Genomic DNA, 54306 nt, shown 5'->3' with positions numbered 1-54306 from the left:
CCAGCATCAGCCAGCTGACCACCGACACGTCGATCAGACTTTCCAGGCCTTTCAGTTTGCGCAGAATCAGCGTGCGATGCGCCCAAGGGCAGGCGAGGGAAACGTAGAGGTGATAGCGTCCGGCTTCGGCGGCGAAACCGCCTTCACCGCTGGGGCCTGGCTGACCATCGGCGGTCACCCAGTTGCGGCGTTGCGCTTGTTCGCGCTGGAACGCGCCGTCCTTGCTGCTTTCGTACCACTTGTCCTGCCAGTGGCCGTCGACGAGTAAACCCATGATCAAGACTCCCAAAACCAATATTCGTTGGAGTCGAGTCTATTCCGATGAGTTCGAACAAAAAGCGCAAAGATCGGGCGCTAATAATCGGTTAGATCGATGTGTTGCGCGCCGCCCAATACTGCTCGGCAGTTGCGAAGGCCTGTTCGCGATTCTGACCGAGACCGCGCAGGGCGAGGGCCATGGTCGCAATCAAGGCCATTTGCGGGTAACTGTCGACCACATCGCCACGCCACACGGTTTTCAAGTGGTCGATGTCCAGCGAGGCGGGTTTGACGTGGCGCTGCGCTGACAGCTGCGGCCATTCTTCATCCCAGCTCTGACCGCCGCTGGTGCCATACAGGTGGCTGGTGGCGTCGGGGTTGATCTCGATTTCACCGCCATCGCCCTTGACTACGATTACCGTGTCGCCGAGCAAGCCGCTGGCATCGCGATGCACCGCCTGGTAACCCGGGTGAAAAATGCTTTGCAGGCCGCAGCGTGCGCCCAACGGATTGAGAATCCGCGCCAGCGAGTGGATCGGCGACCGCAGGCCCAAGGTGTTGCGCAGGTCGATCATCTTCTGCAGTTGCGGCGCCCAGTCCCCTAGCGGCATAAAGGCCAGGCCGCCGTTGTCCAGTGCCGTGCCGACCTGCTGCCAATCACGGCACAGGGGAATGTTCAATTCGCCCAGCAGTTGTTCGCTGTACAGACGCCCGGCCGTGTGCGCGCCGCCGCCGTGCATGAAGATCCGCACGCCGTTTTGCGCCAGGCATTTGGCTGCCAGCAGATACCACGGCAGATGGCGTTTTTTGCCGGCGTAGGTCGGCCAATCCAGGTCGACATTCAGCGACGGCGCCTGCAAGCGTGCGCGCAGGGCTTCGGTGAAACCGGCCATTTCCTCGGCACTTTCTTCCTTGTGGCGCAGCAACATCAGGAAGGCACCCAGTTGCGTATCTTCGACCTTGTCATCGAGCACCATGCCCATGGCCTCGCGGGCTTCCTCGCGCGTCAGGTCGCGGGCGCCGCGCTTGCCCTTGCCGAGAATGCGCACGAATTGCGCGAACGGGTGCTCGGCAGGCGTTTCGAGGGTCAATGCTGGAAAGTCGTTCATAGGCAATTCGTCGGTTTGGGCAGGCCCGCCAGTTTCGCGGCGAGTTTGGCAGGGGTGCCTTTGAACAGTCGGTTCAGGTGCAGGCTGTTGCCTTTGTCCGCGCCGAGTTTCAACGCGGTGTACTTGATCAGCGGCCGCGTGGCCGGCGATAGCTGGAATTCGGCGTAGAAGCTGCGCAGCAGCTCGAGGACTTCCCAGTGTTCAGGCGTCAACTCGATGTCTTCGGCGGCGGCGAGGGCGCTGGCGACTTCAGCCGACCAGTCGCTGAGGTCAACGAGAAAGCCGTCCTTGTCCAGTTCGATGGCGCGGGCGCCGACGGTCATTGAATTCATAGCCAGCTGTTGACCTTGGCGTGATGGATCGACAGTTCGACGAACGCCGGGTAGTCGATGGCCTCGGCCCAGTCTGGAATCTCGATCGCACGCGCCTGTGCGTCCTCAATCAATACAAACAGTCTGATTGCTCGCTCTTGAAGGGTTGAGAACGGCACAGTGTCCGGTTGCAGCGCATACACCGCATCGCCGGACAACAATACCGCATCGGCGCTGCCGAGCAGGCGCAGGCAACTGCTCAGACGATCGTCGGCGAACGGGGAATGAGACAACACATGCAAAGTCGACATCAGAGGGTGATCACCTGATCGTAACGGTCAATAAGGGCGGTGATGTGGTCAGCAGCAAGCGGCTGCGCCTCGTCCAGCGACAGGTTGCCAAGACCGCGAGCATTGGCGCTTTCGGCGCAATAGAACAGCTCTTCGACACCAAACATCGGCAGCGCCTGCAGATTGGCGCTGAGGTCTTTCTGCTGCAAGGCCTTGGCGTTCTGCCCGGCGGCCAGTTGCAGCACGCCGTCATCGAGAAACAGCAAACCGATCGGCAGATCAAAGGCGCCACCGGCGAGCACGATATCCAGCGCTTCCCGCGCACCGGGGCCGGACCATGGCGATTGGCGGCTGATGATCAACAGCGATTTGGCCATGTTCAAGCGCCTCCGAAACAGATGAGACGGTCAGCGTCCTGCACGGCATCGTGCAATTGACCCAGACCGGACAATTCCCACGGCGCGCTCAGCGAAATCGCTTCACGCTGGTAACGCTTGGATTCTTCTTCGTTCAACACGCCACGGCGCAGAGCGGCGGCGATGCAGACCACCCCATCCAGTTGCTTTTCGTTGATGAAGGCGCGCCATTGCTTGGGCAAATCCTGTTCATCCTGCGGCGTCACCACTGCATCGGAGGCGTTGAACACGCCGTCCTGATAGAAGAACAGCCGGACAATCTCATGGCCGCCGGCCAGCGCGGCCTGGGCAAACAGCAGGGCACGGCGCGAGGAGGGCGCATGGGCGGCGGAAAACAGCGCGATGGCGAACTTCATGATGGACTCGATCAGCGAAACTGCGGCCATGATAAAGCTTTATCGCTCGTGCCGCGAAACCCGAGTTTTACGCAGATACCTTTGTAGGAGCTGCCGAAGGGTGCGATCTTTTGATCTTGAAGAGCAAAATCAAAAGATCGCAGCCTTCGGCAGCTCCTACATCGATTACGGGGTGATGCCGTAAAGATCGCAATACTCGATCCAGTCCATCCCCGCCATTTCCGCCACTTCCCGATGCACTTCCAGGCGTTGCGCCTGATAGTCCTCCGGTGAATCAGCGGTCAGCTGCAACGTCAGCTCCCAGGCAAACAACCCCTGGCTTTCCGCCTCAGCCTCGAATGCTTCATGCAAGCGTTCTTCGCGGTACTGCGCCTGGGTTTCACCCTTGGCCTGAGCCAACAGCGGGTTGAGATGGTCGAGGGTCTCGCGCAGTTCGGGGCGCGCATCGAGAAACAGTTTCAGGGCGTGTTCATGTCGTTGGTCGCTAGGCGCCATGTAATGTCCTTGTGTGGCTGAAGATCTCAGAGTGCCGCAGCTGCTCACGCGTGTCGCGCATAAAAACAGTAAAGCAGAACGATTTGCCGCGTTGCAGTGCTACAGTTCGCTTTTTTCTCGATGAGCAAATGCAATGCGAATGCTGATGGTAGTGCTGGCGGCGGCCCTGTTGGCCGGGTGCGCCGGTTCGGTGATGAACGATGCTCGCACCCGGAGCCCTGACAAGGTCCTGACCTCGGACAAGCCGGAGAAAGACGTCGCCCGGTGCGTGCAATTCGCCTGGCAGGACGAAGCGGTTTTCGGCGTGGACGCGGCGGCCTATCTGGAGCCGCGCGAGTCTGGCGGCACGACGGTCTACACGCGTTCAGCGGAGTCGTTTGTCGATGTGATCACCGAAGCGTCCGGCACGACCTTGAACTACTACGCGCAGAAGAGTGATTTTGTCGCGATGCGGCGGATGGCGGCGATGGCGACCTGCCTCTGATTGTGTGTCGAGGCGGCTGGCGCTGTCGCGAGCAGGCTCGCTCCCACAGGTTGAATGCTTTCCAGTGTGGGAGCGAGCCTGCTCGCGCAAAGGGCGACACAGTCAGTCGATCAGCCGCTTCTGGAAAAAATGCCGCTTGTGCCCTGGTGGATAGTCTACGATCTCACCGAACTGGCTGAAGCCCAGCTTCTTGTAGAACTCCGGCGCCTGAAAATCGAAGGTGTCGAGCCAGATTCCGTAGCAGTTCCTGTCTTCGGCCAATGCTTCTGCCTGTGCCATTAACCGGGAACCAATCCCCAGTCCGCGACTTTGTTCCGGTACTGACAGCAAATCGATGAACATCCAGCGCAAAGTCACTCGCCCGTACAACCCGCCCAGTATCGCGCCATACTCATCTTTTACCATCAAGGCGAACGGCTCGGTTTTCGATATGCCGGTCTTCGCATCGTTGTATTCAATCAACGGTTGGAGAATGGCCTGACGCTGTTCCTCGGTAGGATTGTCCGTCAACTCGATACGCAAATTCATGCATGACTTCCTTGTGTAATTGAACGCCCAGCCTAACCCGTCCGGGCAAACGCCTCCAAGCCCTTCGATCGAACAAGCGGAACCGTCAAACCAGCGTTGCGGTCTAGGCTTTTATCGCGTCTTTCCCTGAGCGCGATTGATGAGGAAATCCCGTGAATATTTTTGAAGCCCTGCGCGAAAGCCACGAGCGCCAGCGCACCTACGCCAAGGCTCTGATCGCGACCAGCGGCGACAGCCCTGAGCGCGTCGAGGCCTACAAGCAGCTAAAAGCAGAACTGCAAGCGCATGAAACCGCTGAAGAGCGGCACTTCTACATTCCGTTGATGGAAATCGACGAAGGCGTTGACCTGAGCCGCCACGCCATCGCCGAGCACCACGAAATGGACGAAATGATGGAAGAACTCGACGAGACCGAAATGTCCAGTCCGGCGTGGCTGGCCACGGCCAAGAAGCTCTCCGACAAGGTTCATCATCACCTCGAGGAAGAAGAGCACAAGTTCTTCCAAATGGCCGGCAAACTGCTCGACGATAAACAGAAAACGCAACTCGCCGGGCAGTACGAAAAGGAGTATCAGGCGCAACTGTCTGAATGACCAAAGGCGACTCGGCGTGTAGGTGTTCAGCTACACGTTGAGTGCGACGTGTCGACTTGAGCTGGTTATCCATCCAGTGTTTTAGGGTTTTTTACGTCCTGCAAAATCGAATTGCGACAAAAGCGCCAATGGACAAAAAATTCACCTCCGTTAGCTTGAAGGCCTCTCCTCGGGAAGGAGAGTTCTCAAATCAACGGAGTGAACATGATGAATCAGGCAATCCCACAAACCCAACTCAAACACGGTCGTGTCATCTCGCCAGCAAGTCGCGGCGCAGTGGCCATTGACCTCGGCTTGCTCGGCGCTTGGCAAGTCAATGAAATGGAGGGCGGCAAAAACTTTCCGGCCGTGAATGCCGGGCCGTTCCCGCAACCCTTCGAGACCGACTCGGACAGCGTCGCGCCGCCGGCCGATGGCTACATTCTCAGCGGCGGCAAGACCGATGCCCGCGATTGCGTCAATTACACCGACGACGAGATGAGCAAGAAGCTCGGCCGTTCATTCAACTGGCCGCTGCTTAATGTCGATCCGGGGCAGATTCTCGAGGTCAGCTGGGCGTACACCGCGCCGCACACCACCCGTGGTTATCGCTGGCTGATCACCAAAGACGGCTGGGATCCACAGCAACGCATCAGCCGTGCGCAGCTCGAAACCCAGCCGTTCTTCGAAGACTTCTACCCGCAAGTGCCGTATTACAGCCATGCCGGCGAATTGAAGGCCAAGGTTGATCACCAAGTGCAACTGCCGACGAACAAGAAGGGTCATCACGTCATTGTGCTGATGTGGATCGTCGCCAACACCGGCAACGCCTTCTACCAGGCCTTCGACGTCGACTTCCAGTAACAACCCAGGCTGAACGAGCCCGGTAGCGCTGCCGGGCTTTTTTTGTCGGCGCAATTGTCCGACCATGGCAGTCCCCCATGAAAACAGGATCAGACGCGATGTCCAACACAGCCGAACGGGTCAACATCGTCGACACTCAGGTGTTGTCCCACGACTGGTATCTGTTGAAGAAAATCACTTTCGATTACCACCGCAACAACGGCGAATGGCAGCGCCAGACCCGCGAGGTATACGACCGGGGCAACGGCGCGGCGATTCTGCTGTTCAACCGCGAAAAGCGCACGGTGGTGCTGACCCGCCAGTTTCGTTTGCCGGTGTTCGTCAACGGCCACGATGGATTGTTGATCGAGGTGGCGGCGGGGTTGCTGGAAGGTGCCGCGCCGGAGCAACGCATTCGTGACGAAGCCGAGGAGGAAACCGGTTATCGCGTGCATGACGTGAAGAAAGTATTCGAGGCGTATATGAGCCCCGGCTCGGTGACGGAGAAGCTGCACTTTTTTATCGCCGAATACGACGCCGCGTCCAAAGTCAGCGACGGTGGTGGGCTGGAAGAGGAAACCGAAGAACTGGAAGTGCTCGAGTGGCAATTCGCTGAGGCACTGGCAGCGTTTCAACGCGGCGAGATCTGCGATGCCAAGACCATCATGCTGTTGCAGTACGCAGCGATGAATAACCTCTTCGCTTGATTCGGGCAGGAGCTGCCAACGGCTGCGATGGCTCAGCATACTGGCTGAACGGGGAGGCGCAATACGCAAAGCCGGCCATACTGCTTGTTGCTCCTGAAGCGCTGCCCTGCGTTTTGCGCAGTCCCCAAAAACAAAAAGAGATCGACTCATGAAGTACGAACCTTTGGCCAGATCGCTCATTGCGACCTCCCTGGCGCTCAGCTGTCTCATGGCTCACGCGGCATCAGTGGCGCCGGTGGCGGCGGAAAACGGCATGGTGGTCACCGCGCAACATCTGGCGACCCATGTCGGCGTCGATGTGTTGAAAAACGGCGGCAATGCCGTGGATGCGGCAGTGGCCGTGGGCTATGCGCTGGCGGTGGTCTATCCGGCTGCGGGCAATCTTGGCGGTGGCGGGTTCATGACCATTCAACTGGCGGACGGACGCAAGACCTTTCTCGACTTCCGCGAGAAAGCCCCGCTGGCAGCGACCGCCAACATGTATCTGGACAAGGACGGTAACGTCATTCCGGAACTGAGCACGCGCGGCCATCTGGCCGTCGGGGTGCCGGGAACCGTGTCCGGCATGGAGCTGGCGCTGAGCAAATATGGCACCAAACAGCGCAAGGACATGATTGCCCCGGCGATCAAACTGGCCGAAGACGGTTTCGAGCTGCAGCAGGGCGATGTCGAGCTGCTCGAATACGCGACGGATGTGTTCAAGAAGGACATGCGCGATTCCGGCTCGATCTTCCTCAGCAACGGCGAGCCGATGCAGGTCGGGCAGAAACTGGTGCAGAAGGATCTGGCGAAAACCCTGCGGACGATTTCCGAGAAGGGCGCCGACGGCTTCTACAAAGGTTGGGTCGCCGATGCCATTGTCACTTCCAGCCAGGCCAACAAAGGCATCATCAGCCAGGCCGACCTGGACAAATACAAGACTCGCGAACTGGCCCCGGTGGAATGCGATTATCGCGGCTATCACGTAGTCTCGGCGCCACCGCCCAGCTCCGGCGGGGTGGTGATCTGCCAGATCATGAATATCCTCGAAGGCTATCCGATGAAGGACCTGGGCTTCCATTCCGCTCAGGGCATGCACTACCAGATCGAAGCGATGCGCCACGCGTACGTTGATCGCAACAGCTACCTCGGCGATCCGGATTTCGTGAAGAATCCGATCGAGCACCTGCTGGACAAGAACTATGCGACCAAACTGCGCAACGCCATCCAGCCGCAAAAGGCCGGCGTGTCGGCTGAGCTCAAACCCGGTTTAGCGCCGCATGAAGGCAGCAACACCACGCACTATTCGATCGTCGACAAGTGGGGCAATGCCGTTTCGGTCACCTACACCCTTAATGACTGGTTCGGCGCTGGCGTGATGGCGAGCAAGACCGGGGTGATCCTCAACGACGAAATGGACGACTTCACCTCCAAGGTCGGCGTGCCGAACATGTACGGGCTGGTCCAGGGTGAGGCCAATGCCATCGCACCGGGCAAGGCGCCGCTGTCGTCAATGAGTCCGACCATCGTCACCAAGGATGGCAAAGTGGTGATGGTGGTCGGCACGCCGGGTGGTAGCCGGATCATCACCGCGACCTTGCTGACCATGCTCAATGTGATCGATTACGGCATGGGGCTGCAGGAAGCGGTCGACGCGCCGCGCTTCCATCAGCAGTGGATGCCGGAGGAAACCAACCTCGAAGACTTCGCCGCCAGCCCGGATACGAAAAAGCTCCTCGAGAGCTGGGGCCACAAGTTTGCCGGCCCGCAGGATCCCAACCACATCGCCGCGATTCTGGTCGGCGCGCCGTCACTGGACGGCAAACCGGTTGGCAAGAATCGCTTCTACGGCGCCAATGATCCACGGCGTAATACCGGCTTGTCACTGGGTTACTGAGCGGAGTAAAAAGGGGCGGGCTCAGGTCCGCCCCATCTCAAGGACTGATCAAGGAAGGCTCGACATGACCACCGCATTACTGATCATCGACGTCCAGCAAGCGCTGTGTGCTGGTGAATATCAGTGTTTTGAAATCGACCGCGTGATCGCCACGATCAATGATCTCAGCCAACGCGCCCGCACAGCTGGCGTTCCGGTGGTGTTGATTCAGCACGAAGAAAAGGACGGCCCGTTCGTGCATGGCGCGGACGGTTGGCAACTGGCCGAAGGTTTGCTGACTTCGACGAAAGACCTGCGTGTAGGCAAGACTACCGGGGATTCTTTCTACCAGACCGATCTCGGCAAGCTGCTGCCCAGCGAAGACTTCGAACGTCTGATCATCTGCGGTCTGCAGACCGATTATTGCGTCAACGCCACGGTGCGCAGCGCGCATTCACTGGGCTACGACATCGTCGTCGCGCGGGATGCGCATTCGACGGTCGATAACGGCAACATGAGCGCTGAAGACATCATTGCCCAACACAACAAGGACTTCGCCGCCCTGACCAGTTCCGTGGCACGAATCGACGTCAAACCCGCAGCCCAAATCACCTTCTGAACTCACACATAACCCCTGTGGGAGCGAGCCTGCTCGCGAAAGCGCTATGACAGCCAAGATCAAACCGACTGATATACCGCCTTCGCGAGCAGGCTCGCTCCTTGGGTGAGCAGGCTCTACGACAACAGCGATTTACGGCAGCAGCACTGGCATAATCCCCGCCGCCCGAAGAATGGAATCTCTCATGTTCGCTATCTACCTGCGTCACGCCGTGGCGCTGGCCTCTCTCGTCATTGCCTGCACCGCTCACGCCAGCAGTTTCGATTGCACCAGTGCCACCAGCAAAACCGAAAAAGCCATCTGCACTGATCCCTACCTCTCGAGCCTCGACGACAAGCTCGCCACGCAATGGCGGAACACGCTGGGCAAAGTTGCTGATCCCAAAACTCTGAAATCCGACCAACGCCAGTGGCTGAAACACCGCAACGCTTGCGGTGCCCAGAGTGCGTGTCTGCGTCGTGAATATCTGATGCGCCTCAGCGAACTCGGACACGCCGTCCAACCGTTCAGTTGGGACGCCACTTGGCAATTGATCCCGCCCGGCACCTCGACCTCCGCGACCCTTATCACCCAACGTCGTGATGCCACGCATATCGCCATCGATATCTCAGCAGGCGAGGGCGCCAATTCCGGAGACTTGACCGGCGTTGCCATACTCAAGGATGGAACAGCCCTGTACGCCGAGGACGCCTGCAAACTCGCCTTCACGCCCATCAATGGCGTACTGAACGTCACGCAAACCGGTGCGGATTCCGACTGCGGCGGTGGCATGGGCGTGTATTACGCCGGTCGGTATGTCGCCTCCGAACAACCGCTGAAGCTGGATTACGATCTGCTCAGCCTGGGTCTGGCTCGCACACCCGCAGAAGATCAGGTACTGCGTTCGCTGCTCAAGACCGACTACCAGAAACTGGTAGAGACCTCCGGTTCCTTGCAGGTCGGCGAAGACTCAAAAGATGTGGCCGATGCTCAGGTTGTAGAAATGTGGATGCGCGGTCTCGGCGGCATCGGCATTCTGATGAGTGCTGCAGACGCACAGGTCTGGCTGATCTTCAAAAGCTACGATGATCAGGGCCATGAACATCTGCGGTACTACACCAACGTGGCGAAGTGGAAGAAGCGGTTGCCCGATGTGCTGCAGGGCTGGTATGACCGCATGCAAGAAAATCAGTCGTCACTGGTTCTGGAAATGATGCCCTGAGCCACATCTCCATCCGCCTCACACAGCAACCGCTCGATCTGCGCCAGTTCCCATGTGCTGAGCAGACTCACCGGGTCCGTGCCATAACGCTGCCAAGTGTCCAGCGTCGCTTCATCCCCGGCGCAGTTGCGCGCGTATTCACAGTGATGCAAATGTCCGTCGGCGAAGTCCAACAGCAGATGCCAGCCCTCGATGTAAACGGCAATCAGCCCGGACTGGGACATTACCTCGCAGACTTCGAACGCAAGCACGCCCAGCGCAGCTTCGCGCAGACGCTGACACACATCCCGGGCGGACAAAAACGCTGACATGCTGCGACTCGATTCGATGGACAAGCCTGCAAGGATAAGGCCCGCGCCACTCCATGTCAGCGTTTCACTGGCCCGAGGCCGAACAATTCCGTAACATTCGCCTCCCTCTTTTTTCGCGAAAACAGCAGCCGTGCCCAGCGGCCGCTCAGTCAGGTAAGCCATGAAACCGATTCGTCTGCGCGCCGATGTCCTCGCCGGACTCACCACCTCGTTCGCCCTGTTGCCCGAATGCATTGCTTTCGCCCTGGTCGCGCATCTCAATCCGCTGATGGGCCTGTATGGCGCTTTCATCATTTGCACGCTGACAGCGTTGTTTGGCGGCCGGCCGGGCATGGTTTCCGGCGCGGCGGGCTCGATGGCGGTGGTGATCGTCGCGCTGGTGGTGCAACACGGCGTGCAATATCTGCTGGCAACGGTGCTGCTCGGCGGTCTGATCATGATGGCGTTCGGGCTGTTGCGCTTGGGCAAACTGGTGCGCATGGTGCCGCATCCGGTGATGCTCGGTTTCGTCAACGGCCTGGCGATCATCATTGCCCTGGCGCAACTGGAGCACTTCAAAAGCGGCGAGCACTGGCTCAGCGGTACGCCGCTGTATCTGATGACCGGGCTGGTGCTATTGACCATGGCCATCGTTTACATCCTGCCGCGCCTGACCAAAGCAGTGCCGCCGGCCCTGGTGGCGATCCTTGGCGTCGGCCTGCTGGTTTACCTGTTCGGCCTGCCGACCCGCACCCTCGGCGACATGGCGCACATTGCCGGCGGTCTGCCGACTTTCGCCATGCCAGACATTCCATGGAGCCTGGAAACGCTGCGCATCATCGCCCCGTACGCAATCCTGATGGCGATGGTCGGACTGCTGGAAACCTTGCTGACACTGAACCTGACCGACGAAATCACCGAGACCCGTGGCTATCCGGATCGTGAGTGCGTGGCGCTCGGCGCGGCCAACATGGTGTCCGGTGCGTTCGGCGGCATGGGCGGTTGCGCAATGATCGGGCAGACCGTGATCAACCTCAGCTCCGGCGGGCGCGGGCGCTTGTCCGGCGTGGTTGCCGGTGTGCTGATTCTGTTGTTCATTCTGTTTCTGTCGCCGCTGATCGAGCGTATTCCGCTGGCCGCACTGGTGGGGGTGATGTTTGTGGTATCTCAGCAGACGTTCGCCTGGGCGTCGTTGCGGGTGATCAACAAGGTGCCGCTGCACGATGTGCTGGTGATCATCGCCGTGACCACCATCACCGTGTTCACCGATCTGGCCACGGCCGTGCTGTGCGGGATCATCATCGCCGCGCTCAACTTCGCCTGGCAGCAGGCGCGCGAACTGTACGCCGATGAACACCTGGAGGCCGACGGCAGCAAGCTCTATCGCCTGCACGGCACGCTGTTCTTTGCCTCGACCACGCCGTTTCTCAATCAGTTCGATCCGGCCAACGATCCGGCGAAAGTCACTCTCGACTGCCGACACCTGAGCTTTGTCGATTACTCGGCGATTGCCGCGTTGAAAACCCTGCGTGAACGCTACGCCAAGGCTGGCAAGCATTTACAGGTGTTTCATCTGTCGGAACGCTGCAAGAAATTACTCAAGCGCGCCGGCGTCGATCACGACTGACGCCGCTGGTTTTGCGTCCTTGAGCCAGGTCTTGCCGAGAATCCGTGAGACCTGTTCGGCGGAGTAGGGCTTGGCGAGAAACTCGAAACCTTCGTAACCGCTGCGGGCCAGTTCTTCGCTGTAGCCGGAGGTCAGAATCACCGGTAGATCGGGGCGGCGCTGGCGCAGCTCCCGGCCAACGCGACGCCGGTGATGCCCGGCATGACCACGTCGGAAAACACCGCATCGAACGCGCTGGCATCGCCGCCCGCCAACTGCAGGGCTTCTTCAGCGTTGGTTGCCCATGCGGTTTCATAGCCCAGATCCTGGAGGATCTGGTTGGCAAAACGACCAACATCGAGATTGTCCTCGACCACCAGTACCCGGCGTTTTTCGCAGGCCGGCTGCACCTCGCCATCGTCCTCAGTGTTGTCCTGTTCAGCCTCGTCCGCCGGCACTTGCGGCAAATACAAGGTGAACTCGGTGCCTTGTCCAAGGACGCTGGAAACATCGACGTTGCCGCCCGATTGCTTGGCGAAGCCGAACACCTGCGACAGCCCCAGCCCCGTGCCTTTGCCGACAGCCTTGGTGGTAAAGAACGGTTCGAAGATGTGCTCGAGGGTGTGTGCGTCGATGCCGGCACCGGTGTCGGCCAGGGCAATCGACACGAAATGGCTGCTGGACCCGGCGTGACCGCGAATCGGCGGCAGCGCTTTGTGGCACTCCAGGCGCAATTTCAGCTCACCTTGACCATTCATGGCGTCGCGGGCGTTAAGCGCAATGTTGATCAACGCGGTTTCGAACTGACTGAGGTCGACACGGATGTAGCAGGGGTGATCCGGGCGTTCGACGCACACGTGAATCTGCGCGCCGGTGACCGATTCGAGCATCTCGCCGATGTTTGCCAAACGTTCGCCGGCGTCGACTACCTGCGGATTGAGCGGCTGGCGGCGGGCGAAGGCGAGCAACTGGCTGGTCAGCTTGGAGGCGCGCTCGACGGTGTCGGACACCGCGCGCATGTAGCGCTGACGGCGTTCTTCCGGCAGGTTGGGCTGGCGCAGAAAATCCACCGACGAACGAATGATCGTCAGCAGATTGTTGAAGTCGTGGGCGACGCCGCCGGTCAATTGGCCGATGGCTTCGAGCTTCTGCGACTGGCGCAACGCCGACTCGGCCTGGGCCAGGCGCAAGCTGCGCTCTTCGACCCGTTGCTCCAGCGTGGCGTTGAGCTCAGCCAGAGCCAGCAGGCCTTCACGCACATTGGCATCGGCGCGCACCCGCTCGATGTGCGCCCAGCACCGTTCGGTCACTTCGCTCATCAATGCCTGCTCAAATTGCGACCAGACCCGCGGCACTTTGTCGTGGACGGCCATCAATGCGGTCAGACGGCCCTGCTTGATCAGTGGTACACAAATGGTCGCGGTAATACCGATGGCCTGAAAGGTCGCCGACTCTTCCGGTGGTAGCTCGCTGCGGTTGTCATGGATGACCAGCGGTTCCCCGGCGCGCAGCAGAGTCACTGCCTTCTCACCGAAATCGCGCAGGCGGTAGTGGCCGACGATGCTTGGCGAACCCGGTGCCGCATAGTCGCCGCGAATGGTGAAGCCGTCCTCGTCGGCATCCATGTCGGCGTACGCGCAGTTGGACAATTGCAACTGCTCGACCATCAGCCGGGTGCTCGCCGCCAGGATTGCTTGCGCATCGGTGGCATTGGTCACCGCTTCGCCGATGGCATCGAGGACGGCCAGGCGTTGGTTGAGATAAACGGTCTGGGTGGTCTCGGTGACCGTGTCGAGCATGCCGACGACATTGCCCAGCGAGTCACGAATCGGGCTGTAGCAGAAAGTGAAGAACGCCTGCTCCGGACCGTTGCCGCGTTCGATCTTCAGGGCAAAGTTTTCGATGTAGGTGGCTTGGCCGGCATAGGCCGCCTCGGCTATCGGGCTGATCTCATGCCAGGCTTCTTTCCAGATGTCGCTGAAAGGACGTCCCAGCGCATGCGGCTTGTCGCCGAGAATCGGCACGAAGGCGTCGTTATAAAGGGTGATCAGTTGCGGACCCCAGACGATCGCCTGAGGGAAATGCGACGCGAGACTGAGCGAGACAGTGGTCTTGAGTACATCGGGCCAGTGTTCCAACGGGCCGAGGGGCGAATTCGCCCAGTCGTGACGGCGGATCTGCCCGGCCATCTCGCCGTTGTCTTGCAACCAGTCTGTCATGGGGTTCGTATCTTTCCGGGCATTTGTCTGAGAACAAAGACCTGCGCGCAGGGTGTTTGGTTTCAGCGCACCAGACACTGTTTGCGCTGCGAATTATTCTGACCTACATCATGGCAGCAAAAAACAGCGCTGGCGAAAAGAGCATCTTTTCGCCAGCGGATTTTTCTTCAGTTCGTGAGCGACTGCTCAGGCCTCGACGGTCGGGAAATCAATGTCGGTCAACGCCGTGTTGTTCAGGTAGTTGGTCAATGTCTGCACGGCCACTAGGGCAATCACTTCGATGATCTTGCGGTCATCGATACCGGCAGCGCGGGCAGCGGCCAATTGTTCATCGCTCAAGTGGCCACGGGTTTCGGTCAGTTGGCGGGCGAGGGCGGCGTAGGCATTCAGTTCGCCGTGACGGGCCGCGACGATGTCCTGTGGCGAGAGCCCGGCCTTGCCGGCGAACATTGTGTGTGCGGACAGGCAGTAGTCGCAGCCGTTTACTTGCGAAGTGGCGAGGTAGACGGCTTCTTTTTCCTGGGCGCTGAGCGAGGTCTTGCCGAGGATCGCCGAAGCTTGCAGGTAAGTGTCGAATGCAACTGGCGCTTGGGCGAGGGTAGTGAAGACGTTGGGCAGGAAGCCGATTTTTTTCTTCACGCCTTCCAGTGCAGGACGGGTGGCATCGGTGGCGGTGTCGAGGCTGATAGCGGGGATGCGGCTCATGGTGATTCTCCGAAATTCCGCAGCGAAGTGCAGCGGCGATGGAGAGATCTTAGGGGCTGCCAATGGCGCTTTGGCGGCAAATCGTCGAGGATATGCGGCAGATCGTCCAGATATGCCTTCGGGAGTCAGCCATGGATCGCCTTTCCACATTACTCAGTCATTTCGGCGTGAACGCCGGCACCTTTCATAGCGGCGCGTTTTGCGGCGTGAGCGTTCACGAAGGCGAGCCGGTCGGGCACGTGCATGTTCTGCAAGCCGGGGCGTTGCTGCTCAAACCGGGCAACGAGCGGGAGATCCGTCTGGACGAACCGTCACTGATTTTCTTTCCCCGGCCGTTTACCCATCGGATGTTTGCCGACGAAGCCATGGCCAGTCAGATTGTCTGTGCCTCGCTGACCTTCGACGGTGGCTCGGGCAATGCCCTGGCCGCCGCGCTACCCGACTATCTGGTATTGAAGCTCACCGACATCCCGGAACTGCGCAGCACCCTTGACTGGCTGTTCAATGAAGCCTTTGAAGGGCATTGCGGGCGCGTGGCGGTGATGGATCGCCTGTTCGAATTGCTGGTGATTCTGTTGCTGCGCCATCTCATCGGCTTTCGAGATCAGCAACCGGGCATGATGGCCGGGCTGGCTGACCCGCGCTTGTCTCGCGCTTTGAACCTGATCCATGAGCAGCCGCACAAGCCTTGGAGTGTGGCCGATCTCGCGGCGGCGGCGAACCAGTCCCGCGCCGGTTTTGCCGAGCAGTTTCGCCGGGTGGTCGGGCAGACGCCGGCCGATTATCTGCTGAGCTGGCGCGTCAGTCTTGCGCAGAAACGCCTGCGCGAAGGCCGGCCGATTGCGTTGATTGCCGAAGAGGTCGGTTACGAAAGTCCGTCGGCGCTGGCCCGGGCGTTTCGGCGCAAGACCGGGCTGAGTCCTCGGCAATGGAAAGCCGGACACTGAACATTACCTGGCGAATTTCTTCGCTCCGGCCACGCAAAGAATCACCCCAAGCGTTACGCCGAGCATGCCGACGCTGACCTGCTCATGCAGCAACGTCGCCGCCAGCGCCAGACCGAAAAACGGCTGCAGCAACTGCAACTGCCCGACCGCCGCAATCCCGCCCTGGGCCAGGCCGCGATACCAGAACACAAAGCCGATCAGCATGCTGAACAGCGACACGTAGCCCAGGCACATCCACGCAGGCAAGCTGATGTTGCCGAACGAGGCGGGCGCCAGCCACAGGCTCAGCACTGCCATCAGCGGTAACGACATTACCAGCGCCCAGCAGATCACCTGCCAGCCGCCGAGGCTGCGTGACAGTTTCGCGCCTTCGGCGTAACCGAGGCCGCAGGCGAGAATCGCCGCGAGCATCAGCAGATCCCCGATGGGCGAGGCGCTTAGGCCTTGCGACAGAGCGAAGCCCACCACCAATGCGCTGCCCAGCACCGAAAAGATCCAGAACACCGGCCGTGGCCGCTCACCGCCACGCAAGACACCAAACATTGCCGTGGCCAGCGGCAGCAATCCTACAAACACGATCGAATGCGCTGACGTTACGTGCTGCAATGCCAACGCGGTCAGCAGCGGAAAACCCAACACCACGCCCAGCGCCACAATCACCAGCGACAGCCACTGATGGCGCGACGGTCGCGGTTGCTTGAACAACAGCAGAAGTCCGACCGCCAGTGCGCCGGCAATCGCTGCTCGCACCACGGTCAGAAACACCGGATCGAATTCCAGCACCGCCAAGCGTGTGGCCGGCAGTGAACCGCTGAAAATCAGCACACCGATAAAACCGTTGATCCAGCCACTGGTCTTTTCCAGCGCCGGGTTGGCCGCAGTCGATGTTGTGTGCATGTCGGTCGCGCTCAAATAGTGGGTTGTATTGCGGAGATCCTAGGGCTGAGAATCAGCACAATCAAAAAATTGTCATGGATACAGCCGGCATGCCCCGATCCCGTTACAAGACCTTGGTTGACCGTTACGCGGCGGATATTCGTGGCGGACGACTGCCGCCGGGCACGCGATTGCCTACGCATCGGCAACTGGCGGCGCAGGAAGGACTGGCGCTGGTTACCGCTTCACGGGTTTATGCCGAGCTTGAGGCGATGGGCCTGGTCAGTGGCGAAGCCGGGCGCGGCACTTTTGTGCGGGAAACGTCGCTGGCGCCGGGGCAGGGCATCGATCAGAAAGACGTAGCGGTCGGCATGATCGACCTGAATTTCAACTATCCGTCGTTGCCCGGTCAGGCTGAGTTGTTGCGCACGGCGTTGCGGCAACTGGCGTTGTCCGGCGATCTCGAAGCGTTGCTGCGTTATCAACCCCACGCCGGACGTGCCCACGAACGCGCCTCGGTGGCGCGACATTTGTCGACACGCGGCGTGACCGTTGAAGCCGACCAAGTGCTGATCGTCAATGGCGCTCAGCAAGGTTTGGCGGTGACGCTGATGACCCTGCTCAAGCCCGGTGATGTGATCGCCGCCGATGCGCTGACCTATTCCGGGTTCAAGGTGCTGGCCGACGCGTTGCATCTGGAAGTGCTGGCGATCCCGATGACAGAGCACGGCCCGGATTTGCCGGCACTGGACAGGCTCTGCCGCCAGCGTGCGGTGCGCGCCGTGTACAGCATGCCGACGCTGCACAATCCGCTGGGCTGGGTCATGCCACTGGAACAGCGCGAGCAATTGGTGGCGATTGCCCGGCGCTATGATCTGACACTTATCGAAGATGCGGCCTACGCGTTTCTGGTGGAAAATCCGCCGCGAACCTTGATCGATCTGGCACCGGAACGGACGTTTTACGTATCGGGCCTGTCGAAAAACATCGCCACCGGTTTGCGCGTCGGCTTCATCGCGGCGCCGCGGCCTCAAGTGCCCGCACTGGAGCGAATCATTCGCGCGACAACGTGGAACACGCCCGGGGTGATGACCGCCATTGCGTGCGGTTGGCTCGACGACGGCACCGTCACCGTGCTTGAGAAGCAGAAGCGTAGTGATGCGATGGCACGACAGGCCTTGGCCGCCGAGGTGCTGAAGGGGCTGCGCTACATTGCTCATCCGGCCTCGTATTTTCTGTGGTTGCCGTTGCCCGAAGATGTGCGTGCCGATCAGATCGTGGTCGAGTTGATGCAGCAGCAGATTTCGGTCACCAGCGCCGAGCCGTTTTCGCTGTCGGCCAATACGCCCCATGCGATTCGTCTGGCGTTGGGTTCGGTGGACATGAAGGTGTTGCGTCAGGCGTTGATCACTGTCAGAACGATTGTCGGCGCTTATCTGTAAACTGCGTTCACGCCATGCAAAGCCAGGTTTGGACTGTTTAATGAAATTCACCACAGCACTGCTTCTCGCCTTGATCTTCAGCACCTGCGCTCAGGCTGAGGGCGATCCTGAAGCCGGGGCGAAAATCTTTCCGCGTCTGTGCGGCGGTTGCCATCAGGTTGGCGAGTCGGCGCGTTCGGGGTTTGGTCCGCAGTTGAACGGCATCGTTGGCCGGGCTGCGGGGGCTTCGGCCAATTATGTTTATTCCGCTGCGATGAAAAACTCGGGGATTACTTGGGATCGGGCGACGTTGAAAGCGTATCTGAAGGATCCGAAAGGGGTGGTGCCGGGGACGCGAATGATTTTCTGGGGGCTGAGTGATGAGGAGAAGTTGAATAATTTGTTGGCTTATCTGCAGAGGTTCAGTGCTGAGCCCTAGTCGGGCGATGGTTTCCTGGCTGATTGAGTACATATCCATTGCTGCGGTAACGGCTGCTTAGGGTTCCGCCCTTACGGCGGGTCACCTTTTTCAAACGCCAAAAAGGTAACCCAAAAGGCTTGCTCCTGCGTTCGGCCCTCGCAGGCTCGGGTCCCTTCGCTGCGGGATCGATCCGGGCGCAGCGGCTACGGTTTGCTTCGCTGCACCTACACTCGCTGTGTCTGGCTGCGCCAGACGGTCGCTGCGCTCCCACCCCCGGATCAATCCCTCCGCTCAGCCTTCCGACGTCGCCGGTGGATCAAGATCAAAAGCGGTACTCGAGCTTGCGCTCATTGTGGAGTGGGGCGGCTTCGCCGCGGGCAGCTGCGCTGCTTTGCTTTTCTGTGGGAGCGAGCCTGCTCGCGAAAGCGGTTCTCCAAACGACCAATATCTCCGGCTTTACCTCATCCCTGTGGGAGCTGGCTTGCCAGCGATGGCAGCCTGTCTCTGGTTGATATACGCCGGTGTCAGTGAGCATGGAACGCAACCTGATTGCGCCCCGCAGCTTTCGCCTGATACAGCTGCTGATCGGCACGTTTGACCAGCGTCGTATGGTTGTTGTCTGCCGGATCTGCCAGGCCAAGGCCAATACTCACCGTGACGTTGCCGACGCCGGGAAACTGCGCTTCGGCGACTGCCGTGCGAATCTTTTCGGCGACGACTTCCGGGGTGTCGGGTTGCGCGACTTCCGGCAGCAGTACGGCGAACTCTTCGCCGCCGTAACGCGCGACGAAATCGGTGCTGCGTACGCTGTTCTGGATCAAGGTCGCCAGTTGTTGCAGGACCTCATCACCGACCGCGTGGCCGTGGCTGTCATTGATGCGTTTGAAGTGGTCGGCATCGATCAGCAGCAGGGCGAACGGGCGTCCGGTGCGTCGGGACAGCAGCGAGTATTCAGTGATTTTTTCGTCAAAACGGCGACGGTTGTAAACGCCGGTCAAGCCGTCGTGTGTGGCCAGACTCAGCAGTTCGGCGTTGGCCTCGGTGAGTGCGGCAGTGCGTTGCGCCACGGTGGCTTCCAGCGAGGCGTTGGCTTCTTGCAGCTCGCGTTCCTTGCCGAGCAGTGACTGCGTCATTGCGTCGATGGACTGGCCGAGCTGGGCGATTTCCAGTACCGGATGCTGCAGCTGAAACTGTGCGCCGGCCTGGTTGTTTTGCACTTGTTTGGCCGAGCGTGCCAGTTGTTCGATAGGGCGGCTCAGGTACAGCGCCAGGTAATAAGCCACCAGACCGAAAACGATGGCGGCGAAAACGCCGAGTATCAGCAATTCGTATTGCAGCGTCCGCGCCGGTTGCAGCGCAGTCTCCAGTGGCTGGCGAATGGCGATCGACCACGACAGCGCCGTGCCCGATGGCGTCGGCACAGTGACCATGCTGGTCAGGTAACCGTTGGCCGCCGTCCAGCCCGACAATACCGGATCGTTGGTCGCCAGCTGTTGGCCCATCAGCGCTTCGGGGTAGAGCACCTTGCCGTCGTGATCGACAATCAGCGCCTGGATATCCGGCGCCGAGTTCTTGTGGGAAAACGCTGCCGACTCGACGATGCGCGTTACCCAACTCCAGTGTGCATGTGCGCCCAGCACGCCAATCACCTGTCCTTCGGCATTGTGGATCGGCGCGGCGAAATCGATGAAGCGCAGCGGCTCGCCATTGGGCAGGCCCGGCAACAACTTGGCCAGCAACACTGCTTCATGGGGATCGCCGGTGTATTGCCGGCGCAGGCCGATCTGGAACCACGGGCGTTTCTGCACCGATTGACCGACGAGCAGATCATTGACGGCCTGGCGGACGTTGCCCTCGGCGTCGGTGACGCCCATCCACGCATATTCGGCGCGCGCCTGGGTGCGCAACTGCATCGACTTGAGGATGGCTGGATTGTCCAGATCGCCACGCTCCAGATGCGGCGCGCGACTGAGCAGGTAGACCTCCAGTTGCCGCTCGCGCAGTTGCTCACCCAATAACGTCGCCGCCGCGCGCGCCGTGTTCAGCAAGGCGTTGCCGCTGGCCTGCTTCATTTGTTCGGTGGCGATATGACCGACATAGAAGCCGACGCTCAATAACGTCAGCAGGGACAAACCGCCGAACCACAGGGTGAGATGGCTACGCAGACTGGCTTTGAACATGGAGGCGGGTGTCTGTCTTTATTGAAGTGGCGCCATGGTATGCGACATCGCTGACGGCGGGCCAGCGAACGGGTTCAAGTAAATACAAACAAGATTGATGCCAATGAGCCATCATTTTGGTTAGAATGCGCGCCGCCCGAGAGACGGATCCCGGGCGTTCCCCCATGGAGTTTTACTGTGAAATACCTCAGCAAAGTAGTCGCCGCCGCACTGTTCGGTGTGGTTCTGGCAGGTTGCACCGGCGCCCCGATGAAAACCGCCCATTACGACAGCAACCAATACACCGTGGTTGGCCACAGCGAAGCATCGGCCACCGGCCTGCTGCTGTTTGGCATCATCCCTATCCGCCAGAACAGCCGATTTGTGCGCGCGCAAAACGCGGCCATCCAAGCCAAGGGCGGCGATGCAATGATCAATACACAGGTTCAGGAAAACTGGTTCTGGGCCTGGGTCCTGACCGGTTACACCACCACCATCTCCGGTGATGTGGTCAAGCTGAAAACCGCGCAGTAAGCGACGGTTGAATGCAAAAAAGCCCGGCTGATCAGGCCGGGCTTTTTCATGGGTGTTGCGGTCATGCAGTAGATTCATGCAACGCGGCGCTCGATCAGACGATCAGATCCACCTTCAGCAACGCGGCGTTCGAGCAGACGATCAGAGCCACCTTCAGCAACGCGGCGTTCGAGCAGACGATCAGAACCACCCTCGGCAACACGGCGTTCGATCAGACGATCAGAGCCACCCTCGGCAACACGGCGATCGATCAAGCGATCGGAGCCACCCTCGGCAACACGGCGTTCGATGAGACGATCCGAACCACCTTCAGCAACACGGCGTTCGAGCAGACGATCTGAACCACCTTCAGCCAGACGGCTTTCGATCAGCTTGTCCGAGCCGCCTTCAGCGACCAGGGTGTGAGCAGGCGTTACTGCAAAAGCGTTAACTGCGAAAACCGAGAAAGCGATGCCGAGAAGGGTTTGGCGTTTCATGATCGTGTGCTCCAGGAAGTTGTTTGTTTGTCTGGAGCCGATGTTACGCCGCGCAGTTTTTATGAGAACTTCATTGACGTGATGGTGAACATCGACGCCGATGATGTTTGCCATAAGCGGCGATTCAGAGGGCTTTTGCCCGAATGCACAACTCGCCGCTGGCACGAATCAGCGCCATGTCATGCAGCGCATCGGCGGCCAGACCGTTGCGGACATTGGCCAGCCATGCCGGGCAATTCGGATCCTGGCGATAGGGCGCGAAGGCGGCGTACTGCTGCAACAAGCGCTTTTGCAGTTCATCCAGGCGCGGGCGGATTTGTTTGCCCAGATCCGGACGCGGTGTGTCCGGTGCAGCACCTGCCGCTTGCCATTGCGCGAGCAGACCGTATTGCACCAGTTTGTTCGCTTCCATCTGTGCGGCGATCAGTTGCGCGACATCGTCTGCGTCGAGTTGATGTTCGGCGGCCAGAGTTCGGGCATTGGCGATGACCTGCGCCTCTCTCGGGCTGTCCTGGATCGGCTTGCCGCTGTCCCACTTGGTCAACGCAACCAGATCGCCGATGCTCAGGCGTTCATTCAAAGTGGCCAGTAGCGGTTTCAATGAAGCAGGCGCCGCTGCGGGTGCGGCCGCTTGAGCGTAGGCGGCCGACAGAGCGAGGAGGGAGCCAAGCAGAAAATTTGCAACGTTACGCATGAACCGAGCCTCAATAGTACGTGTCGACAGAATCGCTGATTTACCACAGCCGCACACTGACACAAAGCGATGCCTGGCATTTACACAAATGCAAAACAGGCAATCAACGCCGATGGGAAATGTTGATTGCACGCTGCACGCAACTCACCGAAGCTATCGTCAATCAGGCCTGCCGCCGTCGAGATGGACCTCCATTCAATGCAAAGCGCCACCTTCGCCAAGCCGCTCTGGCAAACCTATCTGCTGTTTCTCGCGCCGATGGTGCTGTCGAACTTCCTGCAATCGATGTCCGGGACGGTCAACAGCATCTACATCGGCCAGATGCTCGGCACCCAGGCGCTGGCGGCGGTATCCGGCATGTTTCCCGTCGTGTTCTTTTTCATCGCCCTGGTCATCGGCCTTGGAGCTGGCGCGGGCGTGTTGATCGGTCAGGCGTGGGGCGCGCGCGAAACGCACATGGTCAAGGCGATTGCCGGAGCGACGTTGCTACTGGGTGTGTTGATCGGTTTGGTCGCGGCGGTGCTGGGCACGGTGTTTGCGCGACAGGCACTGACGGGGTTGGGCACGCCGGCGGATGTGCTCGACGACGCGGTGGACTATGCCCACGTCATGTTGTGGATTCTGCCATCGCTACTGGTATTCGTGCTGTTCACCCAATTGCTGCGTGGTGTCAGCGATACGCTGTCGCCATTACTCGCGCTGATCGTCTCCACCACCGTGGGGCTGGCGCTGACGCCGGCATTGATTCGCGGCTGGCTGGGCTTGCCACCGTTGGGCATTCAGAGCGCGGCGTATGCCGGGCTGGCGGGGAATCTCTCAGCAATGGCGTGGCTGGCCTGGCGGCTGATCCGCAAGGGCCATCCGCTGGCGCCGGATCGAGAGTTCTTTGCCGCATTGCGACTGGATCGGGTCATTCTCGGCAAGGTCCTGCGCATCGGCCTGCCCACCGGCGTACAGATGATCGTGCTGTCGTTATCGGAGCTGGTGATCCTGGCACTGGTCAACCAGCACGGCTCGCAAGCGACGGCGGCGTATGGCGCAGTAACGCAGATCGTCAACTATGTGCAGTTTCCGGCGCTGTCGATTGCGATCACCGCATCGATTCTCGGTGCCCAGGCAATCGGCGCCGGGCATCTGCAACGCATGGGGCCGATCCTGCGCACCGGGCTGTTGATCAATGTGTGCCTGACCGTTGGCCTGATTGTGCTGGGTTATCTGCTATCGCACTGGTTGCTGGGCCTGTTCCTGACCGAGGACTCGACCCGGGCGATGGCCGAGCATCTGCTGCACATCATGCTCTGGAGCCTGTTGGTGTTCGGCTTCCAGGCCATCATCGGCGGGATCATGCGCGCCAGCGGCACCGTCCTGGTGCCGGTGGTCATTTCGATTGTCTGCGTGGTCGGCGTGCAGTTGCCGGCGGCGTACTGGCTCGATGGGCAGTTCGGTTTGCAGGGTGTGTGGATGGCTTTTCCGGTTGCCTATCTGGGGATGCTGATACTGCAGACGCTCTATTACAAACTGGTCTGGAAACACCAGAAGATCGAGCGGTTGATTTAGGCACGGCGGACAAACATTTCTCTGTCCCCCGAGACGAAAGCATCGTAGCGTATGCGCCCACAACGATAAGGGAATGACGAGGGTTCAAGTGGGAGCTTTTCGACTGCTGTTGGCGGTGTTGGTCGCTGTATCTCATATGGGCAAAAAGTTCGCCGGACTGAATCCTGGTGTGATCGCCGTCATCTCGTTCCTGATCATCAGTGGATTCGTCATGGCTTCGCTCATCGAGCGAAACTACCGTGAGCCGAGGAAGATCGGTCTGTTCTATATCGACAGGGCTCTGAGGTTGTATCCGCAATTTCTGGTCTACTTCGTCGCCTCGTGTCTGGTTATTCATTTTCTGTTGCCCGGTACGCCCCAAGCGGCTGAGCTGACATGGAAGACCCTGTCCACCAGTTTGCTCATGCTACCGCTTGGCTATTACATGTTCGGCGTCGGCGGGACCGAGATCCTGCCACCGGGCTGGTCGCTGGGGCTGGAAATGAGTTTCTACCTGCTGATTCCATTTCTGCTGATTTGCAAGGCGCAGGGTGTCGCCTTTGCTGTCTCGGTCGGGGTTTTTCTGCTGGCCTGCCTGGGCTTCATCAATACCGATGTCTATGGATATCGTCTGTTGCCGGGTGTGTTGTTCATCTTCCTGTGCGGCTGTTATCTATACCAACGCAATATCAGAGCAATGGTCGTTGTCACCGGCACAGCCGTTGCGGCGGGACTGCTGTTTGTAGCGATCATGGTCGGATGGATTGAGCGTCGTCCGTTCAATGCCGAAGTCACTCTGGGTATCGCCGTGGGCATTCCCTTGGTCTACCTGTTGACCAAACTGAAATTCCACCGGATGGACGAGTTCCTGGGCAATATCAGTTATGGCGTGTTTCTTAACCACTTTGTGGTGATGTATCTACTGCGGGGTTTTTGGCCCGTCGCGTATGACGCCTACGTTGTCGGAGCGGTGCTGGCGTTGTCATTTTTCTGCAGTGGCCTGACGTATTACTGCGTCGAGCGACCGGCGCTGAAGTTGCGTCACCACCTGCGCGGCAGGGCGAAGGAAAGGCCGGTTCAACCGGGTAGCGCCGAGAAAATTGTATCCCTTGTGGGAGAGCGTGAACTGGCATAACGCTCGGCTGTTTGCTTAAGTCAACCAAGGCCCCGACGACACACGCCGCCCGGAGAATTTCATGACGTCGCGATTGCTGCTGGTTGCCGCGTTTACATCCTTTGTCATGGCCAGTGCGCAGGCCGCTGAATATAACCGGGTCAACACCAGCGCCAGCCAGATCAGTTTCACCTACAAACAGATGGGCTCGCGAATGTACGGCACCTTCGGCAAGTTCGAGGCGACGCTGGACTTCGATACCGACGACCTCGGCAAAGCCCAAACCACGCTGCATATCGATCTCGCCAGCATCGATGCCGGCAGTGAAGACGCCAATACCGAACTGGTGAAACCGGCGTGGTTCGACACCGGGAAATTCCCGCTCGCGGTGTTCAAGTCCAGCCGTTTTACTCAAGTTACCGAGCATCGTTACCAGGTCGCCGGTCAGCTCACGCTCAAGGGCATCACTCGCGATGTCGAGGTGCCGGTGGAGCTGAAACCGGACAACGCCATTGGCATTTTCGACGGCGAGCTGGTGCTCAACCGTGAGGAGTTCGGCCTCGGCGCAGGGGAGTGGGCGGACAGCGTGGTGTCGAAGGACATCTACATCAAATTCAGGGTGGTGGCGCCACAACAGTGACGGTTCGATAGATTCGGCGCGGTATGATGTCGCGGTTCGTCGACGGCTCTGATCATCGGCAACGTTTTTTATCGCCGGAGTTTGCCCATGCCACGCATCACCCACTACACCTCCCCATGCCCGGAAAGCGTCAACAGCCAGATCCTGCAAATGGTCGTCGATTACCTGACCGACATCAGTGCTGTCGGCCTCGGCCCGAGCAATCTGCTGTACAACGTTTATCAGTACGCGGTGGGTTATGAGGTGCATCTGTACCTCGAGGCGTTGAACGGCCAGAAGGGCACCGAGGTGGAATTGCTGGTGGCCACTGACGATGAGGATCCAGAGCAAGTCATCGGATTTCTCATCTGTCTGCCGGTGCAGGGCGATTGGGAGGCGTGCAGCGTCGCGTACATGGCGGTGCGTGAAGGCCATCGGCGTCAGGGTGTGGCGCGGGCGATGCTCGCGGACATGGTCGGGCGCTATCCGCATGCGGAACTGGCCTGCAGCATTGGCAAGGTGCCGTATTTCGAGGCGCTGGGTTTTGAAGTGATCGGCCAGCGCGAAACGCAGGTGCTGATGAGCACGCGGCATTACCGCAGCAACGGCTTGCGCGGGTTCATCGACACCACGCCGATCTACCGCTCGCTGGAAGTGCAGCAGATTCATACTTACTTGCTGCAGAAAAACGGCAAGCGCGCGATGCTCGATGCGGAGAAACAACGCGATCGCCATCTGGATCAGACCAGCCGTCACGTAGAAGAATTTGTCCGTCAGCGCCTGACTCTGCACTGACCCGGCCAGTAAAAAGCCCTTGCTGCGCATTGCGCTACGAGGGCTTTTTTGTGCCTGCAATCTCAACCGATCTTGACGTTCATGGTGATGCGCGCGGTGAAGACTTTTTTACCCTCGGCATCGTGAATGTCGACGTTGACCACCTTGTCGCCATCGCTTTGCCAATCCACACCTTCGGCGCTGGCCACGGCGGTGACGTCGGTTTTCGCCTTGGCCAGGTATTCCACGGTCATGCCCTTTGGAATCCAGCGCGCGCCGGGCAGGATCGAGACGTCGGTCATCATTCCGCCGGCCAGTTCCGCCGCGTTGCACAGGGCGATCGCATGCACCGTGCCAAGGTGATTGGTAATTTCCTTGCGAAACGGCACTTGTACGGTGGCGGCGTTCGGGCGCAATTCGCTGATCAGCGGATTGATGGTGCTGAAGTACGGGGCGAACTGACAGGCCATTTTGCTGAATGCATCCGCGCCGACGCTGTTGAACATGCTGAGAGATTGACTCATGGAAGCCTCACTGGGTGGTTTGCAGAATTATGTTCCGTTACAGAATAATGTTCTGTAACGGAACGGTATTCTGTTCACGGCAAATCTGTCAACCTAGGCGCGATTTGTTCACGGGCACGTGACGCCTTTATCAACCTCCGTTTTTGGACCCGAGCAGCATGGACACCGCCGATCTACTGGAACGCAGCTACCCCGGCCGCCGCGCCGAACTCAAACGCGATATCTTTCGCAAGGCCCTGAGCCTGTTCAATGAACAGGGGATCGAGGCCACCACCATCGAAATGATCCGTGCCGAGTGCGACACCAGCGTTGGCGCGATCTACCACCATTTCGGCAACAAGGAAGGGCTGGTCGCGGCGCTGTTTTTCACCGCGCTGGAGGATCAGGCGCGTCTGCGTGATGCGTATCTGGACGCGGCCAATACCACGGAGGAAGGAGTGCAGGCGCTGGTCTTCAGCTATGTCGACTGGGTCGAGCAGCAGCCGCAGTGGGCGCGTTTTCAGTACCACGCACGATTCGCAGTGACCAAAGGCCCGTTCAAGGAAGAGCTGGCCGAGCGCAACAAGACGCGCAACCTGCGCTTGGGCCAGTGGTTGGCCGAATCGGGTCGCGCCGCTGAGCTTAAGGATTTGCCTGCGGAGTTGCTGCCATCGCTGATCATCGGCCAGGCGGACAGTTACTGCCGGGCCTGGCTGGCAGGGCGAGTTAAGGGCAGTCCGATGGCTTATCGCGAAGTGCTTGCGCAGGCGGCATGGCGGTCGATTCGCGCCGAAGGTCTCGCCGAGGACTGAAATACGCAGACAAAAAAAGAGCCTCAAAGCTCTTTGATGGGGAGGAAGTAGAGCCCGTGAGGCTCAAGAGGCGTGTGAAGCAGAACTTGGGCTTGATTGGGAGTCAGTACACCCACGCCTACGCAGCGCCGGATCAATCCAGGCACCGCGTAGCTTCATCCTGGGAGCGTGCAGCGGACGACTCAAGTACCGCCAGTCGTCCCTGCACAATGCCGGTTCACGCCGGACGCGATCCCGGCCAACCGGATTTTTTCAGCGCCGCCAGAAGCGTCTGCGCATCCAGGCCCGGCACCGAATGACCGTTGCCCTCGCTGCTGTCGCTGGCGAGCAGGGCATTGATGATCGCTTCTTCAACGGCTTCGGTCGCGGCCAGAAACAGCTCGCTGATGTGGTCGTTGTTGACCATGCGCAAGCCGTTGCAGGTGGCTGCGCGTTTAGCCTCGTAAGCGGCGGGCGGGACGTGATCATTGCCGGTAGCGAAGGCAATGAAGATGTCGCCGCTGTGGTCTTCGTTACCGCCGCCGGTGCGCGCCAGGCCCAGGCTGGCACGCTGTGCCAGGCGCGTGCATTGATGGGGCAGCAGCGGCGCATCAGTCGCCAGGCAAACGACGATCGAGCCCATGCCCGGGTGCGGCAGCGCTGCCCGCAGGAACGGTGAATCCTTCTGTTCCATATAGCGCCCGACCGGGTAACCATCGACGCGTAATTCACTGCGAATACCGTGGTTGGCCTGCACGATCGCGCCAACGGTCCAGCCACCCTGGGCAGCACTCAAACGGCGCGATGCGGTGCCGATACCGCCCTTGAACTCATGGCAGATCATGCCGCTGCCACCACCCACCGCACCTTCGAGCACCGGGCCGTCCACGGCGCCGTTCAGTGCCTCGGCGACATGCTCGGGCTTGACGTGAAAGCCGTTGATGTCATTGAGCAGCCCATCGAAGGTCTCCAGCACCACCGGCATATTCCAGTAAAGCCGCCCGTCATCCGGCTGTTGCTCACGGTCCAGCACAATCAGCGCATCCCGCACCACACCGAGGCTGTGGGTGTTGGTAAAGGCAATCGGACTGGTCAGCAGACCGGCCTCGCGAATCCATTCCAGCCCGGTCGCATCACCGTTGCCATTGAGTACATGCACGCCGGCAAAGCACGGTTGCTGGCTGGTCGAGCCGAGGCGCGGCTCGATCAGCGTGACGCCGGTGCAGATGTCACGGCCGCTGCTGCTGCGACCGCGTACATTGCTGTGACCGACGCGCACGCCCGGCACATCGGTGATGGCATTGAGCGGGCCGGGTTGCATCTGGCCAATGAGGATGTCGAGATCACGGGCACGCGGATTCATAGATTCAGTCTCTTGATTCAAAAGGTCGGGCGGCTTACCGCTCGGATGAGGCAGGCAGATTTCTTGCGCGGGTTACTGGCCGTTCTTGACCTTGCTCCACACCCGTGTACGCACGCGTTCGGCGGCTTTGGGCAAGGGTTCGAGGGTGTAGAGCGTGGCCATGGCGGCAGGGGACGGGTAGACCGCCGGGTTGTCGCGAGTTGCTGCTGCCACCAGCTTTGTCGCGGCCCGATTGCCATTCGGGTACGACAAGTGATCACTGACCGGCGCGATCACCTCCGGTCGCAGCAGGTAATCGATAAACGCCAGGCCCTGGGCGCGGTTGGGCGCGTCCTTGAGCAGTACCAGAGTGTCGAACCACACCGGCGCGCCTTCCTTTGGCAGGCTGTAGGCGATCTTTACGCCGTTATTGGCCTGCTCGGCGTTGGTCTTGGCTTCGAGCATCGCCCCGGACCAGCCAACCGCCACGCAGATATTGCCATTGGACAGATCGCTGATGAACTTCGAAGAGTTGAAGTAGGCGATGTGCGGGCGCAGCCTGAGCAGCAGTGCTTCGGCTTTTTTGTAGTCCTCGGGATCGGTGCTGTTGGGCGGCAAGCCCAGGTAATGCAGGGCGACCGGCAGCATCTCCGACGGCGAATCGAGCATCGCCACGCCGCACTCGCTCAGTTTGGCCAGATTGGCTTCGTCGAACAGCAACTCCCAGGAATCCACCGGCGCTTTGTCACCCAACGCGGCGCGGACTTTTTCGACGTTGTAGCCGATGCCGTTGGTACCCCACAGGTAAGGCACGGCGTACTGATTACCCGGATCGTTGACCGCGAGTTTTTTCAACAGCTCGGGGTCGAGATTCTGCCAGCCTTGCAGTTGATCGCGAGGCAAGGGGGCGAGGGCGCCGGCCTTGATCAGGGTCGGCAGGCTGAAGTTGCTCGCCACGACAACGTCGTAGCCGCTGCGGCTGGTCATCAGTTTGCCTTCGAGCACTTCGGCGCTGTCGAAGGTGTCGTACACCGGCCGGATGCCGCTGTCGCGCTGGAAATCGTGCAGCGTGTTCGGCCCGATGTAGTCGTACCAGTTGTAGACATGCACGCTCGGTACGTCTGCCGCCATGGCGACCGAGGAGAGACAAAAACAGGCCAGAAGGCCCGGGTTGATAGATCCACGGTGACGACGCATGATGCGGCACTCCTGGCCTGTCGCAGGCCGGTAATGAACTGGAGTGGTCAGGCTAACGGGCCGGTCACACCAGCCCCATTCCCATCATGGGTTACTCGAAAGGGGTAGTGCGTGGACGCGTTGTTGCAGGAACTGCCGGTGCATCAGAGTCTGGCGCGGGTATTTACCCAGCTCGGGCAGGACGGTTTCTGGCGCGCGCTGGTCGACACCCTGCGCCTGCTGGTGCCGCTGGACAATGCCCTCGTCGCCCTGATGCAGCCCGGCCAGCCGCCGCGTTTGCTGATCGACTTCGACAGCAAGGGCTATGTCGACGATCAGCAAGAGCTGGCCGGTTATACCGCCGGCATGTACCTGCTCGATCCGTTCTATCAAGCCGCCGTCAGCGGGATCAGCGACGGCCTGCACAGCCTGGCCTCTGTTGCGCCGGATCAGTTTCTGCACAGCGAGTATTACCAGAGCTACTTTCGTGCCGTGGTGGGCGAGGATGAATTGCAGTTTCTGATCAACGTCGAAGGCGCTGTACTCGGCTTGTCCCTGGGCCGCTCGACCGCGTTTGGCATGGCCGAGCAGGGTCGGCTGTTGTGCGTTCGTGACTGGGTATTGGCGGCGATGCATCGCCACATGCAGTTGCTGCCGCCGCAAGGGCCGGTGGCTGACGCGGTGGTAGGTGATCTGGCGACGCTGCTGGACCGTTTCGATGCCCGGCTGACCGCGCGCGAGATCGACACGGCGCGTCTGATCCTGCAGGGCTTTTCCAGCAAGGCGATGGCCCAGCAGATGGGGATTTCGCCGGAGACCGTGAAAGTGCATCGACGCAATCTCTATCACAAGCTCAACGTCACCGGGCATGGTGAGTTGTTTGCGCTGGTGCTGCGGCCGACGTCTTTGTGACCAACGCAGAATTTGTGTGGGAGTGAGCCTGCTCGCGAAAGCGGTGTATCAGTCAACAAAATTGTTATCTGACACTGCGCTTTCGCGAGCAGGCTCGCTCCCGCAGGTGAACTTACGCTGTGTTAGTGGCTGCGCTGGAAGATCAGGGCTTTCAGGCCGCTCTCTGGATCGATATCGGGAAACTCCGGCGGATTGTCCAGCCGATGATCGAAGCGCAGGCTTGGCGCTTCCTGGGTCACGCCATCAATCAGAAAGTCGGAACCGAACGACGGATCGTTCATGCACGCCAGCACTGTGCCTTGCGCAATCAACAGTTCCGGCAAGCGGCGCAATACGCGTTGATAGTCCTTGGTCAGCAAAAAGCTGCCTTTCTGAAACGACGGCGGGTCGATGATCACCAGATCGTACGGGCCGCTGTTGATCACTTTGCCCCAGGATTTGAACAGGTCGTGGCCGAGAAAGCTGACCTTGCTCAGGTCGTGGCCGTTCAGGCGGTGATTGTCACGCCCTCGGCTCAGGGCCGCACGGGACATGTCGAGATTCACCACATGGCTGGCGCCACCCTCGATTGCCGCTACGGAAAAGCCGCAGGTGTAAGCGAACAGGTTCAACACCCGCTTGCCCGCTGCCTGTTCGCGCACCCAGTTGCGGCCGTAACGCATGTCGAGAAACAGTCCGGTGTTCTGCTTGCGACCCAGGTCGACGCGGTACTGCAAGCCACCCTCGACAATGGTCATTTCTTCGATTTCCTCGCCGATAAGCCATTCGGCCGTGCTCTGCGGCAGGTAACGGTGCTGGATCAGCAGGGTATGTGCACCGGACTGCTGCCATTGGGGCGAGGCGGCGAGTTGCAGCAGCGAATCCCGCAGATCCTGCAGTTGCTCAGGCGCCGGTTCTTTGAACAGCGACACCAGCACCACGCCCTGCAACCAGTCCACGGTCAACTGCTCCAACCCCGGCCAGCAGCGCCCGCGCCCGTGAAACAAACGGCGGGTTTCGCTGGGCGCCGCCGCCAGTGCGGGCAGCAAATGAGCGTGGAGGGTAGCGAGGGCTTCAGGGTTCATGGATCAGGATCGGCCAGGCAAAGGGCCGGCATTTTAACCACAAATGAGGGGATTCGATGGGCGCTGCGCTTCGAAAAACAACACCTTGGCGAAATCCTCTGTATCAAAAATGAATTTCTACAGGGCGCGCTGCTCATACCAGATAAGCAGCGGATTCAAAACCGCTTATCAAAAATGTATTCGGGGGAGTGCTGTTCATGTGCCCTACACCTACGTCGAGCGCGCACCTTCCTGGCGGGTTGATTCTGGTTGTCGAGGACGATCCGTTGATTCTGGAGTTTCTTTGCGAAATTCTTCAGGAGGAAGGGTTCAAGGTCGAACCGCAAACCAGCGCCGACGCCGCCTCACTGTATCTGGAAGAACACGCGGCGAACGTCGCGCTATTGCTGACCGACATCACCATGCCCGGCACGCTTAACGGCGCCGACCTGGCGAATCTGGTCGGCGATCGCTGGCCGGAAAAACCGGTGATGGTCATGTCCGGCTACGAGACGCCCGAGACCTCCGGGGTCAAGCATTCGGTGGCGTTCATCAAGAAGCCGTGGGCGATCGGTCAATTGCTCGACTGTGTGGAAAGTGCGTTCAAATCCAAGGCCCCGCAGTTGCACTGACAAGTGCTACATTGCCGGGCCAGGCTGCCCGGCCAACTGTCAGAGGATTTGTTCTTTTGTCTGCACAAGCATCGGTTTTTGATCGCGCATTCGGCGCGTTCCTGTTCGACATGGACGGCACCGTCCTCAATTCCATCGCCGCCGCCGAGCGCATCTGGTCAGCGTGGGCGGTGCGTCATGGTGTTGATGTCGAGACGTTTTTGCCGACCATACATGGCGCACGGGCGATCGACACCATCACCCGGCTGAATCTGCCGGGAGTGGATGCCGATGAACAAGCGGCGTTCATCACCGCAGCGGAAATCAATGACGTTGAAGGCATTGTCGAGATTCCTGCGGCGGCTGCATTTCTCAACGGTCTGCCGAAAGATCGCTGGGCAATGGTGACGTCTGCGCCTCGCGATCTGGCGTTGCGGCGGATGGCGGCGGCGGGTATCCCCGAGCCGGCGGTCATGATCACGGCGGAAGATGTAAAGGCTGGCAAGCCTGATCCTGCGGGTTATCTGCTGGCGGCGAAAAAGCTCGGTGTCGAGCCAGCGGATTGCCTCATTTTTGAAGACGCCACGGTTGGTATTCAGGCTGCGGAAGCGGCGGGCGCTGCACTGATGATCATCATTACCACGCACCAGCACCCGATCGAAACGGCGCATGCGACGTTGGCCAGTTACGATGCGATCGGCGTCAGGGTCGGCGCCGATGGTTTGCTTCGTCTGACGGAAATCTGATCTGTTCCGAAATGCCCCTCACCCTAGCCCTCTCCCGGAAGGAGAGGGGACTGACCGGGGGATATTCAGGTAATACGCCGACGTGAAAGGTCTTCTCTGAATCCATAATCGCTATGGTCTTTCAGGTCGAGGGCAAACTCAGCACAACTCGATCGGTTCCCTCTCCCCCGGGAGAGGGCTAGGGTGAGGGGCTACGGTCTGCCAGACACAGGGGATCGTCGATCAAACAACATCCCCGTCACCGGTCGGCAGCTCAACCATGCCGGCAATATCGCAACTACGCTGATCCATGCTTGTGAAATCGTCGCCAAAGTCGAGCGCGGTGGAACTCCTTGCTAATGAGGTAAACGCATGAAGATCGATCTGAGTGGAAAACTGGCCATCGTCAGCGGCAGTACCGGCGGCATCGGTCTGGGCATCAGCCAGTCGCTGGCCGAAGCCGGGGCGACGGTGGTGGTGATCGGTCGTGACACGGCCAAGGTCGAGCAGGCGCTGGCGAGCATACGCCAAGCCGTGCCCAGCGCGCAGTTGCGCGGGCTGACCGCTGATCTGGGCACGGCCGAGGGTGCGGAAAAGCTGTTCGCCGCCGAACCGCGCGCGGACATTCTGGTGAACAACCTCGGCATCTTCAACGACGTCGATTTCTTCGAGACTCCCGACAGTGAGTGGACGCGCTTCTACGAGGTCAACGTGATTTCCGGCGTGCGCCTGGCGCGGCATTATGTGCCGGCGATGGTTGAGCAGGGCTGGGGCCGGGTGATCTTCCTGTCATCGGAATCCGGGGTGGCGACGCCGGCGGACATGCTCAATTACGGCGTGACCAAAAGCGCCAACCTGGCGGTGTCCCACGGCCTGGCCAAACGTCTGGCTGGTACCGGTGTTACGGTCAATGCGATCCTGCCGGGGCCGACTTTCACCGATGGTCTGCAGGACATGCTCAGAGACGCGGCCGCCGAGTCCGGGCGGGAGCTGCGCGACGAAGCCGACGCCTTTGTGCGCAAGGCCCGTCCGACCTCGATCATCCAGCGCGTGGCGGATGTTTCGGAAGTGGCGCATCTGGTCACGTACATTGCTTCACCGCTGTCCTCGGCCACCACGGGCGCAGCCTTGCGCGTTGATGGCGGCGTGGTCGACAGCCTGACTATCTGAATTTTCCAAAAGAGAGGTTTTATGCCAACTGCATCCGCAACCATCGACATCCCGGCCTCGGCCGATCAGGTCTGGCAATTGATCGGCGGCTTCAACACGCTGCCGGACTGGCTGCCGTTGATCACCAACAGTGAACTGAGCGAAGGCGGGCGAGTGCGCACCCTGCACACCGCTGACGGCGGCGTAGTGGTCGAACGTCTGCAGACCTTCGATAACGCCGCAAAAACCTATAGCTATTCGATTGAACAGGCACCGTTTCCGGCCAGCGATTACCTGGCGACGATCAAGGTTGAAGCCCAAGGGCAGGGCTCGCGTGTGACGTGGTCGGGGCGATTTAATGCGGTCGGCGTGAGCGATGAAGAAGTGGTGGCGCTGTTCAACGGCATCTACCAGGGCGGGCTCGAAGCCTTGCGGGCCAATTACCCAACCTGAGACGCAGATCGTTCCCACGCTCTGCGTGGGAATGCAGCCCGGGACGCTCTGCGTCCCATTTCGAAAGCCGGAACGCGGAGCGTCCCTTGAGGCATTCCCACGCGGAGCGTGGGAACGATCGGCGCGAGACGTCAGGCCTGACTGATCAAACTCTGCCGACAATCCAGCACCAGTTTCGCCCCGCCCAGATCGCTGCTGCCGACTTCAAGACTGAAGCCGTGCAGGCTGACTATTGCCGCAACGATCGACAACCCCAGACCAAAACCACTCTGCGGCTGGCCACCCTCGGTGCGGTAAAACCGCTGGAACACCGCCTCACGTTCCGCCTCGGGAATCCCCGGCCCTGAATCGTGCACCTCGATCCGCGTCTGCCCACCGGCATTGACCCCACGCAACATCACCGTGCCGCCGGGCGGGGTGAATTTGATCGAGTTGCTCAGCAGGTTCGCCAACGCTTCGAACAGCAGTGCGCGGTCGCCATTGAGCGGCGGCAGCGTCTCCGGCATGTTCAACTGGAAACGCAGATCGCCTTCCTCGGCCAGCGGCAGATAGAACTCGTGCAACTCCTCCAGTAAACGCACCGGATCGAGTTCGACGAAACCTGAACGGCGCTGGCGATCCTCCAGCTCGGAAATCCGCAACAAACCGCGAAAGCGCGCCATCAGCGTATCCGCTTCAGCCAGTACCAAGTCCAGTTGCGCCGCTTCTTGCGAACCTTCGCCGGCCTGTTGCTGCATGCGATACAACTGCGCGCGCAGGCGAGTCAGCGGCGTGCGCAAATCGTGGGCGATGTTGTCGCAGACGCCCTTGACCTCGTTCATCAAGCGCTCGATGCGCTCGAGCATGGCGTTGACGATGGCGGCGAGCATGTCCAGTTCATCGCGGCGATTGGACAGCGGCAAGCGGTGCGTCAGGTCGCCGGCAACGATGGCCTGCGCGCTATTCTGGATCGCGCGGATGCGCTGCAACGGTCGACGCCGCAGCAGATGCCAACCGGCGACCCCGGGAATAATCGTCAACGACACCCCCCAGAACAGCGCGTGCAAAATGATCCGCGTCACTGCGAACAGCGAGCCGTTGTCACGCAGCAGCACCAGCCAGCGACCGTCGCGAGTCTGGGTGGCCACAGCATCGCAGCTGTCGCTCGGCAGGGTCGGGTCATCGGAATCGGCGCACTCGGCGAGCATATGGATCTTGCCATCCAGCGGCAGTCCTTCGGGAATTTGCTGGAGTGCGCCGCCCAGGTAAACACCGTCAGCGCTGAACAGACCATAGGCGTCGATACCGCGAATATCGAAGGTCATGCTGGCCGCGAGCGCGTCTTCGAGTTGCTCGCCGCGAAAATGCGAGAACAGGTGCTGACGTTGCATCAACGAATGTTTGGCGAGCTTGTCGAGGTAGCCGGACACCTCGTAATACATGACCCCCATGAGGATCGCGCTCCACGCCACGAACAGCGAGCTGTACAGCGCCAGCAAGCGGCTGCTGGAGGAGCGCCAGCCGTCAGACGGGTTCGGCAATGACATAGCCCGAGCCCCGTACCGTGCGGATCAGCGGAACGTTGCCGGCTGCGTCGATCTTCTTGCGTAGCCGGCCGATATGCACGTCGATGAGGTTGGTGCCCGGGTCGAAGTGATAACCCCAGACCTCTTCGAAAATCATCATCCGCGAGAGAATCTGGCCGCTGTTGCGCATCAGAAACTCGAGCAGTTTGTATTCGGTGGGCAACAGCGTCAGCACCTGCTCGGCGCGGCGGGCTTCGTGGCTGATCAGGTCGAGCTCGAGGTCGGCGACTTTCAGCGTGGTGGCCTGGGTGGCGACGCTGTTCTGCCGGCGCAGCAACACTTCGACCCGCGCGGCCATTTCATCGGTGGCGAACGGCTTGGTCAGGTAGTCATCACCACCGGCGCGCAAGCCGCGTACGCGCTCATCGACATCGGAGAGGGCGCTGATCATCAGAATCGGCGTCGCCACGCCCATGGTGCGCAGGGTGGTGACGATGGCCAGACCATCAAGCTCGGGCAGCATGCGGTCGAGGGTAATCAGGTCGTAGTTGCCGCTCACGGCGCGGTCGAGGCCTTCGCGGCCATTGTCGACCCAGTCGACGTCCAGCCCGTGGCTGCTCAGTTCGGCAACGATTTCCCGCGCGGTCACGGCGTCGTCTTCGATGGTCAAGATACGAGTCATAGGCAGGCCTGCTGATCGGTTCAAACGGAATGGCAGCATTTTGCCAAGAATTTGCCGTGACGCTTTAAATTAACTTTCATCTTCGTCGCCTGGTGAATCAGAACTGATCGGATTTGCCACGCTTTGGTTAATGCAGAAAACCCGCAATCGGATGCGCTTTATTGCAAGTTGCACGGTCCGAGGAAGTTCAAGTTTTGTAACTCATTGAAAGAAAAGGGGTTATTAAAAGTGTTTGACTGGCACGGTCACTGCAATTCCTCACCCGACGACTTGTAACACCATTTTTCATGCCTGGAGCACTGCAACAATGAATAGATCCCCTGATGGCTATTATCCTGCCTTGGAAGAGTCGAGCAGCGTGTCAGGCGTGTCCTGGGGCGCGATCTTCGCCGGTGCTGCGGCTGCCGCCGCGCTGTCGATGATTCTGGTGCTGCTCGGGTTTGGCCTGGGCTTTTCGGCTGTATCACCGTGGGCCGGAGAAGGCGTCAGCGCCAAGGGCCTGGGCATTTCAACGATCGTCTGGCTGGCGGTGACGCAGATCATCGCTTCCGGCATGGGCGGCTACATTGCCGGCCGTCTGCGCGTTAAGTGGGCCAACATGCACGGTGACGAAGTCTACTTCCGCGACACCGCACATGGTTTCCTCGCCTGGTGCGTCGCTACTTTGGTGACCGCTGTGCTGGTGGTCGGTTCGGTCAGCAGCGTCGTCAGTGGCGGTGTGCAGGCGGGTGCCAACGTAGTCGGCGGTGCTGCCGGTGCGATGAGCCAGGCCGCCGGCTCTGCCGCAGCCAATACTGACAGCGATCAGTACGGCTACTTCGTCGACAGCCTGTTCCGCGATGATCGTCCTGCTGCCGTCAGCGATGACGCTGCACGCGGCACTGTGACCCGCATCTTCACGCAAAGCCTGGCCAACGGTCAGCTCAGCGCCGAAGACCGTACCTACCTCGCACAACTGGTATCGCAACGTACCAATCTGAGCCAGGCCGATGCTGAACGTCGTGTCGACGAAATCTACGCCAACACCCAGAAAGCCATCGCTGACGCCAAACTGAAAGCTCAGCAAGCGGCCGATACCGCCGCCAAAGTCGCGGCCTACACCTCGCTGTGGATGTTCGTCGCGCTGCTGGCCGGTGCGTTCTTCGCCAGCCTGGCAGCCACCTTCGGCGGTCGTCGTCGCGATGCAGTCGAGTACGTTGAAGTCGACACCTACACCACTACCACTCCGGTCCGTTAAAAAGGAGAGTCACCATGCGCTCATTACTGCTGTTTTTCCTCGGCGTACCGATCCCGATCATCATCCTGATCGCCCTGTTCGTACACTGATCCCTCTGAGGCAGGATGCCTCTGCCGCTTTCATCTTCGGGTGAAAGCGGCTTTTTGCTTTCTGCGGGGCCAGTTCGTTTTCTCCAACTAACCGTTTCCATCCCGCCATTTTCACTGGCCTGGATCAATATTTCGCCTGGCGATATCGCCTACCGTAAATGATCCAGGCCTTTGCTGAGGTATGAGCTACAGTGCTTGTCGCGCACCTTGTTGCGCTGACGAAGTATCCGCGTCGACGTTGAAAACACAGCAATAAAAAAGCGTCGACGAGGCGTAGTGCAGCAAGGAGCTGTCACAACCTCAACTGAATCTTCACGGACGAATACCGTAATGAACTGCCTAGAAAGAACCTTCGATATCCAGCCCTTGGTGCAGGCGGACATGACCGTGCACATCAATGGCCAAGCGGTCAGCGCCGCCATCGGTGAAACCGTTCTGAGCGTCATCCAGTCCCTCGGCGTGCGCCAGATCGCACGCAACGATCACGATCAAATCAGCGGCGCCTATTGCGGCATGGGCGTATGCCAGTGCTGTCTGGTGAAAATCAACGGTCGGCACAAGCGCCGCGCCTGCCAGACCGTAGTGCGCGACGGCATGCTGATTGAAACCCAAGTCAACCGCGTCGTCGGGCAGGAGGTCGTATGAGCCTGCAACCGTTGATTGTCGGCGGCGGGCCGGCGGGAATGGCGGCGGCCATCGAACTGGCGCGCCACGGCGTGCGCTGCACCTTGCTCGAAGAGGCTTCGCGCCTCGGCGGCGTGGTCTATCGCGGGCCGCTGCGTGATGGTGTGCAGCTGGATTATCTCGGGCCGCGTTATTCCGAAGCACTGGACAAACTGCACGGTGAATTTCAGCAGCAGTCAGGGCTGATCGACGTGCGCCTCAACCATCGCGTGGTCGGCGCCGAAGGCACCCGCGCAGTGGTGGTGCTCGACGGTGATGAGCAACTGCACGAGATCGCTTATCCGCAACTGCTGTTGGCCGCTGGATGTCACGAACGCAGTGTGCCGTTCCCCGGCTGGACGTTGCCGGGAGTGATTCTGCTCGGTGGTCTTCAATTGCAGATCAAGAGTGGCGTGGTCAAGCCGCGGGGGCCGGTGATCATCGCCGGCATCGGGCCGTTGCTGCCGCTGGTTGCGACCCAGTTGCATGCCTCCGGCGTGCGTGTCGCTGGCGTCTACGAGGCGTGTGCGTTCGGCAAGATCGCCCGCGAGAGTCTGGCGCTGCTGAACAAGCCGCAGCTGTTCCTCGACGGCTTGAGCATGCTCGCTTATCTGAAGCTGCACGGCATCCCGATGAACTATGGTTGGGGCGTGGTTGAAGCCCATGGCGACGGCGAGCTGAAAAGCGTTAGCGTCGCGCCGTATTCGCCGACGTGGGAGGCAGATCTGTCGCGGGTCGAGCGCTTTGAAGCGCAGACGCTGGCGGTGGGTTACGGTTTTATTCCGCGCACGCAATTGAGCCAGCAGATGGGCCTTGATCACGGCTTCAGCGCCGATGGCTACCTGCGTGCCCACGCCAGTGTCTGGCAGCAAAGCAGCGTGGCGCATGTGCATCTGGCCGGCGACATGGGCGGGATCCGCGGCGGCGAAGCGGCGATGCTCGCCGGCAAGATCGCCGCCACTTCGATCCTGCTGCAACGCGGTGTGCTCGACGCCGAGCTGGCCCGGGTGCGCCGCGATCGTTACGCGAGCAAGCTCAGAGCCATCGTGCGCTTTCGTGCGGCGGTGGATCGCTACACCGAGCGCGGTGTCGGGCAGATTGCTTTGCCTGCGGCCGACACAGTGATCTGCCGCTGCGAACATGCGACCCGCGCCGACATCGATCTGGCGCTGGAGCAGGGTGTGCAAGACATCGCCAGCCTGAAAATGCGCACCCGCGTGAGCATGGGCGATTGCCAGGGGCGGATGTGCGTCGGCTATTGCAGCGATCGCCTGCGCCAGGCCACCGGACGTCAGGATGTCGGCTGGTTGCGCCCGCGCTTCCCGATTGATCCGGTGCCGTTTTCCGCGTTCCAGTCCGTCGGCAAGGAGGGCGCTTGCCATGAGTAAGTTCTACGACGTGGTCATTGCCGGTGGCGGAGTGATCGGCGCCTCCTGCGCCTACCAATTGTCCAAGCGCAAAAATCTGAAAGTTGCGCTGATCGACGCCAAGCGCCCCGGCAACGCGACCCGCGCTTCGGCTGGCGGTTTGTGGGCGATCGGCGAGTCGGTCGGCCTCGGCTGCGGGGTGATTTTCTTTCGCATGATGTCGGCCAACCGCAAGCGCGAAACCCGGGGCGCCGCAGTCGCGGTGGACGCCAGTACGCCGCATATCTTGCCGGCGTCGTTTTTCGATTTTGCCTTGCAGTCCAACGCGCTGTACCCGGCGCTGCACCGCGAGCTGAAAGACAACCACGGCATGGATTGCAAGTTCGAGAAGACCGGATTGAAATTCGTGATCTATGACGACGAAGACCGGCTCTACGCCGAGCACATCGTCGGCTGCATTCCGCATCTGGCTGATCAAGTGCGCTGGCTCGATCAGGCGGCGTTGCGCGCGGCGGAACCGAGTGTCAGCCATGAGGCGCGCGGGGCGCTGGAGTTTCTCTGCGACCATCAGGTCAGCCCGTTCCGCCTCGCGGATGCCTACATGGAAGGCGCGCGGCAGAACGGCGTCGATATCTTCGTCAACACCAACGTCACCGGCGTGCTGCATCACGGCACTCGCGTGACGGGTGTGCAGACGGCGGAGGCGGGGGTGTTCCACTGCAAGACGCTGATCAACGCCGCCGGTGCCTGGGCGGCGGATCTGAGTGAGTGGGCCACGGGGATTCGCATTCCGGTGAAACCGGTGAAAGGGCAGATTCTGCTGACCGAACGCATGCCGAAAATCCTCAACGGCTGCCTGACCACCAGCGATTGCTACGTGGCGCAAAAGGACAACGGCGAAATCCTTATCGGCAGCACCACCGAAGACAAAGGCTTCGACGTCACCACCACCTACCCGGAAATCGCCGGGCTGGTGCAGGGCGCGGTGCGCTGTCTGCCGGAGCTGGCGGACGTCAACCTCAAGCGCACCTGGGCGGGATTGCGCCCGGGCTCGCCGGATGAGTTGCCGATCCTCGGGCCGATGCGTGGGGTAGAAGGGTATCTGAATGCTTGCGGGCACTTCCGCACCGGCATTCTGACCTCAGCGATTACCGGTGTGCTGCTGGATAAACTGGTGAATGACGAGCCCTTGCCGCTGGATATCACGCCGTTTCTGGCGGATCGGTTTGCAGTCACAGCCGTCGAGCCTGCGCCCGCGTTGGAACTGGTCTGACCCAATCCCCTGTGGGAGCGAGCCTGCTCGCGAATGCAATCTGTCAGTGAAGTATTGGGTGACTGACACGACGCTTTCGCGAGCAGGTTCGCTCCCACAGTTGGTTCTGGGCAAGGCACGATCAGGATTTTCGGGCTTCCTCTTCGAGCTGATCCGATTCAAACAATTTGGCCAGTTCCGCCCGGGCTTCCTGGGCGGTCTGCAGGACTTTGGCGGCGTCGTCGTAGACGGCGTGTTGCGCCTCCAGCACCTGTTCGTCGTGATGCTTGAAACGCTTGATCCGCGCATCGGCCTGGGCTTGCGTCAGACCGAGGCCGACCAGCGTGCGCCGGCTCATTTCCAGGCTCGAGTAATAGGTCTCACGAATCGCTTCCGCGCCGACATCAACCAGGCGATGCACGTGCTGACGGTTACGCGCGCGGGCGATGATTTTCATGTGCGGATATAGCTTGTGCACCACTTCGGCAGTCTTGATGTTGGTCTCCGGATCGTCCGTGGCGATGACGAAATATTCCGCCTCGCCGACCTTCGCCGCGTGAAGGATTTCCGGGCGCATCGGGTCGCCGTAGAACACCGGTACGCCGCCGAAGCTGCGTGACAGTTCGATGGTTTCCACCGAGGTGTCCAGCGCAACGAACTTGATGTTCTGCGCGCGCAGAATCCGCGCCACGATCTGGCCCATCCGGCCCATGCCGGCAATCACCACGCGCGGTGCTTCGGTGTCGATTTCGCGGAATTTCTCCGGCACTTCCACCGGCTGCACTTTCGGGCTGACCAGACGCGCGCAGATCAACAGCAACAACGGCGTCAGCGCCATCGACAGGGTGATGGTCAGCACCAGCAAATCGTACAGACGCGGCTCGAACAGGCCCTGATCGCGGCCGATCTTGAACACCACGAACGCAAACTCACCGCCGGCGGCAAGGACGATGCCGAGGCGGATTGCGCTGATCTTGTTCAATCCTCCTGCCAAGCGCCCAACCACGAACAGCAGCGGCAATTTCAGACCGATCAGCAACAAGGTCAGGCCCAATACGGTGATCGGCGCGCTCAACAACAGGCTGAGATTGGCGCCCATGCCGACGCTGATGAAAAACAGCCCGAGCAGCAGGCCCTTGAACGGTTCGATCTGCGCTTCCAGCTCATGCCGGTATTCCGAATCCGCCAGCAGCAGACCAGCGAGAAACGCACCCAGCGCCATCGACACACCGACCAGATCCATCAGCCATGCTGTGCCGATCACCACCAGCAACGCGGTGGCGGTGGACACTTCCGGCAGACCGGTTTTTGCCACCACGCGGAACACCGGACGCAGCAGATACCGTCCGCCGATCACCACCACGGCAATGCCGCCGAGCACCTGCAAGCTGTGACGAATATCGTCGGCGGTGCTGGTGTGATGATCGACGCCGGCGAGCATCGGCACCAGGGCGATCAATGGAATCGCGGCGATGTCCTGAAACAGCAGAATCGCAAACGCGAGACGCCCGTGGGGGCTGGTCAGTTCCTTGCGTTCGGCAAGGCTTTGCAAGCCAAAGGCAGTGGAGGACAGCGCCAGACCGAGGCCCAGCACAATCGCGCTGTTCAGCGGCTGGCCGAACACCGCCAGTGCCAGCACGCCGATCACCGACGCGGTCAACAGCACCTGCGCCAGACCGACGCCGAACACCGATTTGCGCATCACCCACAAGCGCCGCGGCGACAATTCGAGGCCGATGATGAACAGCAGCAACACCACGCCCAGCTCGGAAATATGCGCAACGCTTTGCGGGTTGCCGATCAGGCCGAGCACCGACGGGCCGATGATCACCCCGGCAAACAGATAACCGAGCACCGCGCCCAGTTGCAGACGTTTGGCCAAAGGCACGGTGAGCACGGCCGCGAACAGAAACACGACGGCGGCTTGCAACAGATTGCCTTCATGGGGCATTGGAACGACTCCTGACTACGGCTACGGCGAGGGTGACAAGGATAAGGGTTACGCGGTCTCCAGACCATTCGAGAACCAATGTGGGAGCGAGCCTGCTCGCGAATGCGCCGGGTCAGCCACCTATCCATTGACTGATGCCCCGCGTTCGCGAGCAGGCTCGCTCCCACAAGGGCAGCTTCCATCAGGTCTGTAATAATTTGCATCAACTGGTTACATTTATAACCCCTGCGCATCAATTTCCGGAAACGCCATGGCCATCAACTTCGACCTAAACGACCTGCAAGCCTTTCGCGCGGTGGTCGAGCAGGGCAGTTTTCGCAAGGCTGCCGACACTGTGCGCCTGTCACAACCGGCGCTGAGTCGGCGCATCGAAAAGCTCGAAGACGCCCTCGGCGTGAAACTGTTCGAGCGCACCACGCGCAAGGTCAGCCTGACCCAGGCCGGGCGCGGCTTCATGCCCAGCGTCGAACGCTTGCTGGATGATCTCGACATTGCCTTGCTCGGCATCAGCGAAGTCGCCTCGACCCGTCTGGGCCATGTCACCGTCGCCTGCGTGCCCTCGGCGGCCTACTACTTCATGCCCCGCGTGGTCGCGCGCTATCACCAGCAGTTTCCGCGGATCAAGGTCAAAGTCCTCGATTCCAGCGCTCACGATGTGTTGAGTGCGGTGGTCAATGGCGAGGCGGATTTCGGTTTGAGTTTTCTCGGCACGCAGGATGCCAAAGTCGAGTTCGAACCGCTTGTGCAGGAGTGCTACGTTGTCGCCTGTCGTCGCGATCATCCGCTGGCCGGGCGCAGCAGCGTCAGTTGGGACGAGTTCTATCAGCAGGATTACATCGCGCTGGACAAGACCTCGGGTAATCGCTTTCTGCTCGATCAGGCCTTGGGCGGGGTGGTGCCGCAGCGTCAGAGCATCTGCGAGACGCGGCATGTGACGACGATGATCGGTCTGGTAGAGGCGGGTCTGGGCGTGGCAGCGGTGCCGTTGATGGCGATGCCCGGGCCGGATCATCCGATCCTGACGCGGGTGCCGCTGATTGAGCCGCAAGTGATGCGCAGTGTCGGCATCATCAAGCGCCGGGATCGCACGTTGACCCCGGCGGCACTGGAACTGGAGCGGCTGGTCGTGGAGATGCGCGTCCAGCCGCCAGCGATCAACGCTTGACCGAATCCAGCCCGGTGGCCTGTACATCAGCCTGAGCGGCCGGTGCAGCGAGGTAGGCGAGCAGGGCTTTGGCCTCTTCCGGATGCTCGGCCTTGACCGGAATGCCAGCGGCAAAACGCGTCACCGACTGCACCGACTCCGGAATCTTCGCGACGAAGCTTACGCCCGGCACCGGCAGCAATTCGCTGACCTGCTGGAAGCCCAACTGATAGTCGCCAGTGGCAACCACCGAACCGACCGGGATCCTGGCAATCATTTTCGCCTTCGGTTTCAACTGGTCTTCGATGCCGAGTTTCTTGAACAGCTGCTGCTCGATGTACACGCCGCTGGCGCTGTCGGAGTAGGCCACCGAACGCGCATCAAGCAGGGTTTTCTTCAGGCCATCGACGCTGCTGATGTCCGGTTTCGCCGCGCCTTCACGCACCACCATGCCGATCCGCGAATCCGCCAGTTCAACGCGGGAGGCCGGGTCGACCTTGCCTTGTTTGATCAGCTCATCGAGGGCGTAACCGACCATGATCACCACGTCGGCGTGCTCACCGCGCGCCAGACGATTGGGAATCGCTTCCGGCGCCTTGCCCATCGACGGGCCGAGGCTGGTGGTCAGCGTGTTGCCCGTTGCGGCGGCGAATTTCGGCCCGAGGATCTTGTAGGCGGCAGTGAAACCACCGGAGGTCATCACGCTGAGTTCTTCGGCCTGGGCCGCGAAGTTGAATGCGAGACCGGCGAGCAGGGCGGTGACAGTAAAGTTTTTTCATGGCGAGTTTTCCTCAGGCCGCGACAGGTTGCAGACGACCACCGGCACGGCGGTACAAGTAAAGAGTGGCGCACAGAGCGCACAGGGCACCGATGCTCATCCAGTAGCCTGGCGCGGCTTTGTCGCCGGTGTACTGGATCAGAAAGGTCGACATCGCCGGGGTGAAACCGCCAAAGATCGCCGTGGCCAGGCTGTAAGCCAGGGAGAAACCGGCGACGCGCACTTCCACCGGCATGATTTCGGTCAGCGCCGGAATCATCGCGCCGTTGTACAAGCCGTAAATGAAGGACAACCACAGCAGCGACAGCAGCATGTTGGTGAAGCTCGGCGCCTGCACCAGGAACGACAGCGCCGGATAAGTCGTGGCCAGTGCAAGCAAGGCCATGCCGATCAGCACTGGGCGACGGCCGATACGGTCGGACAACGCACCACCAATCGGCAGCCAGAAGAAGTTCGACACGCCCACCAGCAGCGTTACCAGCAACGCGTCGGATGTGCTCAGGTGCAGCACGGTCTTACCGAAGGTCGGTGCGTACACGGTGATCAGGTAGAACGCGGTGGTGGTCAGCGCGACCATCAACATTCCGCCGAGTACCACGCCCCAGTTCTGGCCGAGGGTGCGGAACACTTCGCGCATGCTTGGACGGTGTTTGCGTGCGGCGAACTCTTCGGTTTCCGCCAGGTTGCGGCGCAGGAAGAAGATGAACGGGACGATCATGCAGCCGACGAAAAACGGAATGCGCCAGCCCCAGGCGGCCACGGCTTGCGGCTCCATCCACTGGTTCAGACCGTAGCCCAGCGCAGCCGCGACGATGATCGCCACTTGCTGGCTGGCCGACTGCCAAGCGGTGAAAAACCCTTTGCGGCCCGGCGTAGCGATTTCGGACAGATACACCGAGACACCACCGAGTTCCGCGCCGGCGGAGAAGCCTTGCAGCAGTCGCCCGATCAACACCAGCGCCGGGGCGAACAGGCCAATGGTTTCGTAGCCGGGCACCAGCACGATCAATATCGTGCCGCTGGCCATGATCGACAGGGTGACGATCAGACCTTTGCGCCGGCCGACGTCATCGATGTAGGCGCCGAGCACAATGGCGCCCAGCGGACGCATCAGGAAGCCTGCGCCGAACACCGCGAACGTCATCATCAGCGAGGCGAACTCGCTGCTCGCCGGGAAGAACACCGCCGCGATCTGCGTGGCGTAGAAGCCGAACAGAAAGAAGTCGAACTGTTCGAGGAAGTTGCCCGAGGTCACCCGGAAGATGGCACCGGCCCGCGAGCCGTTGGTTGGGATTGAGGCTGTCATTGAAAAGTACTCCACCGCTTTTATGACGTGCGCTACGGAGAAGCGGCGCACGGTTTTTATTGAGGTGGATGGTGGCGCAGATGTAACAATCTGTTAATTGCATTGTTGGCATGGATTGATGCGTGGGGCGGATCAATGGATTCAGTGCTTGGCGCATTTGTGGGAGCGAGCCTGCGTCGCGTCGGGCGATGATTTGTTCTGGCTGACCGGGTACATATCCGTTGCTGCGGTCATGGCCGCTTAGGGTTTCGCCCTTACGGCGACTCACTTTTTTTACAAACGCCTAAAAAAAGTAAGCAAAAAAACGCTTGCTCCTGCGTTCGGCCCTCGCAGGCTCGGGTTCCTTCGCTGCGGGATCGATCCGGGCGCAGCGGCTCCGGTTTGCTTCGCTGCACCTCCTTCCGCTGTGTCTGGCTGCGCCAGACGGTCGCTGCGCTCCCACCCCCGGATCAATCCCTCCACTCAGCCTTCCGACGTCGCCGGTGGATCAAAAGCAGGATCAAAAGCACTCGAGCTTGCGCTCATTGTTGAGTGGGGCGGCTTCGCCGCGGGCAGCTGCGCTGCTTTGCTTTTCTGGTGGGGGCGAGCCTGATCGCGACGACGGCCTGCAGGTGAACCCGTTTCCATCGAATTCACGCGATCCAACTGTAGGAGCTGCCGAAGGCTGCGATCTTTTGATCTTGCTTTGCTTTGCTTGGTTTTGTAGGAGAGGACCGGAGCTCAGGTCAATAATTGCGCTGTAATACAAAACCCTGCGGGAGCTGGCTTGCCAGCGATTGTGGTCTGGTGGGCAAAGCCTTCTAACGGCCACCTCCGGCAAAAAAACAAGGAATGTTTCCCGTGCCGCGCAGTCGGAGTTCAGGTACTACCCATCTGAAAGAGGTTCACCGATGAACAGCAAAACCCTAATCGCCAGCCTGGCCCTTGTTGCGGGCATTGCCGGAATCACACCCATTGTTCAAGCGGCGCAAACCTCCAGCGAACCCGCCGTGCAATCGCCGACCAGCGATCGCCAACTGAAGGTCAACGACCGCGCACCGGAAATGTACCAGCGCGAAGACAAGGCGCTGAAGAACTGGAAAGCCAAAGGTCTGAAAGCACCGATCGAGCAGGCGCAGTGGGTGCAGATCAATGACAAGTACGTGATGGTGATGATCACCAACGGCACGATTGTCGAGATGCAACCCGTCGAGCGATAGATCAGGTTTACAATTGGCCACGGATGGCTGATTGCATTCGAACGCCGTTCCAGTAAAACAGCGGATGTCTGGATGAGGAACAAGGGATTGGACAAGAAACCGCTCTATCGCAAAGTGAACACTCGTACGTGGGGTGTTCGTCGCCACGAATCAGTTGCGCATTATCGCGATCAGCGCAACAGCAAAGCTGCAAGCCGTGACGAAGGCATGCGAAGTTCGATGCACGCAGGCAAACAATACGGGCGAGATTACACGCCGTTGTTTCGCTTCCTGCTGTCTCGGGTTGGCGGTTCTTGGGATGCCATTTTCAGCGAAGCTGTGGCCCGACTGGATCAATCAGCGCCGGTTTTCTGGATGGTTGCCATCCATGAGAAGGATCGCGAAGAAGTCGTGCGACTGGGTGAGTCCAGTTATTTCAACGGGCTGTATGTCGACGAGAAAAATCTCCTGCAAATGGTCAATCCGAAGCTGCAGGCGCAGGACATGACGCCGCGCTGCGAGTGCTGTACGCACACATTCAACGGTGTCGTATTCGGCCAAACCGCAGGCTTTGGCCCACGCACATCGTCAGTTGTCGACGCAGAAGAGCCGGCAGCATGAATCAGAGCAGCTCCCCCTTGTCCCAAAGCTGCACCAGCTCCCCAGGCGCACGATCCTCTGGCACCTTCAACACCATTTCCCCTGACGGGTAGCGCACCTCAATCTGGTAGAAGCGCTGATCCCCACGGCCGGATTCGCTGCTGTCCAGTGGCAGGCAACCCTCAAGCACCGAGCATATTCTCGAACGCTGACTGATGTCGCATTGCGCGAATTCGATTTCCCGTGGGCGGCTCAGGCTGTGAATCGCTGCAACGCCACCCTGGCGAGATACGCGCAAAACGGAATCTTTATCCAGCTCGGGTAGCGTTTTCATACGGTCTCCTCAGATTATTCGATACCGACCTGTGCCCAGGCTTGCTGCACCGTGTCGGCTGCTTCGGCGCCGAAGCGCTGGTCAGCATGGTCGATCGTCAGTTTCGCGAACGCGTCGAATGTTGCGTCCTGTTTCAAACGGTCATCACACAGCGTGTCGTACCAGATGTGTCCGGCCTTTTCCCAAGCGAAGCCGCCAAACGCTCGCGCTGCCAGGTAAAACGCGCGGTTGGGAATGCCGGAGTTGATGTGCACGCCGCCATTGTCTTCGCTGGTGATGACGAACTTGCGCATGTGATCCGGTTGCGGATCCTTGCCCAGCATCGGGTCGTCGTATGCCGTGCCGGGGTGCGACATCGAGCGCAGGCCCTTGCCTTGGATCTGTGGCATCAGCAGGTCGGCGCCGATCAGCCAGTCTGCCTGCTCGGAGGTTTGGCCGAGGATGTATTGCTTGATCAACACGCCGAATACATCCGAGAGCGACTCGTTCAGCGCGCCGGACTGGTTGGCATAAATCAGCCCGGCTTCGCTTTCGGTGACGCCGTGGGCCAGTTCATGGCCGATGACGTCGAGCGAGCGGGTGAAGCGCTGGAAGATCTCGCCATCGCCGTCACCGAAAACCATCTGCGCGCCATTCCAGAATGCGTTTTCGTAGGCTTGCCCGTAATGCACGCTGCCGATCAGCGCGAATCCCTGATTGTCGATCGAGTCGCGACCGAGCACTTTCCAGAAGAAATCATAGCTGGCGCCCAGCGCATCGTAAGCCTCGTCGACCGCCGGATCTCCCGATGCCGGCTGGCCCTCGCGGCGCACCGGCATGCCCGGCAAGAGCATTTTGTTCTGCGCATCATGCACACTGCGCCGCGCCAGGCCGAGGCTTGCTCGCTTCCGGCAGAATCGCGCGCGCCGGCGGCTGCGAAGGGCGGCCGGGGTTGGGCAGCAGGCTGCGCACATGGTTGAGCGTCTGCATCGCGGCGTTGCGCTGCGGCTCGGAACCGTGGGCGATGATGCGGTTGAGAATGTAGGGCGGGATGAAACTGCGCAGCAATCGAGAGTCGGTCATCTAAGCATCCTTGTCGTCATACGATGTCGATACACATGTGAGCGGCTATGCGTGTTTTCGGTTCCATGGATTGCCATCGCCGCCGGATTCTGCGAAAAACGCCGCCTGCGAACATCTCAAGAGCCAACGACATGACAGACGAACTGCAAATCATCGACCTGCAACCGGGCGACGGCAAAGCCGCGGTGAAAGGCGCGCTGATCACCACCCAATACACCGGCTGGCTGGAAGACGGCACTGAATTCGATTCGTCCTGGAGCCGGGGCAAACCGTTTCAGTGCGTGATCGGCACTGGCCGCGTGATCAAAGGCTGGGATCAGGGGCTGATGGGCATGCAGGTCGGCGGCAAACGCAAATTGCTGGTACCGGCGCATCTGGGCTACGGCGAGCGGACCATGGGCAAGATTCCGCCGAATTCGAATCTGGTGTTTGAAATTGAGTTGCTGGAGGTTTTGACGCGGGAGGATTGAAGGGGAGGAATCATCCAGCGGAACTCCTGTGCAGCTGGATGATGTCGATGGTTAACTGCGAAGTTGAATGCTATTCAACTCCCTCGATTTCAAAACTCGGAATGCAGGGTGGACATTGCCACGCAAAGCCAGTGTCAGGCCCATTGCAGCGGGCCTGACGGAAAGCAAATGTCCACCTCCAGCCTTGCAGCAGCTGACAGGTTGACCAATGCATCGAGCGAGAATTTGTCGATTTTCCCGTTGAGTACATCATTGAGGCGTGGCTGCGAGATTCCCAATCTTTGTGCCGCGTCCTTTTGAGGAAGCTCCCACGCTCGAATGGTCTCGCAAAGCGAACGCATGAGCTTGGCTCGCAGACGCATGTTGGCAGCTTCCTGAGGCGTGTCCTCCAATGCATCCCATACACTGGAAAATCGTTGGAATGAGTCTTGATGTTCCTTCATGGCTTAACCTATTTCCTGATATCTGGCCCGGGCCAGTTCGATGTCTCTAATTTCCGTTTTACGTGTGGTTTTGTGCATGGCGTGAAGCACATAGATTGCTTCAGGTCGATTGACTACATAAAACACGCGAAACGCCCCTGAGTCCTCGGTGATCCTGATTTCGTTAACACCGCGTCCTACGGTTTTCATAGGGCGCCAATCGAGTGGGGCATCACCCTGTTGCAACAGGTCCAGCTGAAACCCCGCCGCTCTTCGGGCATCAACCGGGAACGCTTTGAGATCTTTCAACGCGCTTCCCACGAACACCACATCCTTGTGTTTCGGCATCGGCTTGTCCTGTGTCAAAAGGAAAAGCGTAATAGCTGAACGTAAGCGGCGACGGTGAGTTTTATTGCAAGAAATGCCAGTGCCCGTGTGATTTTCAGGTTATATCAGAATCAATATAAAGCAAGCCGCATTTTCCGTTTCACAATTTTCACCGTGAGCGTTTCTGCCGGCCTCGCCGTCAACGTCAGCGCTTAAAACGCTGCGGGATGGAGCGAAAGCTTGTTGCTTCGCCCAAACCGCTCCCTATAAACCGACGGCGGTACGCCCACCGCGCTGCGGAACGCCACACGAAAACTCTCCACCGAGCGATAGCCGCAGCGCTGGGCAATTTGCTCAGTGTGTTGGTGGGTGCTCTCGAGCAGCTCCCGCGCTCGCGCCAGGCGTTCATGTTGCAGCCAGGCTTTCGGCGATTGCCCGCTGGCTTCGGTGAAACGCCGTAGAAAGGTACGCTCGCTCATCGCCGCTTCACTGGCCAGATCGCGGACTTCCAGCGGTTCGTGCAGGCGTTCGCGGGCCCATTGCATGACGCGCGACAGGTCGCTGCGGGGTGTCGGGCTGACCGGGGTGGGGATGAACTGGGCCTGGCCGCCGGTGCGTTGTGGCGACATGACCAGTCGCCGCGCGACGGCGTTGGCGACCTGCGTGCCGAAGTCACGTGTCACCAGATGCAGGCAGGCGTCGATGCCGGCGGCGCTGCCGGCGGAGGTGATCAGTTGACCGGCGTCGACGTAGAGCACGTCCGGATCGACCTCGATCGCCGGGAAGCGTTGCGCCAGTTCACCGGTGTAGCGCCAGTGCGTGGTAGCGCGGTGGCCGTCGAGCAGGCCGCTGGCGGCGAGGACGAACACCCCGGAGCAGATCGACAGCAACCGCGCGCCTCGGTCATGGGCCTGACGCAACGCGTCGATCAGCGCAGGCGGTACCGAGGCGTTGCGGTCGCGCCAGCCCGGAATGACGATGGTGCGCGCTTCGGCGAGCAATTCCAGGCCACCATCGGCCAGCACCTGAATGCCACCCATGGCGCGCATCGGGCCTGGATCGACTGCGGCAATCGCATGCTCGTACCAAGGGAAATCGAACTCTGGTCGGGCCAGGCCGAAGATCTCCACGGCAATGCCGAACTCGAATGTGCAGAGGCCATCGTAGGCCAGAATGGCAACCAGATTGGGCTGAGTGAGCATTTGGCGGAAAACTCCCGGTCGGTGTCTTGCGCGCCACTGTAGCGGCAAGCGCCGTCTCGATAAAGTCTGTTCATCCCCCACAGACAAAGGAGCAACACAACATGACCAGCCTGGTTCGCGAAATCCCCGCCGCACCTTCGGCGATTGCCCTGATGCATTTCAGCAATCGTCTGACCTTCGAAACCGATTGTTCCGACGTGTTCAGTAGCCAAGAGGCCGGGGAGGTCGACTTCGTTCTGGTGGATGTGCGCGGCCCATTGGCGTTCGAGCGCGGCCATGTGCCCGGCGCGATCAATATCCCGACACGCTTGCTCACGGCGGAGCGCTTGGCCGATTACCCGAAACACACTTTGTTCGTAGTCTATTGCGCCGGGCCGCATTGCAATGGGGCGAACAAGGCTGGGGTGAAGCTGGCGGCATTGGGCTATCCGGTCAAGGAGATGATCGGCGGCGTCACCGGATGGCTCGATGAAGGTTTCGAACTGAACGCGGCGTCAGTCGCCAATACACCTGTCGCCTGCGAATGCTGACGTTTCTGTAGGAGCTGCCGGAGGCTGCGATCTTTTGATCTTGATCTCAAAAAAACAAGATCAAAAGATTGCAGCCTCCGGCAACTCTACGGGAGGATCGGCGTTTCTTGCTCTGAAAACAGTCTTGTCCTACATCCTTCGCACCAACACGGCGCACGCGTTTACTCTCGTCAAAGTGATCGCCGATGTTCTGTAAGTATTTGTCGCTTAAAAACAATTGCCTCCGTGCGCGCCGCCATAGACTGCCGGCCACTTCGGTTTTTGCCGTTATAACGCCATGACCGAACGCTGACTCGAAAGCTGCCAATAAAAGCCTCCGCACGGGAGTAATAAATGAAAAAGCTAGTGATGTTCGGTGCCCTGGCACTGTCGATGTTGTCCCTGACCGCTGTGGCCGAAGACGCCAAGCCGATCCGCATCGGTATCGAAGCCGGGTACCCGCCATTCTCGATGAAAACCGCTGACGGCAAACTCACTGGTTTTGACGTGGACATCGGTGACGCACTGTGCACGCAGATGAAAGTCAAATGCACGTGGGTCGAGCAAGAGTTCGATGGCCTGATCCCTGCACTCAAAGTGAAAAAAATCGACGCGATCCTGTCGTCGATGACCATCACTGACGATCGCAAGAAAAACGTCGATTTCACTATCAAGTACTACCACACCCCGGCACGCTTCGTGATGAAGGAAGGCTCGGGCGTGAAAGACCCGCTGACCGAACTCAAGGGCAAGAAAGTCGGCGTGCTGCGTGCCAGTACCCATGACCGCTACGCGACCGAAGTGCTGGTTCCGGCCGGGATCGAACTGGTGCGCTACGGCTCGCAGCAGGAAGCCAACCTCGACATGGTGTCCGGGCGTATCGACGCGATGCTCGCTGACTCGGTCAACCTCAGCGATGGTTTCCTGAAAACCGACGCCGGCAAAGGCTTCGAATTCGTCGGCCCGACCTACGAAGACGCCAAATACTTCGGCGGCGGCGCTGGCATTGCCGTGCGCAAGGGCGATACCGCACTGGCTGAGCAATTCAACAAAGCCATCACCGAAATCCGCGCCAATGGCGAGTACAA

61 protein-coding genes and 1 pseudogene (2 of these 62 only partly in view) are annotated in these 54306 nt (G+C 60.1%); 32 read left to right on the top strand and 30 right to left on the bottom strand.

Going from position 1 to position 54306, the window contains the following annotated elements; all coding sequences use genetic code 11:
• From AB4O12_RS11270 to AB4O12_RS11240, 7 genes are all read right to left on the bottom strand, one after another.
• Positions 1-274: the 5' portion of a glutathione S-transferase family protein gene (locus tag AB4O12_RS11270; protein ID WP_073471294.1), read on the bottom strand. Its footprint begins 728 nt before the window's first position; the window shows 274 of its 1002 coding nt (coding positions 1-274); its start codon is at positions 272-274; the stop codon falls past the left edge of the window.
• A 91-nt stretch (positions 275-365) separates the two neighbouring features.
• Entirely contained in the window at positions 366-1367 is a 1002-nt protein-coding gene (locus tag AB4O12_RS11265) for a glycosyl transferase family protein (protein WP_460061952.1), read from the bottom strand.
• Positions 1364-1699, bottom strand: coding sequence for a TusE/DsrC/DsvC family sulfur relay protein (locus AB4O12_RS11260; RefSeq protein ID WP_016770652.1), 336 nt, complete (start codon positions 1697-1699; stop codon positions 1364-1366). Before AB4O12_RS11260 ends, AB4O12_RS11265 begins: the two co-directional genes overlap by 4 nt.
• The gene (gene tusB / locus AB4O12_RS11255; RefSeq protein ID WP_041477059.1) at positions 1696-1989 is read right to left on the bottom strand and encodes a sulfurtransferase complex subunit TusB; all 294 of its coding nucleotides are present in this window, start codon (positions 1987-1989) and stop codon (positions 1696-1698) included. Before tusB ends, AB4O12_RS11260 begins: the two co-directional genes overlap by 4 nt.
• Positions 1989-2345 carry a sulfurtransferase complex subunit TusC gene (gene tusC, locus AB4O12_RS11250; RefSeq protein ID WP_095182056.1) on the bottom strand — a complete coding sequence of 119 codons (357 nt, stop codon included), beginning with the start codon at positions 2343-2345 and terminating at the stop codon, positions 1989-1991. Before tusC ends, tusB begins: the two co-directional genes overlap by 1 nt.
• A 2-nt stretch (positions 2346-2347) precedes the next feature.
• Positions 2348-2740, bottom strand: coding sequence for a sulfurtransferase complex subunit TusD (gene tusD / locus AB4O12_RS11245; RefSeq protein ID WP_150741136.1), 393 nt, complete (start codon positions 2738-2740; stop codon positions 2348-2350).
• A 165-nt stretch (positions 2741-2905) separates the two neighbouring features.
• Positions 2906-3235 carry a DUF6388 family protein gene (locus tag AB4O12_RS11240; RefSeq protein WP_041477057.1) on the bottom strand — a complete coding sequence of 110 codons (330 nt, stop codon included), beginning with the start codon at positions 3233-3235 and terminating at the stop codon, positions 2906-2908.
• A 133-nt stretch (positions 3236-3368) separates the two neighbouring features.
• On the opposite strand from AB4O12_RS11240, the gene AB4O12_RS11235 reads away from it, so the two are divergent.
• Positions 3369-3719 carry a hypothetical protein gene (locus tag AB4O12_RS11235; RefSeq protein WP_150634948.1) on the top strand — a complete coding sequence of 117 codons (351 nt, stop codon included), beginning with the start codon at positions 3369-3371 and terminating at the stop codon, positions 3717-3719.
• Positions 3720-3821: 102 nt separating this feature from the next.
• On the opposite strand, the gene AB4O12_RS11230 is transcribed toward AB4O12_RS11235, so the two are convergent.
• Positions 3822-4247 carry a GNAT family N-acetyltransferase gene (locus AB4O12_RS11230; protein WP_252882278.1) on the bottom strand — a complete coding sequence of 142 codons (426 nt, stop codon included), beginning with the start codon at positions 4245-4247 and terminating at the stop codon, positions 3822-3824.
• A gap of 152 nt (positions 4248-4399) precedes the next feature.
• Between AB4O12_RS11230 and AB4O12_RS11225 the strand changes: the two genes are divergently transcribed.
• The 6 genes from AB4O12_RS11225 to AB4O12_RS11200 all read left to right on the top strand — a co-directional run bounded on the left by AB4O12_RS11225 (position 4400) and on the right by AB4O12_RS11200 (position 10044).
• A complete protein-coding gene (locus AB4O12_RS11225) occupies positions 4400-4840 on the top strand; it encodes a hemerythrin domain-containing protein (protein WP_016775257.1) in 441 nt (146 codons plus the stop codon).
• Between the two features lie 207 nt (positions 4841-5047).
• On the top strand, positions 5048-5683 hold the full coding sequence (locus tag AB4O12_RS11220) for a lytic polysaccharide monooxygenase auxiliary activity family 9 protein (RefSeq protein WP_095182054.1): 636 nt from the start codon (positions 5048-5050) through the stop codon (positions 5681-5683).
• Between the two features lie 98 nt (positions 5684-5781).
• Positions 5782-6369, top strand: a complete 588-nt coding sequence (locus AB4O12_RS11215; RefSeq protein ID WP_056788927.1) for an NUDIX domain-containing protein — start codon at positions 5782-5784, stop codon at positions 6367-6369.
• Positions 6370-6517: 148 nt separating this feature from the next.
• Positions 6518-8245, top strand: coding sequence for a gamma-glutamyltransferase (ggt, locus tag AB4O12_RS11210; protein ID WP_460061943.1), 1728 nt, complete (start codon positions 6518-6520; stop codon positions 8243-8245).
• A 64-nt stretch (positions 8246-8309) separates the two neighbouring features.
• Positions 8310-8843 (top strand): cysteine hydrolase family protein, encoded by a 534-nt coding sequence (locus AB4O12_RS11205; RefSeq protein ID WP_460061940.1) that lies wholly within the window; start codon positions 8310-8312, stop codon positions 8841-8843.
• Positions 8844-9027: 184 nt separating this feature from the next.
• Positions 9028-10044 carry a lysozyme inhibitor LprI family protein gene (locus tag AB4O12_RS11200; protein ID WP_460061937.1) on the top strand — a complete coding sequence of 339 codons (1017 nt, stop codon included), beginning with the start codon at positions 9028-9030 and terminating at the stop codon, positions 10042-10044.
• Here AB4O12_RS11200 and AB4O12_RS11195 read toward each other — a convergent pair.
• A complete protein-coding gene (locus tag AB4O12_RS11195; protein WP_252878503.1) occupies positions 10011-10355 on the bottom strand; it encodes a DUF7693 family protein in 345 nt (114 codons plus the stop codon). The genes AB4O12_RS11200 and AB4O12_RS11195 overlap by 34 nt on opposite strands.
• A gap of 160 nt (positions 10356-10515) precedes the next feature.
• Here AB4O12_RS11195 and AB4O12_RS11190 point away from each other — a divergent pair, with 160 nt between their 5' ends.
• The gene (locus tag AB4O12_RS11190) at positions 10516-11961 is read left to right on the top strand and encodes a SulP family inorganic anion transporter (protein ID WP_041477048.1); all 1446 of its coding nucleotides are present in this window, start codon (positions 10516-10518) and stop codon (positions 11959-11961) included.
• On the opposite strand, the gene AB4O12_RS11185 is transcribed toward AB4O12_RS11190, so the two are convergent.
• The 3 genes from AB4O12_RS11185 to AB4O12_RS11175 form a co-directional block, all read right to left on the bottom strand.
• A complete protein-coding gene (locus AB4O12_RS11185; protein ID WP_460061933.1) occupies positions 11929-12102 on the bottom strand; it encodes a hypothetical protein in 174 nt (57 codons plus the stop codon). The genes AB4O12_RS11190 and AB4O12_RS11185 overlap by 33 nt on opposite strands.
• Entirely contained in the window at positions 12099-14159 is a 2061-nt protein-coding gene (locus tag AB4O12_RS11180; protein ID WP_460061931.1) for an ATP-binding protein, read from the bottom strand. The genes AB4O12_RS11185 and AB4O12_RS11180 overlap by 4 nt, the downstream gene beginning before the upstream one ends.
• A 186-nt stretch (positions 14160-14345) precedes the next feature.
• Positions 14346-14864 (bottom strand): carboxymuconolactone decarboxylase family protein, encoded by a 519-nt coding sequence (locus tag AB4O12_RS11175; protein ID WP_095182048.1) that lies wholly within the window; start codon positions 14862-14864, stop codon positions 14346-14348.
• A 131-nt stretch (positions 14865-14995) separates the two neighbouring features.
• Here AB4O12_RS11175 and AB4O12_RS11170 point away from each other — a divergent pair, with 131 nt between their 5' ends.
• Positions 14996-15811 (top strand): AraC family transcriptional regulator, encoded by an 816-nt coding sequence (locus tag AB4O12_RS11170; protein ID WP_056788942.1) that lies wholly within the window; start codon positions 14996-14998, stop codon positions 15809-15811.
• A gap of 3 nt (positions 15812-15814) precedes the next feature.
• Here AB4O12_RS11170 and AB4O12_RS11165 read toward each other — a convergent pair whose 3' ends face one another.
• Entirely contained in the window at positions 15815-16708 is an 894-nt protein-coding gene (locus AB4O12_RS11165; protein WP_305381069.1) for a DMT family transporter, read from the bottom strand.
• 89 nt (positions 16709-16797) lie between these two features.
• Between AB4O12_RS11165 and AB4O12_RS11160 the strand changes: the two genes are divergently transcribed.
• Positions 16798-18129: an aminotransferase-like domain-containing protein gene (locus tag AB4O12_RS11160; RefSeq protein ID WP_460061926.1), complete on the top strand. Its 1332-nt coding sequence runs from the start codon at positions 16798-16800 to the stop codon at positions 18127-18129.
• A gap of 40 nt (positions 18130-18169) precedes the next feature.
• A complete protein-coding gene (locus AB4O12_RS11155) occupies positions 18170-18547 on the top strand; it encodes a c-type cytochrome (RefSeq protein ID WP_460061924.1) in 378 nt (125 codons plus the stop codon).
• A 506-nt stretch (positions 18548-19053) separates the two neighbouring features.
• Here AB4O12_RS11155 and AB4O12_RS11150 read toward each other — a convergent pair.
• The gene (locus tag AB4O12_RS11150) at positions 19054-20709 is read right to left on the bottom strand and encodes a sensor domain-containing diguanylate cyclase (protein WP_460061921.1); all 1656 of its coding nucleotides are present in this window, start codon (positions 20707-20709) and stop codon (positions 19054-19056) included.
• A 177-nt stretch (positions 20710-20886) separates the two neighbouring features.
• Here AB4O12_RS11150 and AB4O12_RS11145 point away from each other — a divergent pair, with 177 nt between their 5' ends.
• A complete protein-coding gene (locus AB4O12_RS11145) occupies positions 20887-21222 on the top strand; it encodes a hypothetical protein (RefSeq protein ID WP_024013386.1) in 336 nt (111 codons plus the stop codon).
• Between the two features lie 74 nt (positions 21223-21296).
• Here AB4O12_RS11145 and AB4O12_RS11140 read toward each other — a convergent pair whose 3' ends face one another.
• Together AB4O12_RS11140 and AB4O12_RS11135 are read right to left on the bottom strand one after the other, a co-directional pair.
• Complete coding sequence (locus tag AB4O12_RS11140; RefSeq protein ID WP_460061918.1) at positions 21297-21698, bottom strand: hypothetical protein; 402 nt, start codon at positions 21696-21698, stop codon at positions 21297-21299.
• A 124-nt stretch (positions 21699-21822) separates the two neighbouring features.
• The gene (locus AB4O12_RS11135; RefSeq protein ID WP_095182041.1) at positions 21823-22392 is read right to left on the bottom strand and encodes a chorismate mutase; all 570 of its coding nucleotides are present in this window, start codon (positions 22390-22392) and stop codon (positions 21823-21825) included.
• Positions 22393-22590: 198 nt separating this feature from the next.
• On the opposite strand from AB4O12_RS11135, the gene AB4O12_RS11130 reads away from it, so the two are divergent.
• The 4 genes from AB4O12_RS11130 to AB4O12_RS11115 all read left to right on the top strand — a co-directional run bounded on the left by AB4O12_RS11130 (position 22591) and on the right by AB4O12_RS11115 (position 26456).
• Entirely contained in the window at positions 22591-23949 is a 1359-nt protein-coding gene (locus AB4O12_RS11130) for an MATE family efflux transporter (RefSeq protein ID WP_460061915.1), read from the top strand.
• Positions 23950-24022: 73 nt separating this feature from the next.
• Positions 24023-25063, top strand: a complete 1041-nt coding sequence (locus AB4O12_RS11125; protein WP_460061913.1) for an acyltransferase family protein — start codon at positions 24023-24025, stop codon at positions 25061-25063.
• Between the two features lie 61 nt (positions 25064-25124).
• Positions 25125-25682 carry a YceI family protein gene (locus AB4O12_RS11120; protein ID WP_460061910.1) on the top strand — a complete coding sequence of 186 codons (558 nt, stop codon included), beginning with the start codon at positions 25125-25127 and terminating at the stop codon, positions 25680-25682.
• Between the two features lie 87 nt (positions 25683-25769).
• Positions 25770-26456, top strand: a complete 687-nt coding sequence (locus tag AB4O12_RS11115; RefSeq protein WP_110600861.1) for a GNAT family N-acetyltransferase — start codon at positions 25770-25772, stop codon at positions 26454-26456.
• Between the two features lie 62 nt (positions 26457-26518).
• On the opposite strand, the gene AB4O12_RS11110 is transcribed toward AB4O12_RS11115, so the two are convergent.
• A complete protein-coding gene (locus tag AB4O12_RS11110; protein ID WP_460061906.1) occupies positions 26519-26959 on the bottom strand; it encodes a hotdog fold domain-containing protein in 441 nt (146 codons plus the stop codon).
• A gap of 158 nt (positions 26960-27117) precedes the next feature.
• Between AB4O12_RS11110 and AB4O12_RS11105 the strand changes: the two genes are divergently transcribed.
• Positions 27118-27750, top strand: a complete 633-nt coding sequence (locus AB4O12_RS11105; RefSeq protein ID WP_336342280.1) for a TetR/AcrR family transcriptional regulator — start codon at positions 27118-27120, stop codon at positions 27748-27750.
• Positions 27751-27967: 217 nt separating this feature from the next.
• Here the strand turns inward: AB4O12_RS11105 and AB4O12_RS11100 are convergent, their stop codons facing one another.
• The gene (locus AB4O12_RS11100) at positions 27968-29092 is read right to left on the bottom strand and encodes a DmpA family aminopeptidase (RefSeq protein ID WP_460061904.1); all 1125 of its coding nucleotides are present in this window, start codon (positions 29090-29092) and stop codon (positions 27968-27970) included.
• Positions 29093-29164: 72 nt separating this feature from the next.
• Positions 29165-30268 carry a polyamine ABC transporter substrate-binding protein gene (locus AB4O12_RS11095; RefSeq protein WP_460061902.1) on the bottom strand — a complete coding sequence of 368 codons (1104 nt, stop codon included), beginning with the start codon at positions 30266-30268 and terminating at the stop codon, positions 29165-29167.
• 111 nt (positions 30269-30379) lie between these two features.
• Here AB4O12_RS11095 and AB4O12_RS11090 point away from each other — a divergent pair, with 111 nt between their 5' ends.
• Positions 30380-31159: a helix-turn-helix transcriptional regulator gene (locus AB4O12_RS11090; RefSeq protein ID WP_460061900.1), complete on the top strand. Its 780-nt coding sequence runs from the start codon at positions 30380-30382 to the stop codon at positions 31157-31159.
• Positions 31160-31281: 122 nt separating this feature from the next.
• On the opposite strand, the gene AB4O12_RS11085 is transcribed toward AB4O12_RS11090, so the two are convergent.
• Positions 31282-32223, bottom strand: coding sequence for a class I SAM-dependent methyltransferase (locus AB4O12_RS11085; RefSeq protein ID WP_460061898.1), 942 nt, complete (start codon positions 32221-32223; stop codon positions 31282-31284).
• Positions 32224-32420: 197 nt separating this feature from the next.
• Here AB4O12_RS11085 and AB4O12_RS11080 point away from each other — a divergent pair, with 197 nt between their 5' ends.
• From AB4O12_RS11080 to AB4O12_RS11065, 4 genes are all read left to right on the top strand, one after another.
• A complete protein-coding gene (locus AB4O12_RS11080) occupies positions 32421-32834 on the top strand; it encodes a response regulator (RefSeq protein WP_056788985.1) in 414 nt (137 codons plus the stop codon).
• Positions 32835-32890: 56 nt separating this feature from the next.
• Positions 32891-33559, top strand: coding sequence for an HAD-IA family hydrolase (locus tag AB4O12_RS11075; protein WP_460061896.1), 669 nt, complete (start codon positions 32891-32893; stop codon positions 33557-33559).
• A 351-nt stretch (positions 33560-33910) separates the two neighbouring features.
• A complete protein-coding gene (locus AB4O12_RS11070; protein ID WP_095182032.1) occupies positions 33911-34708 on the top strand; it encodes an SDR family NAD(P)-dependent oxidoreductase in 798 nt (265 codons plus the stop codon).
• 21 nt (positions 34709-34729) lie between these two features.
• Positions 34730-35140, top strand: a complete 411-nt coding sequence (locus AB4O12_RS11065) for an SRPBCC family protein (RefSeq protein WP_375122362.1) — start codon at positions 34730-34732, stop codon at positions 35138-35140.
• 131 nt (positions 35141-35271) lie between these two features.
• Here AB4O12_RS11065 and AB4O12_RS11060 read toward each other — a convergent pair whose 3' ends face one another.
• Both AB4O12_RS11060 and AB4O12_RS11055 read right to left on the bottom strand, forming a co-directional pair.
• The gene (locus tag AB4O12_RS11060) at positions 35272-36666 is read right to left on the bottom strand and encodes a sensor histidine kinase (protein ID WP_041477024.1); all 1395 of its coding nucleotides are present in this window, start codon (positions 36664-36666) and stop codon (positions 35272-35274) included.
• Positions 36644-37327: a response regulator transcription factor gene (locus AB4O12_RS11055; RefSeq protein WP_056788996.1), complete on the bottom strand. Its 684-nt coding sequence runs from the start codon at positions 37325-37327 to the stop codon at positions 36644-36646. The genes AB4O12_RS11060 and AB4O12_RS11055 overlap by 23 nt, the downstream gene beginning before the upstream one ends.
• A gap of 307 nt (positions 37328-37634) precedes the next feature.
• On the opposite strand from AB4O12_RS11055, the gene AB4O12_RS11050 reads away from it, so the two are divergent.
• From AB4O12_RS11050 to hcnC, 4 genes are all read left to right on the top strand, one after another.
• Positions 37635-38564, top strand: a complete 930-nt coding sequence (locus tag AB4O12_RS11050) for a hypothetical protein (protein WP_056788998.1) — start codon at positions 37635-37637, stop codon at positions 38562-38564.
• A gap of 419 nt (positions 38565-38983) precedes the next feature.
• The gene (locus AB4O12_RS11045) at positions 38984-39298 is read left to right on the top strand and encodes a (2Fe-2S)-binding protein (protein WP_056789002.1); all 315 of its coding nucleotides are present in this window, start codon (positions 38984-38986) and stop codon (positions 39296-39298) included.
• Entirely contained in the window at positions 39295-40704 is a 1410-nt protein-coding gene (gene hcnB, locus AB4O12_RS11040) for a cyanide-forming glycine dehydrogenase subunit HcnB (protein ID WP_460061891.1), read from the top strand. The genes AB4O12_RS11045 and hcnB overlap by 4 nt, the downstream gene beginning before the upstream one ends.
• On the top strand, positions 40697-41956 hold the full coding sequence (gene hcnC / locus AB4O12_RS11035) for a cyanide-forming glycine dehydrogenase subunit HcnC (protein WP_460061888.1): 1260 nt from the start codon (positions 40697-40699) through the stop codon (positions 41954-41956). Before hcnB ends, hcnC begins: the two co-directional genes overlap by 8 nt.
• 121 nt (positions 41957-42077) lie before the next feature.
• Here the strand turns inward: hcnC and AB4O12_RS11030 are convergent, their stop codons facing one another.
• Positions 42078-43886 carry a monovalent cation:proton antiporter-2 (CPA2) family protein gene (locus AB4O12_RS11030; RefSeq protein ID WP_095182026.1) on the bottom strand — a complete coding sequence of 603 codons (1809 nt, stop codon included), beginning with the start codon at positions 43884-43886 and terminating at the stop codon, positions 42078-42080.
• Between the two features lie 250 nt (positions 43887-44136).
• On the opposite strand from AB4O12_RS11030, the gene AB4O12_RS11025 reads away from it, so the two are divergent.
• On the top strand, positions 44137-45051 hold the full coding sequence (locus AB4O12_RS11025; protein WP_150741110.1) for a LysR family transcriptional regulator: 915 nt from the start codon (positions 44137-44139) through the stop codon (positions 45049-45051).
• On the opposite strand, the gene AB4O12_RS11020 is transcribed toward AB4O12_RS11025, so the two are convergent.
• Entirely contained in the window at positions 45041-45784 is a 744-nt protein-coding gene (locus AB4O12_RS11020; RefSeq protein ID WP_460062446.1) for a substrate-binding domain-containing protein, read from the bottom strand. The genes AB4O12_RS11025 and AB4O12_RS11020 overlap by 11 nt on opposite strands.
• Before the next feature lie 37 nt (positions 45785-45821).
• Complete coding sequence (gene tcuC / locus AB4O12_RS11015) at positions 45822-47114, bottom strand: MFS transporter (protein ID WP_016775219.1); 1293 nt, start codon at positions 47112-47114, stop codon at positions 45822-45824.
• Positions 47115-48004: 890 nt separating this feature from the next.
• On the opposite strand from tcuC, the gene AB4O12_RS11010 reads away from it, so the two are divergent.
• Together AB4O12_RS11010 and AB4O12_RS11005 are read left to right on the top strand one after the other, a co-directional pair.
• Positions 48005-48313, top strand: coding sequence for an RcnB family protein (locus AB4O12_RS11010; RefSeq protein ID WP_042609276.1), 309 nt, complete (start codon positions 48005-48007; stop codon positions 48311-48313).
• 87 nt (positions 48314-48400) lie between these two features.
• The gene (locus AB4O12_RS11005) at positions 48401-48913 is read left to right on the top strand and encodes a hypothetical protein (protein WP_076563460.1); all 513 of its coding nucleotides are present in this window, start codon (positions 48401-48403) and stop codon (positions 48911-48913) included.
• Between the two features lies 1 nt (position 48914).
• Here AB4O12_RS11005 and AB4O12_RS11000 read toward each other — a convergent pair whose 3' ends face one another.
• Together AB4O12_RS11000 and AB4O12_RS10995 are read right to left on the bottom strand one after the other, a co-directional pair.
• The gene (locus AB4O12_RS11000) at positions 48915-49226 is read right to left on the bottom strand and encodes a protealysin inhibitor emfourin (RefSeq protein WP_041477010.1); all 312 of its coding nucleotides are present in this window, start codon (positions 49224-49226) and stop codon (positions 48915-48917) included.
• A 14-nt stretch (positions 49227-49240) separates the two neighbouring features.
• A pseudogene (locus AB4O12_RS10995) lies at positions 49241-50288 on the bottom strand (M4 family metallopeptidase).
• A gap of 131 nt (positions 50289-50419) precedes the next feature.
• Here AB4O12_RS10995 and AB4O12_RS10990 point away from each other — a divergent pair.
• Positions 50420-50758 carry an FKBP-type peptidyl-prolyl cis-trans isomerase gene (locus tag AB4O12_RS10990; RefSeq protein WP_041477007.1) on the top strand — a complete coding sequence of 113 codons (339 nt, stop codon included), beginning with the start codon at positions 50420-50422 and terminating at the stop codon, positions 50756-50758.
• 134 nt (positions 50759-50892) lie between these two features.
• On the opposite strand, the gene AB4O12_RS10985 is transcribed toward AB4O12_RS10990, so the two are convergent.
• The 3 genes from AB4O12_RS10985 to ftrA all read right to left on the bottom strand — a co-directional run bounded on the left by AB4O12_RS10985 (position 50893) and on the right by ftrA (position 52709).
• A complete protein-coding gene (locus tag AB4O12_RS10985; RefSeq protein ID WP_056789019.1) occupies positions 50893-51201 on the bottom strand; it encodes a helix-turn-helix domain-containing protein in 309 nt (102 codons plus the stop codon).
• Between the two features lie 3 nt (positions 51202-51204).
• Positions 51205-51528, bottom strand: coding sequence for a type II toxin-antitoxin system RelE/ParE family toxin (locus tag AB4O12_RS10980; RefSeq protein WP_024013362.1), 324 nt, complete (start codon positions 51526-51528; stop codon positions 51205-51207).
• A 191-nt stretch (positions 51529-51719) separates the two neighbouring features.
• Positions 51720-52709, bottom strand: coding sequence for a transcriptional regulator FtrA (ftrA, locus tag AB4O12_RS10975; RefSeq protein ID WP_460061882.1), 990 nt, complete (start codon positions 52707-52709; stop codon positions 51720-51722).
• Between the two features lie 101 nt (positions 52710-52810).
• Between ftrA and AB4O12_RS10970 the strand changes: the two genes are divergently transcribed.
• Positions 52811-53239, top strand: a complete 429-nt coding sequence (locus AB4O12_RS10970; RefSeq protein ID WP_460061879.1) for a rhodanese-like domain-containing protein — start codon at positions 52811-52813, stop codon at positions 53237-53239.
• A 333-nt stretch (positions 53240-53572) separates the two neighbouring features.
• Positions 53573-54306, top strand: the 5' portion of a protein-coding gene (locus AB4O12_RS10965) for an ABC transporter substrate-binding protein (RefSeq protein WP_095182017.1). The gene runs 46 nt beyond the window's last position; only the first 734 of its 780 coding nucleotides appear in the window; it begins with the start codon at positions 53573-53575; its stop codon lies beyond the right edge, outside the window.

Source organism: Pseudomonas sp. S2_A05, assembly GCF_054668485.1.
Note: the sequence above shows the minus strand (reverse complement) of the source record. Positions and strands in the feature narration are given on the sequence as shown.

Excerpts from the sequence above, each read along its gene's own strand:
- AB4O12_RS11195 (WP_252878503.1), bottom strand. The coding sequence starts at position 10,355 with ATGTCAGCGTTTTTGTCCGCCCGGGATGTGTGTCAGCGTCTGCGCGAA.
- AB4O12_RS10980 (WP_024013362.1), bottom strand. The coding sequence starts at position 51,528 with ATGCCGAAACACAAGGATGTGGTGTTCGTGGGAAGCGCGTTGAAAGAT.
- AB4O12_RS11265 (WP_460061952.1), bottom strand. The coding sequence starts at position 1,367 with ATGAACGACTTTCCAGCATTGACCCTCGAAACGCCTGCCGAGCACCCG.
- AB4O12_RS11260 (WP_016770652.1), bottom strand. The coding sequence starts at position 1,699 with ATGAATTCAATGACCGTCGGCGCCCGCGCCATCGAACTGGACAAGGAC.
- ggt (WP_460061943.1), top strand. The coding sequence starts at position 6,518 with ATGAAGTACGAACCTTTGGCCAGATCGCTCATTGCGACCTCCCTGGCG.
- AB4O12_RS11025 (WP_150741110.1), top strand. The coding sequence starts at position 44,137 with ATGGCCATCAACTTCGACCTAAACGACCTGCAAGCCTTTCGCGCGGTG.
- AB4O12_RS11000 (WP_041477010.1), bottom strand. The coding sequence starts at position 49,226 with ATGAAAACGCTACCCGAGCTGGATAAAGATTCCGTTTTGCGCGTATCT.
- AB4O12_RS11105 (WP_336342280.1), top strand. The coding sequence starts at position 27,118 with ATGGACACCGCCGATCTACTGGAACGCAGCTACCCCGGCCGCCGCGCC.
- AB4O12_RS11235 (WP_150634948.1), top strand. The coding sequence starts at position 3,369 with ATGCGAATGCTGATGGTAGTGCTGGCGGCGGCCCTGTTGGCCGGGTGC.
- hcnC (WP_460061888.1), top strand. The coding sequence starts at position 40,697 with ATGAGTAAGTTCTACGACGTGGTCATTGCCGGTGGCGGAGTGATCGGC.
- AB4O12_RS11205 (WP_460061940.1), top strand. The coding sequence starts at position 8,310 with ATGACCACCGCATTACTGATCATCGACGTCCAGCAAGCGCTGTGTGCT.
- AB4O12_RS11060 (WP_041477024.1), bottom strand. The coding sequence starts at position 36,666 with ATGTCATTGCCGAACCCGTCTGACGGCTGGCGCTCCTCCAGCAGCCGC.
- AB4O12_RS11150 (WP_460061921.1), bottom strand. The coding sequence starts at position 20,709 with ATGTTCAAAGCCAGTCTGCGTAGCCATCTCACCCTGTGGTTCGGCGGT.
- ftrA (WP_460061882.1), bottom strand. The coding sequence starts at position 52,709 with ATGCTCACTCAGCCCAATCTGGTTGCCATTCTGGCCTACGATGGCCTC.
- AB4O12_RS11070 (WP_095182032.1), top strand. The coding sequence starts at position 33,911 with ATGAAGATCGATCTGAGTGGAAAACTGGCCATCGTCAGCGGCAGTACC.
- AB4O12_RS10990 (WP_041477007.1), top strand. The coding sequence starts at position 50,420 with ATGACAGACGAACTGCAAATCATCGACCTGCAACCGGGCGACGGCAAA.
- AB4O12_RS11240 (WP_041477057.1), bottom strand. The coding sequence starts at position 3,235 with ATGGCGCCTAGCGACCAACGACATGAACACGCCCTGAAACTGTTTCTC.
- AB4O12_RS11100 (WP_460061904.1), bottom strand. The coding sequence starts at position 29,092 with ATGAATCCGCGTGCCCGTGATCTCGACATCCTCATTGGCCAGATGCAA.
- tusD (WP_150741136.1), bottom strand. The coding sequence starts at position 2,740 with ATGAAGTTCGCCATCGCGCTGTTTTCCGCCGCCCATGCGCCCTCCTCG.
- AB4O12_RS10985 (WP_056789019.1), bottom strand. The coding sequence starts at position 51,201 with ATGAAGGAACATCAAGACTCATTCCAACGATTTTCCAGTGTATGGGAT.
- AB4O12_RS11140 (WP_460061918.1), bottom strand. The coding sequence starts at position 21,698 with ATGAAACGCCAAACCCTTCTCGGCATCGCTTTCTCGGTTTTCGCAGTT.
- AB4O12_RS11180 (WP_460061931.1), bottom strand. The coding sequence starts at position 14,159 with ATGACAGACTGGTTGCAAGACAACGGCGAGATGGCCGGGCAGATCCGC.
- AB4O12_RS11050 (WP_056788998.1), top strand. The coding sequence starts at position 37,635 with ATGAATAGATCCCCTGATGGCTATTATCCTGCCTTGGAAGAGTCGAGC.
- AB4O12_RS11095 (WP_460061902.1), bottom strand. The coding sequence starts at position 30,268 with ATGCGTCGTCACCGTGGATCTATCAACCCGGGCCTTCTGGCCTGTTTT.
- tusC (WP_095182056.1), bottom strand. The coding sequence starts at position 2,345 with ATGGCCAAATCGCTGTTGATCATCAGCCGCCAATCGCCATGGTCCGGC.
- AB4O12_RS11110 (WP_460061906.1), bottom strand. The coding sequence starts at position 26,959 with ATGAGTCAATCTCTCAGCATGTTCAACAGCGTCGGCGCGGATGCATTC.
- hcnB (WP_460061891.1), top strand. The coding sequence starts at position 39,295 with ATGAGCCTGCAACCGTTGATTGTCGGCGGCGGGCCGGCGGGAATGGCG.
- AB4O12_RS10970 (WP_460061879.1), top strand. The coding sequence starts at position 52,811 with ATGACCAGCCTGGTTCGCGAAATCCCCGCCGCACCTTCGGCGATTGCC.
- tcuC (WP_016775219.1), bottom strand. The coding sequence starts at position 47,114 with ATGACAGCCTCAATCCCAACCAACGGCTCGCGGGCCGGTGCCATCTTC.
- AB4O12_RS11120 (WP_460061910.1), top strand. The coding sequence starts at position 25,125 with ATGACGTCGCGATTGCTGCTGGTTGCCGCGTTTACATCCTTTGTCATG.
- AB4O12_RS11055 (WP_056788996.1), bottom strand. The coding sequence starts at position 37,327 with ATGACTCGTATCTTGACCATCGAAGACGACGCCGTGACCGCGCGGGAA.
- AB4O12_RS11045 (WP_056789002.1), top strand. The coding sequence starts at position 38,984 with ATGAACTGCCTAGAAAGAACCTTCGATATCCAGCCCTTGGTGCAGGCG.
- AB4O12_RS11130 (WP_460061915.1), top strand. The coding sequence starts at position 22,591 with ATGCAAAGCGCCACCTTCGCCAAGCCGCTCTGGCAAACCTATCTGCTG.
- AB4O12_RS11215 (WP_056788927.1), top strand. The coding sequence starts at position 5,782 with ATGTCCAACACAGCCGAACGGGTCAACATCGTCGACACTCAGGTGTTG.
- AB4O12_RS11160 (WP_460061926.1), top strand. The coding sequence starts at position 16,798 with ATGCCCCGATCCCGTTACAAGACCTTGGTTGACCGTTACGCGGCGGAT.
- AB4O12_RS11200 (WP_460061937.1), top strand. The coding sequence starts at position 9,028 with ATGTTCGCTATCTACCTGCGTCACGCCGTGGCGCTGGCCTCTCTCGTC.
- AB4O12_RS11135 (WP_095182041.1), bottom strand. The coding sequence starts at position 22,392 with ATGCGTAACGTTGCAAATTTTCTGCTTGGCTCCCTCCTCGCTCTGTCG.
- AB4O12_RS11155 (WP_460061924.1), top strand. The coding sequence starts at position 18,170 with ATGAAATTCACCACAGCACTGCTTCTCGCCTTGATCTTCAGCACCTGC.
- AB4O12_RS11030 (WP_095182026.1), bottom strand. The coding sequence starts at position 43,886 with ATGCCCCATGAAGGCAATCTGTTGCAAGCCGCCGTCGTGTTTCTGTTC.
- AB4O12_RS11190 (WP_041477048.1), top strand. The coding sequence starts at position 10,516 with ATGAAACCGATTCGTCTGCGCGCCGATGTCCTCGCCGGACTCACCACC.
- AB4O12_RS11080 (WP_056788985.1), top strand. The coding sequence starts at position 32,421 with ATGTGCCCTACACCTACGTCGAGCGCGCACCTTCCTGGCGGGTTGATT.
- AB4O12_RS11220 (WP_095182054.1), top strand. The coding sequence starts at position 5,048 with ATGAATCAGGCAATCCCACAAACCCAACTCAAACACGGTCGTGTCATC.
- AB4O12_RS11085 (WP_460061898.1), bottom strand. The coding sequence starts at position 32,223 with ATGAACCCTGAAGCCCTCGCTACCCTCCACGCTCATTTGCTGCCCGCA.
- AB4O12_RS11170 (WP_056788942.1), top strand. The coding sequence starts at position 14,996 with ATGGATCGCCTTTCCACATTACTCAGTCATTTCGGCGTGAACGCCGGC.
- AB4O12_RS11230 (WP_252882278.1), bottom strand. The coding sequence starts at position 4,247 with ATGAATTTGCGTATCGAGTTGACGGACAATCCTACCGAGGAACAGCGT.
- AB4O12_RS11125 (WP_460061913.1), top strand. The coding sequence starts at position 24,023 with ATGACGAGGGTTCAAGTGGGAGCTTTTCGACTGCTGTTGGCGGTGTTG.
- AB4O12_RS11010 (WP_042609276.1), top strand. The coding sequence starts at position 48,005 with ATGAACAGCAAAACCCTAATCGCCAGCCTGGCCCTTGTTGCGGGCATT.
- AB4O12_RS11065 (WP_375122362.1), top strand. The coding sequence starts at position 34,730 with ATGCCAACTGCATCCGCAACCATCGACATCCCGGCCTCGGCCGATCAG.
- tusB (WP_041477059.1), bottom strand. The coding sequence starts at position 1,989 with ATGTCGACTTTGCATGTGTTGTCTCATTCCCCGTTCGCCGACGATCGT.
- AB4O12_RS11165 (WP_305381069.1), bottom strand. The coding sequence starts at position 16,708 with ATGCACACAACATCGACTGCGGCCAACCCGGCGCTGGAAAAGACCAGT.
- AB4O12_RS11115 (WP_110600861.1), top strand. The coding sequence starts at position 25,770 with ATGCCACGCATCACCCACTACACCTCCCCATGCCCGGAAAGCGTCAAC.
- AB4O12_RS11175 (WP_095182048.1), bottom strand. The coding sequence starts at position 14,864 with ATGAGCCGCATCCCCGCTATCAGCCTCGACACCGCCACCGATGCCACC.